A 57474-nucleotide genomic window follows, 5' to 3' on the forward strand; every position below is an offset into this window, starting at 1 on the left:
GTGCAGGGCGTTGAGGTTGAGTTTGGCGTTAGTGGGCATGATGGTGATCCGAATGCCGTCCTCGCTCCACTCCGGCGGGCTGGGCGGACGATCCTCGGTCCCGAGGCGGTCGGCGGACCGGGTGACCAGTTCCAGGGCCTTGTGCGTCGCGGCTTCGGCCTGGAATCCTGCCTGGATGGTCTGGAGCAGCAGAACATGTTCTTCCTCGGCCAGGGCGGCATGCTGGACGACCCGCAGTATCACGGTGCTGAACAGGAGCAAGGTGACCAGCACCAGAACGAGGACGGCGCCATGGGAGCGGGGTGGGCGGTCAAAGCGGCGCATCGTGCTCCAGGGGCAGGCGATGGACGATATCCCAGGCGGTTTGTACGCCGGCCGGGCGCAGTTCCAGCCGCAGGCCCGCCGGGGCCGGGCGCTGCGTGCCGTGCAGCCACGAGCGCAGCTCCACCCAGCGGCCCTCGGTCAGATCGTGGAAAGCCAGACTCCAGGCTCGCAGGTCCGAGATTACCAGCAGTTCCTGAACATAGTCCAGGTCCGGCTGCTCCTCGGTGCGGCGGACCTGGCGCTGGGAAAAGTCCCAGGTCACGGTCATGGGCAGGGGGCCGGAGACAAGGTGGTTGGCGACCGTCTCCAGCGTGAATCCGTGCTCCGTGATGGTCATTTCCGTTTCCGGGAGCATGCCTCGCAGATCCATGCTCAACAACCGCTGCAGAACGACCCGGGAGCGCTGGTTTTCCACGGTTTCCTCCAAGGCGGACGAGGCCACGACCCCGCGCCCGAGGATCGCCGCGAGCAGGGCGATGAGCATCCCGGTCACCACCAGGGCCACCAGGATTTCCACCAGGGTGAAACCGGGAAGGGAGGTGGCGTTGTTGGTGTGATGAAAAGATGAGGCGTTTCGTGGCGTCATTTTTTTCGTACCCCGTTTCCCTCACGGAGAGGTCGCGGGCCAGGACCACACCATCTCCCGTCCCTCAAGGCGCGTGGTCAGGGTCACCCATGGGGAGGGGCGTTCCGGGGTCGGCGGGTTGGTGGTAATCCGGGCGGCCAAGGGGTCGCGGCTATCGGGCAACATTCCGCCGGGCGCCGTCAAATGAGAATCCCCGCGTCCGATATCCCGGCCCATGAGTGCTTCCTGGGCCGTGTTCAGGTGCAGCCAGAGCACGTCCGCCCGGCTGGCTTGATTCAGGCCGTGACGTTGTGAGGCGAGCAGGCCGGAGGACAGGATGGCGGCGATGACCAGGGCCACCAGGACTTCGACCAGGGTAAAGCCTTGGGAGAGACTCGCGTCACCGTGTTGATGCCGGAGATTGGCGGAAGAGCGTCCAAACGTCATGGCCGGAACTCGTTGATCAGGCGGACGTCCAGGTCCGCGGTGGTCCAGCGCTCTCCGCTGGAAAAATCCAACCGGAGCCGATCCATGTGCCCCTGGGGATAGACGCGGAAGTGGGCCGCGGGATGAGGGCACGGGGAGTCGTTCAGGACGCAGCGGCCGGGTGGGGTCGGCAAGCGGTGGGTGGCCTCGTTCCAGGACAGGACCCCGGATGTAGGATCCAGGCGAATGGCCTGAAACCGTCCGGTTTCAATCGCCGTGCTTCGAACCTGGGCCAGAAAGACGTTCACTTCATGTAGCGGCGCGTTGCTTCCAGAGGGCCGGGTCGGGTCCAGCCGGGGAAGCAGAGTGAACCAGCCCAGGCCGACGATGAAGAGCACGATCAGCAGCTCGACAAGGGTCAGGCCCGCGTTGCTCTGGGGAGATGCGTCGGAGCGTTTCAATCGTCCAGTTCCCAACTGTTGATGTCCTGGGCGAAGCCGGTCCCGCCCTCCTTGCCGTCCGTGCCCAGGCTGGTGATTTCATAGTCCCGGCCTTGTTGGCCCGGAGAGCGGTAGCGGTAGGCGTTGCCCCAGGGATCCCTGGGCACGGAGGATGCTTCCAGGTATCCGCCGTCGCGATAGTTGCGGGGGAGGGGGGCGATGTCCGGTTTGCGGATCAGGGCTTCAAGACCCTGCTCGGTGGTGGGGTAGACGCCGTTGTCCAGGCGGTACAGGCGCAGGGCGGATTCCAGAGTGCGGATGTCCACCTTGGCCTTGGTCACCCGGGCCTCGTCCGGGCGATCCATGATTCGGGGCACGAGCAGGGTGGCCAGCAGGCCGAGGATGACCACGACGATCATCAGTTCGATCAGGCTGAAGCCGGATTGATGTCTCATTGCATATCTCCAACGGGTTGGCGGTGGTCGGAAAGGGAAATCCAGGTCGGCGGCGAATCCTGAAGCAGGCTGCTCCGTATGGGCAGGAGGTCGGTTTTGTCGGGCAAGATCCAACTGTTCATGGAGACGCGAGCTTCCTCAATGGGCGCCCACCACAGGAAAAAACGATGTTCCGGAACATGCCGGACCAGCAGCACGTATCCGTCCCTGGTTTGGGCCGGATCGGCAAGGGCGTAGGTCCGCCCGTTCCAGGACACCGTCCCGTCCGGGGCGACGGCAAGGGGCGTCAGGCGCGTTGGTTCATGGTCCGGAGCGTCCGTGGGCCTTCCGGTTGCCGCTTGGTACCAGCGCTGCGTCTGGTCCGGCTCGGTCACCCGCAACAGGCCGTCGTCGTCCGCGGCATGCACGCTGAGCCGGGGAGTCCCGAAGTGGAGCTTGCGCAGCCAGTGCTTCTGGGCCGTGCGAAAGGTCAGCAGGCCGGCGTCCAGGTTGAACCGCTCGAAAAAATGGAGCAGAGCCCAGGGAGCGCCTTGGTTCGTGGAGGACGCGTTTTGGGACGTCAAAATTTCTTCGGCGGCAACGGCGCGGGAATTTGGAATATCCCAGATCACCGGTTCGGGACGGGACTCATCGTGCGAGGTGAGGGAGACGTCCTGATCAATACCCGCTGGGCGCAGGATGAGATGGCCGCCGTGGAACAGTGCCGCCCCAAAGGGGCCGCCGGGAATCCGAACCTGCTCCAGCAGGGTCAGATCCGGCAGGGTCCAGAGCAGCAGCCATCCTGCTTGGTCCACGCTCTGAAGCAGGCCCTCCCGAGGGCTGAATGCCAGGGCCAGGGGGGGGAAGCGCAGGGTGCCGACGTGGCGCATGGGGTCTTTTTCCAATACCGCGGAGGCGTTGGACGGGTTGGAAAAGAGTTCGCCGAGCGGCCCCACGAACAGGCGTTGACCGGTATCCGTCACGGCGACCCAGGTCGATGAAGAAGACAGCGCCGCGTGACGCAGCGGACGCTGCCCGGGAACCGTGCCCACGCGGGCGCAGTGGCGCAGATCAAAGGCATGCAGTTCGCCGCTCTGGGCATTGCCCGCGCCGAGAAACGGCCCGACGCCGTCCCAGGTCAGCAGAGTGACCGGGGCTGCCGTGGGCAGGGTCAGGGAGGCGCACGGCCAGGAACTCCAGACGTGGATGTCTCCGTTGGCGTGGCCCACGGCCAACCCGGCTTCGGGTATGTCGTCCGTTTGTCCCCTGGCTTGCGCTTCTCCGCCGGAAGAGGCTGATGGCCCGAGCACGAAAGCGGTTACGTTGGACGCCAAATGCAGGGTGACGGACTCCCGGCTCAATTCCATGAAGTAGTCGCCGGACCGTTGCGGGAGGGCGGAAGAGGAATCGGCCATTTGCTCAGGTAGGGGGAAGTCAATGTTTGGAGGTCGATACTGGGTGCGCAGGCTTTGTTCGAGCATTTCGGCCAGCGTCATGCTCGGCCCGAAGGGGGTCTGTTCGGTGAGCAGAGGAGCGGGCTTGGGAGGTTGCGTCACGCGCGGGGCGCAGGCGGCGGACAGCATAAGAGCCAAGCCAATGAACAGGGCCATGCCGAGTAGGCGCTGAGGGGGCTGTTGGCCTTTGCCGGAAAAACTTGTACTGCGGGTATCGGTCACGACCATGGAGTCCTTGGACTCTTTGGGTGACATTTGCGTAGAAACTTTCCAATCTCCGGCATCTCCATCATGCATCACGTCGATTCTTCCATTTCCCCCGCTTCGCCGGGATCTTTCGGACCCTCCGCGATGCGCCTGCCCGCGCTGGACATGTTTCGCGGCGGGGCCGTGCTGTTGATGCTTGTCTATCATTTCTGTTTTGATCTCAACTACTTTGGAGTCGTTTCCATTCGGTTTCAAACCGATCCGTTTTGGCTGGGCCTGCGGTCGGTGATCGTGGGGGGCTTCGTGCTGGCCGTGGGCGCGAGCTTGGCCCTGTCCAACCACAATGGGTTGAAGCCGTGGCGATTCCTGCGGCGTCAGGCCATCTTGGGCGTCGCCGCGGGCCTGGTTTCGCTGGGCACGTTCCTGATTTTCCCCCTGACTTGGGTGGTCTTCGGCGTCCTGCACTTTATTTTTGTTGCCCGAATCCTGGCTCTGCCCTTTCTTCGGCTGCACCACCTGAACCCGGCTTTCGCATTGATGTGCATCCTCGTGGGCCTGTCCGTACAGCACCCGGTCTTCGATCATCCCTGGCTGCATTGGCTGGGCATGATGACCCACAAGCCCTTCACCGAGGACTACGTGCCGATCCTGCCCTGGTTCGGCGTCCTGCTCCTGGGGCTGTACATCGGCCAGTCAATCCATCGCCACCGCCCATCCATTTTCCTGACGCCCCCGTCCCTGCCAGGGTCCGGGATGCTGTCCTGGCTGGGACGCCACAGCCTGCTGATCTATCTGCTCCATCAGCCGCTGTTCATGGGAGTGCTGTATCTGTTGCCGCGGTAGGTGTGAAGGATCAGCCGACCCGGGACGTCAGATCAAAGATCGGCCCCATCACGGCCAGGACCAGAAATCCCACCAACAACCCCAGGCCCAGGATCAGGGCCGGTTCGATCAGGGCGGCGAAGCGTTTCAGGGATGCATCGGTTTCGCGTTCCAGGAGTTTGCCCAGGCGCTCCAGGAAGGGGCCCAGCTTTCCGGCGGCCCGGCCGGCGCTGATGGCGGTCAGAAAGACGTCCGGATAGATGCCTTGCTTCCAAAGTACGCCGTCCAGAGGCTGGCCGGTGGAGACTTCCCTGGCGGCCTGGAGCATTTTTTCCCGGAAAAAAAGCGACCCCACGCCTTGGGCCGAGCTTTGCAAGGCCTGGACCAGGGGGATTCCGGCCTGGATCTGAAAGGAAACCAGCCCGGAAAAGCGGGCCAGGACGCCTTTCTGGACTACCGGCAGCCGCCAGATCAGGCGATCCAGCCGGATGCGCCAGCTTGGTCGGCGCTTGTAAGTTGTCACGCCGAGGAAGACCATCCCGATCAGACCCAGCAGTAGCAGGCCGCCCCAGGACTCCATCCAGGAGCCGAGATTCAAGAGCAGGCGGGTGTCCCAGGACAGTTCCCCGGCCGAGGCGGTGACGATGTCCGCGATCCGGGGCAGGACACGGGAGAGGAGAAAAAAGACCGCGCCCAGACCGATGATCAGGATGGTCAGGGGATAGCCCAGGGATGTGAGGAGCTTTTCCCTAAAGTCCCGGCGGCCTTCCTCGTACCGGGCGATGCGCTCCAGGACTTCGCCCAACCGACCCACCTGCTCGGCTACATGGATCATGGCCGCGTACACTGGGGAGACGACGTCCGGATGGTCCCGCAAGGCCTGGGAAAAGGCCTGGCCGCCTTCCACCGCGTCGCGAATCCGGACCCAGAACCGGGCCGACGCACCGGAGGACATCCGGGCCAACAGGTCCAGACTCTGAGCCAAGGATCCGCCCCCCTGGATCATCATGCCCAGGGAATAGAAGGATTCGTCCAGGCGAATGCGCCGGTGCCAGGAGCCGGGGGAAAGCAGGCCGCGCAGGGTGCGGCCTTGCGCATGCCCTGCGTTGCCGAGCCGGATCGGCAGCATCCCCTGCTCCTGGAGTCGGGCATAGGCCGCGGCCCGGCTCTCGGCCTCGCACAACCCCTTGCGCTGCTCGCCCCGGCGATCCAGGGCCACGTAGTGAAATGTCGGCACGGTGCTCCTTGTCCAAGAGAAAACGACCGCGTAATTTTGCCCGCTTGGGCGGCGGATGTCCAATCTGAGACGTGCTTCGAGATCAAAGAAAGTTGGTCCAACAAGATCGTTTGTTTACAACTGATTATTCACTCTATACGATGATAGGCTATACATTCATGTTCTTGCCCTGTCCGGTTGTTCGAGGAGATTGGCAATGATCGCCACCGCGAAGGTCACGTCCAAAGGGCGGACAACCATTCCTCAAGCTGTTCGAAAAGCCATGCTGGTTGGACCTGGAGATGTCATCGTCTGGGAAATCAAGCAGGAAGGCGTGGTTAACGTACGGCGACTGTCGGACCTTGAGGTTGACTATCTTCATTGCCTGGAGAGCACGTTGAGCGAGTGGGGGGGAACCTTGGACAACGATGCGTATCGTGACTTTTGAATGGTTTCGAATGGAGAAGACGATGAACACAATCCTGATCGGCAAGGGCCGGGAGCAGGTGTTTCTGCATGGCCGGTACGCCAACCGGCATGGAATGATCGCCGGGGCCACGGGGACGGGGAAGAGCGTTTCCCTGATGGTCCTGGCCGAAGGCTTTTCCCGGCTCGGGGTGCCGGTGTTTCTGGCGGACGTCAAGGGCGACCTGGCCGGGCTGGCCATGCCCGGGGCCATGAACGACCGGATTCGGTCGCGGCTGGAGAGCATCGGGGTCGAAGGCTATGTCAACGAGCCGAATCCGGTCTTATTTTGGGACATTTACGGAGAGCTGGGGCATCCACTGCGCACCACGGTCTCCCAGATGGGGCCGACCTTGCTGGCCCGACTGATGGAGCTCAACGACACCCAGGCCGGGGTTTTGGAGATCGTCTTTCGTCTGGCGGACGAAGAGGGGCTGCTCCTGCTGGACCTTAAGGATCTGCGCTCCCTGCTGATTTTTACCTCGGAAAACGTGAAGAGCGTGTCGGCCCGGTTCGGACTGGTGCATCCCTCTTCCCTGGCCGCGATCCAGCGGGCTTTGCTCCGGCTGGATGGTGACGGCGGGGACTTATTTTTCGGGGAACCGGCTCTGGAACTGACGGATTTCATGCGCCAAGACATGTCCGGGCGGGGAATCGTCAACGTCCTGGCCGCCGAGAAGCTGTATCTGCGGCCCAGGATGTATTCCAGCTTCTTGCTCTGGATGCTTTCGGAACTGTTCGAAACCCTGCCCGAAGTCGGCGATCGGGACCTGCCGAAGATGGTCTTCTTTTTCGACGAGGCTCATCTGCTTTTCGCCGACGTGCCTTCGGCCTTGCGGCGGAGGGTGGAGCAGGTGGTCCGGCTGATCCGCTCCAAGGGCGTGGGCGTCTATTTTTGCAGCCAGTATCCGGACGACGTGCCCCAGGAGATTCTGGGGCAGTTGGGCAACCGCATCCAGCACGCGCTAAGGGCCTACACGCCGCGGGACCAAAAGGCCGTGCGTACCGCGGCCCAGACCTTTCCGCCCAACCCCGCCGTGGACGTGCTCCAGTCCCTGACCTCCATGGCCGTGGGCGAGGCCCTGGTGACCACCTTGCAGGACAAGGGCGTCCCGTTGCCGGTGGAGCGGGCTCTGATCGCCCCTCCTCGATGCCGGATCGGGGTGATCACGCCGGAAGAACGGCAACTTGTTCGCGGGCGCAGCCCTTTAGGTGGAAAATACGACACGCCCGTTGACCGCGAGTCCGCCTACGAGATCCTCCAGGCCCGGGCCGAGGAGTCCGTGGCCGCGAAATCGGCCGAAAGCACCGCTTCGGAAGAAAAATCATCCCGAAGCGAGGAAACCTCCAACGGTACCGCCGGTGGTGTTTCCGGGGCCATGCGGGACTTCCTGCTGGGTTCCAAGCGCCGTCAGGGCGCCCTGGAAGCCATGGGCAAGTCCGCCATGCGCACCGTGGGCAACCAGATCGGCCGCCAAATGCTCCGCGGCGTCTTGGGCGGACTGTTGGGCGGCAAGAAGTGAGAAATACTCAACCTTTCAACAAACCAATCCTTATGACACAAATGACTATCAATCCGGCGATTCGCAACATCGCCATCATCGCCCACGTCGATCACGGCAAGACCACTCTGGTGGACGGGCTGTTCAGGCAGAGTGGGTTGTTTCGGGACAACCAGGAAGTGGCCGAGCGGATCATGGACTCCATGGACCTGGAGCGGGAGCGCGGGATCACCATTGCGGCCAAAAACTGTGCCGTGTCCTGGAAGGGCGTGAAGATTAACATCATCGACACCCCGGGACACGCGGACTTCGGCGGGGAGGTTGAGCGCTCCCTGTCCATGGCCGACGGCGCGGTGCTGTTGGTGGACGCCTCGGAAGGGCCACTGCCCCAAACCCGGTTCGTGCTCAAGAAGACCTTGGAAGCCAAGCTGAAGATCGTCGTGGTGATCAACAAGATCGACCGCCAGGATGCCCGTGTGGCCGAGGTGCTGGACGAGGTCTACGACCTTTTCATCGACTTGGATGCTTCCGAGGAGCAGCTCGATTTTCCGGTTTTGTACGCCGTTGCCCGGGATGGGCTGGCCAAGCTCTCCCTGGACGAGCCCGGGGAAAATCTGCACCCGCTGTTCGACGCGATTTTGCGGACCATCCCAGGGCCAGCCCATGATCCGGACAAGCCGTTTCAAATGCTGGTGGCGGACCTGGGCTATTCGGACTATCTGGGACGGTTGGCCATCGGGCGGGTGGTCAACGGGCGGGCCCGGCAGAACGAGCAACTGGTCTGCATCGACGCCGCGGGCGAACATCTTCCCCTGCGGGTGACCAAGTTGCAGACCTATGCCGGCCTGAGCCTGCAAGAGGCCCCGGAGGTGGAGTCCGGAGACATCGCGGTGCTGGCCGGGATTGAAAACGTCCAGATCGGGGACACCATCTGTACCAAGGCCGAGCCCTCGGCCTTGAAGCGGATCGCCGTGGACGAGCCCACCGTGACCATGAAGTTCACCATCAACACCTCGCCGCTGGCCGGACGGGAGGGCAAGTTCGTCCAGTCCCGTAAAATCTGGGAGCGGCTGGTCAAGGAAACCCTGCGCAACGTGGCGATCCGGGTTGAAGAGACCGAGGATCGGGACAGCTTCGTGGTCAAGGGCCGGGGCGAATTTCAGATGGCCATCCTGATCGAAACCATGCGCCGGGAGGGGTACGAGTTGAGCGTGGGCCGGCCCGAAGTGATCTATAAGGATGTGGGCGGGAAGCGCCACGAACCCATGGAGCATCTGTTCGTGGACTGCGAGGAGATTTTTCTGGGCGTGGTCACGGAGAAGTTGTCCATCCGCAAAGGGCGGATGTCCAATCTGGTGAACAAGGGCACCGGCCGGGTACGGGTGGAGTTCTCCATTCCTTCCCGGGGGCTGATCGGCTACCGGGATGAGTTTTTGACCGACACCAAGGGCACCGGGGTGATGAACTCCTATTTTTCCGGGTATGAGGAATACCGGGGAGATTTTCCAACCCGGTTCATGGGATCCATCGTGGCGGACCGTGCAGGGACCGCGGTGCCCTACGCCCTGTTCAACCTGGAGCCGCGGGGCAGGCTGTTCGTTTCACCCGGCGAGCCGGTCTACGAAGGCATGATCGTCGGCGAGCACAATCGGGAGAGCGACCTGAACGTCAATCCCTGCAAGGAAAAAAAGCTGACCAACATGCGCGCTTCGGGCAAGGACGAGGCGGTCATTCTGACGCCGGTGCCGCCGTTGACTCTGGAGTGGGCTTTGCATTTCATCCGGGAAGACGAACTGGTGGAGGTCACGCCGCATTCCATCCGGCTGCGCAAGACGGTTCTTTCAGCTTCCAAGCGGCATGTTCTGGGGGGGAAATAGAAAAGGAACGAGTTGGTAGTTCCTGGCACGACGGAAAAGAGCCGAAATACGCTGGACGACCCTGAAATAAATCCGGGGGGCTCACGAAGCGTAAAAAAAAGCAAGAAAGGGGGACGGGCCGAGGCGGAGCTTTGGGCAACCGCCCCCTTGCCGTACGGGGCGCCTATTTTTCTCGAAAAACGATCCGGCCCTTGGTCAGGTCATAGGGAGACAGCTGAACACGAACTTTGTCTCCGGGCAGGATGCGGATGCGGAACTTGCGCATTTTCCCGCACAGATGTCCTAAAATAGTGTGCCCGGTCTCCAGCTCCACGGAAAACAGGGTGCTCGGCAAGGCTTCCTGAACAATGCCGCTCATTTCAATACATTCTTCCTTGGCCATTTGGCCTCCTTGGGTTGTCTTGTTTTTGCCGTCGCTTCAAGTGTTCCGCGAACATATTGGAGTCTTGAAGCTTTTTCGAAATATGGATTATGAAATTCAAGGCCCGCGCGGAAGCAAAAAAGCCCCGCCCTCACGAAGATAGAGGACGGGGCTTCGCAAGGGCCTATTTCGTATTCAAAAACTGTCGGGTCTGCCGTTACCAGCGCTTGGACTGACGATTCTTGTCACCGTAGCCGCCGCCACCACCACTGGGACGGGGGGCACGTTCCTGGGCTTCGTTGATGCGCAGGCTACGTCCCTGGAAATCTTTCCCGTCCAACGCCTCCTGGGCGGAACGGGCTCCGGCTTCGTTCATTTCAACGAAGGCGAAACCACGCGGACGACCTGTTTCACGATCACTGATCAAGGCCACGGAAAGAACTTCGCCATACGTGGCGAACAGATCGCGAATATCGTCTTCCTGGGCGGTAAAAGGCAGATTCCCAACATACAACTTACTTGACATGCGAATAACTCCAAAAAAGGTTGGGGCGGACATTCTGTTTTCCTAAAGCCGGGCACACCCCGGTATCCAGGCTGAACGGAATTCCGCCGTTGCAAATTGAATTCACAGTAACTACTCGGATCGCGTTGGACTGTCAACAAAAATAATTATATCGTGAAAATTGGTTTCTACTCAGCAGAATCGTCGGATAAAAAAGCCTGGATAGCGATAATGCGCCGGCCTTCGCTGGCATGGCTGACTTGGAAATGACACGGTACGATAAGTCATTCCGGCGAAAGCCGGAATCCAGTGCATGAGTATGACCATGCACCGTATGTGCTGAGTAGATGCGTGCTGAGTAGTTACGCGTGGTTTTTCAATACAAGTTGGCTTCGCCGCCAGTCTTCATTTCACTCAGAATCCCCCGCACCGTGGCGGCCAGCTCCTTTAATCGGTACGGTTTACCGATGAAGCCCGCGGCTCCGGCCGCCTGGGCGGCGTCGGCATTTCCATTGGCCGAATAACCGCTGCTGATCACCACTTTGACCGAGGGGTCCATCCGCGATAATTCCTGGAGGCACTTGTACCCACCCATGCCCGGCATATTCAGATCCAGCAGGACCAGGGCGATGTCGCCGTATAATTCCTGGTAGAATCCCAAGGCCTCCCTTTTGGGTCCGTTCCGTAGCGCTTGTCAGAAACTCGCGATCCTCTGGTCGTACAGCGCAACATGGACGATATGCTCGATGTCGCGCATTTCCCTCAGGCGCATGTTCAAGGAGGTGGTTCTTTTTTCAAAGAGTTCGTTGGCCAGGCTGTTTTGTTCCCTGGTCACGACCGTGTCCAGGAGGTGGACGACAATCCGGATGTTTTCGTTGCGCCAGTGCAATTACATCAGGATGCCGAAGATAATGAACAGGACCGTGATCACCTGGAAGGTCAGCGGAATGTCCTTGTTCATCCGCGTGGCGATGCTTTATTTCATGGCCTTGGTTTCACGGAGGTGACATCCAGTTCAATGGGCCTGCCCAGAACCCCGCCCTGGGCATTCACCGTCTGGGCCGCCAGACGCACGACGCTGAAAACCCATACGTTCCGCGTGCTCAACGGGCCCGTTGCCGAGAAAGTGGAAGCGATCCTGATAGGCTCCAAGGACTCGCCCCTGACCTGCCCGCTCATGCCGAGGCTGATGGCAATCGCCAGCAAAGTCCAGAGCAACCGTCGCCATTGTGTTGTCCGCGGTTGCTGAAAGTGTATCACCATCAGAAGTGCTCGTTTGCGTCAAAGCCTTGGTCCGGGACGTTTTCGTAGCCATGGCTCGGCTCAATCCGGCTGCCGAATGATTTTCTCCAAGGCCTTTTCCAGGTCTTCCATCAGCACCGGTTTGGCCAAATAGTCGTTCATCCCGGCTTCCAGAAACTTCTCCCGGTCTCCGGTCATGGCATAGGCGGTCAGGGCGATGATGGGAATGCGTCGGGAAGGCTGAGGGCTGAGACTTGAGACCTGAGTGGCAGGGTGAGGATCTCTGACTTCTGATTCCTGTCTTTCGGTCTCCGCGGCGCGGATGCGTCGCGTTGTCTCCAGGCCGTCCATCTCCGGCATCTGGATGTCCATAAGAATGACGTCGAAATCCTGGTCTTTGAGCAGGTTCAGGACCTGCATGCCGTTCTCGGCGAGGGTTACGCGGTGCCCGGCGATCTCCAGCCGCTTCATGGTTGGAAAAGCATTCGACGGATCGTCTTCGGCCAGTAAGATGCGCAAGCCGGGCGAGGCGGATGCAGTTAGCGACGAAGGAGTTTTCCGGGTCGCGGCGTCACTGGGGAGCTTGAAGTACAGGTCAAAGTGCACGAAGACGCCCTCGCCTTCCCGGCTTTCCACGCAGAGCCGGCCGTCCATGAGTTCAATCAGGCGCTTGACAATGGCCAGCCCGAGCCCGGCGCCTTGGTATTTTCGGGTGTAGGAGCCGTCAACCTGCGTAAACGGCTGAAAAAGGTCCTTCAGTTTGTTCTCGGGTATGCCGATGCCCGTGTCGGTCACGGTGAAAAGGATCCGAACGGCTTCGGGTTTCCAGGAGCGGATCGGGACCATTCCCACGGTGATCTTTCCGGTATCGCTGAATTTCAGGGCGTTGCCGACGAGATTGAAAAGAATTTGCCGGACCCGGGCTTCGTCTCCGACCAGACGCGGTGGAATGGAGGGATCAACGGCGCACTCCAGGGCGATTCCCTTGCTTTGCGCCGTGACGGTGAACAGGCCGGTGATGGAGTCTTGCAGTTCGTCCAGGCTGAATGTCGATTCGTGGATTTCCATCTTACCCGCTTCGACCCGGGACAGGTCGAGAATGTCGGACAGCAGCCTGGTCAGACGCTCGGAGGAACTGGTGGCCAGCTGGATGAAGCGTTGTTGCTTGTCGTCCAGCTTGGTGGTGTTTAGGAGTTGCAGCATGCCCATGACGCCGTTGATCGGGGTGCGGATTTCGTGGCTCATATTGGCCAGGAATTCGGATTTGGCTTGGTTGGAGGCTTCGGCCTGTTCTTTGGCCAGGAGAAGAGCTTGTTCATGCTTCCTTTGGTCGGTGATGTCCTCCACCGCCGACAGAATGAACTGTTCGCCTTTTATTTCCGTGATCAAGCCTTGCAGACGGACCGGCACCCGGTGGCCGTCTACGTGCATGTATTCTTTCTCAATTGGCCCATACCGTTCGGTTTCGGCGAGAAATCGCAATTGAGCCTGCTCCAGGGCCGCATACTCCTCTGGAGTAATATCCCAATACGTCAGGGAGAGCGTCTCCTCGACAGTGCGGCCGATGATCCGCGCATAGGCGGGATTGACGTCCACGAGGCTCCCATCCATACGACAAAGCGCCAATCCGATGGGGGATTCGTCGAACAGGGTCCGGCTGTATTTCTTTTCATCCCGCACTTGCTCCTCGGACTGTTCGTGGATCAAGCGTCGGATCATCAGGCTCCCGAGCAGGGCGGTGGCCAAGGGATAAATCAGCATCACCGGCACGGCGATGTTGGAAAAAACCTGGAACGCGATATCTTTGGGCAGGAAGATTGTCATGGCCAGCATGCCGATGTGGACGGCGATTCCGAAAGCGAGGAGTTCAAGCCATGAAATGGCTGCCAGTCGCTTTTTCCGCGCATACCGCCAGACGAGACCGATGATCCCCGAGGCCAGGATCGCCGAGACGCCCATCCAGACGCCCGAACCGCCTTGATACAGGCGCAAGGCGGCCGTCATGGCCATGGTCGCCGCCGCGGGAATGGCCCCGAAGAACAGGCCCGTTATGCCGATCAGGACCGATCTTGTATCGAACACCACGCCGGGAAGCAGGGTCCATGGGGTCAGCATGACCACCATGCCGATGCCTCCGAGAAGGAGCCCGACGAGGACTTTCTGGAGAAGAAAGAGCTCTTCGCTCCGCCACCTGGAGGCGAAAACGTCGAAGAGCAATGCCGTCGCCAGAAGCAGCGCGGCGTTCTGCGCCAAAGCGACTATGGCCGAAGATGATGGAATCATGTCGGTCTCCCAAGCAAAGCGATGCGATTGTTTTTCTCACGGGTTATAGACGATTGAGCGCCCTGCTCTGGTCTTTATTTTCAGGGCAGATTAGGCGAAGTAAGGCAAAAACATCAACTCCGAATCCTTCCCTGGTGAGGGAGGGAGTGAGAGTTCTTGGGCCTCGCCTTCGCGCTTCGCTTATAATTTTCGAGCATCTTTCAGATGCTTTTCGTTGATGATCGCGATGGCCGACCACTGTAGACATCTGCGGAAAATGCACGGTAATGCGATGCCGAAAGAGGATGCCAGAACGACCAGGGAAGTTTTTTTATTGCTGAAAGGCGACTTGTTTGTCAGATTCGTGCTCGTCATTGGCCGGATGCAGGCTCCGGGCCGGTGGCCGTGGTTTCGGCCGAAGCTTTCCAGGTCGCACTTTACGATTCCAAGAATCGAATGCTCGCCTCTTCTCACATGCGACTTGGCCCGCACGGCGTTTTTCCGTCGCAACCCGCGGCAGCTCAACGGCTTTTCCTTTGATCCGTCATGTATTCCGAAAGGTTGTAACAGGTCCATTCTATGAGAACACCCAAGGATCAAATTCCTGAGTCTCGGAGTCGTCCCTACGCAGTCAGGCATGGAGCCTGCGGCTGGATTTCCGGGCTTCCGGGAACATGCCTGCTGGTGCTGCTTTTTGTGCTGCTCGCCGCGCCGGCGTTATCCCAGGAGGACGAGGCCGAGACGGTGACATGGGGAGGCAGGCCTTCTCAGACCGATCAGCTGTTGGCCACCATCCTCCAACTCGCCCCCACGGGCATCGGGATGGTTGAAAACCGGGTGATTTCCAGCGTCAACGATTATGTTTTGGATCTGACTGGCTACGATCGAGAGGAACTGATCGGCCAAAGCGCGCGGATGCTCTACCCCACGCAGGAGGATTTCGATTTCGTGGGCCGGGAAAAGTATCGCCAGATTTTCGAAAAAGGCACGGGGTCGGTGGAAACTCGCTGGTTGCGTAAAGATGGGGCCATCCTGGATGTCATTCTTTCCTCGACTCCTCTGGACCCCGAAGATCTGTCCGTCGGCGTGACCTTCACCGTCCTGGACATCACACAGCGCAGGCAGTCCGAGGAGCGTTTCGCCAAAGCCTTTCACTCCAGTCCGGCGCCGTTGGTCATTTCGGATATTGAGACCGGCCTGTTTCTGGATGTCAATGAGCGCTGGAACGAAATGCTTGGGTATGCCAGGGAAGAGTTGATCGGACGGACCTCCAAGGATGTCGGCATCTGGGCCGATCCCGCGGATCGGGACCGCATCGTGGCCAAGATAGCGGAGCAGGGATATTTCAAGGACGAGCCGATCCAGTTCAGAAACAAGGCCGGGGAGGCCAGGTACGCCATGTGGTCCGCCGAAGTCGTGCTGCTGGATGGACGCCAAGTGATGCTGTCTCTGATCCTCGACGAAACCGAGCGCAAGCTGGCCGAGGCGGCCCTGAGCGTCCGGACCCGTATTTTTCTGGGCGTGCTGACGGCTTTTTCCGCCGTGCTCCTGGTGTTGGTCCTGCAGATGACCTGGAATATCCGCCAGCGGGAAAAGATGACCCAGGCCCTGCAGGCCAGCGAGGAAAATCTCGCCACCACCCTGCATTCCATCGGCGACGGCGTGATCGCCACGGACTCGCGGGGCCTGGTGACCAACATGAATCAGGTCGCGGAAAAGCTCTGCGGCTGGACCTTGGACGAGGCAAGGGGCAAGCCGTTGTACGAAGTATTCCGCATCTTCAACGCCTGGACCCAGGAGGTCGTGGATAATCCCGTACATCAAGTGATTCATTCCGGTCGGATCGTGGGCCTAGCCAACCATACCCTGCTGCTTTCCAGGAATGGCGCAAAATACCAGATCGCGGACAGCGCGGCCCCCATCCGCGACCGCCAGGGTCGCATCTCCGGCGTGGTGCTGGTGTTCCGGGACGTGACTGATGAGTATGCCGTGGAGGAACGGTTGCGGCAAAGCGAGCAACGCTTCCAGACTTTCATGGATGAAACCCCGGTGTACGCCTACATCAAGGATGAGAGCCTCGCGCATGTTTACAAAAACAGGCGAGTAGCGGAGCTCATGAGCGGCTCCTTCAGCCAGGCGGGCGGAGATTCGGCGAGGGCGCTTTTCGATTCGGCGACCTCTGATTTGCTTGAGAAGGCGGACGGGCGGATTCTCTCAGGTGAGCGGGACAGGATCGAGCTGGAGTACAGTGTCCATATCGGCGGCGAACAACGTTGGCTGAACGACGTCAAATTCGCCCTGGTTCTGGCCGACGGACGGAGAGCGGTGGGCGGGTTGGCCTACGACATCACCGAGCGCAAGCAGGCCGAGGCGGAGCGGGAAAAAATGCAGGCTCAACTGCTTCAGGCGCAAAAGATGGAGTCCGTGGGTACTCTGGCCGGGGGCGTGGCCCACGACTTCAACAATTTGCTTCAGACCCTGGGGGGCAATATCGAGCTGCTGCTCGCGGACAAGCCTGACGACCATCCGGACGTCGGCCGTCTGAGGGCCGCGCTGAAATCCATCGAGCGGGCCGCCCAGTTGGTCAGACAGCTGCTCCTGTTCAGCCGTAAGGAGGGATCACTCCGGGTGCCGGTGGACCTGAATCGGGAAGTGGAAGGCGTAGTGGACATGCTGCGGCGGACAGTCCCCAGAATGATCACCGTGGAGACGCGCCTTGATCCCGAGCTTTGGCCCCTGTTGGCAGATCCGGTGCAGATCGAGCAGGTGCTGCTGAACATAGCCAACAACTCGGTGGACGCCATGCCTGATGGCGGGACGTTCCTCATCGAAACCAATAACGTGGTCCTGGACGAGGGATTTGTTCGGATACATCCGGACTCCGTCCCCGGGGCGCATGTGCTGCTGACGGTCACGGATACGGGGTGCGGCATGGACAAGGAAACATTGGCCCACATATTCGACCCCTTTTTCACCACCAAGCCCGTGGGCAAGGGCACGGGACTGGGGCTGCCCTCGGTGTACGGCATCGTCAAGGGACACGACGGCTACATCCAGTGCTACAGTGAACCGGATCAGGGGTCCGTGTTCAGAATCTATCTGCCCGCGGCGGATGGACGTGCGCCGGAAGAGGAGATAGAACGGAAAATCCTGTTTCCCGAAGACCTTGGCGACGGGATGACCATTCTGGTGGTGGACGACGAGCCGGAAATTCGGGCATTGACACGGGAAGTCCTGGAAGTGCTGGGGTACAAGGTGAAAAGCGCGGCCAGCGGGGAGGAAGCCCTGGAAGCATACCGCCAGGAGGGTGAGGAGATCGATTTGGTGCTGTTGGACCTGAACATGCCCGGCATGGGCGGGCACAGATGCCTGCAAGAACTGCTGCGCATCGACCCGCGGGTCAAAGTGGTGATTGCCAGCGGCTATTCCGCGGAAGGACAAGGCCGACAATCCCTGTCCGCCGGCGCCAAGGGCTTCATCGGTAAGCCGTATCAGCTCCGGGATCTGGAGGCCGTGATCCGGGAAGTGCTGGGGCTGTGAGGAACGATGTATCGTTTTGAATTGCTCAACATGTTGCATTTTGGACCGATCTTTCAAGGTCATTCATCGTAGCCTGAGCCATGAGCATTCCCAAGGAACCTCTTCCAGCCCAGGTGGTATTATCCCTGTTCAGCGCCCGTTGGGACGTTTTCTGGCCGGGATTGCGATCCGATCTGGAGGCGTATCTGGGGCCGCTGGAAAACGTGGGGGAGTCGTTGCCGTTCACGGCAACAACGTATTACCAGGAGGAATTCGGTGCGCCCTTGGAGCGCCGGTTGCTCGGGTTCGCTCAGGTCGTGGGGCAGGATCGGTTGCGGGAGATCAAGTTGTGGGCCCATGAATTGGAACAACGTCATGTCCTGGACGGCAAACGTTTGTTCAATTTGGACCCGGGGCTGTTGACCCAGGAGCGCTTCGTGCTGGCCACGGGCAAGAATTTCACTCATCGCATATACCTCGGACAGGGCGTCTTTGCCGATCTGACCCTGATTTTTCAAGGCGGACGGTGGCGCTCTTTGCCCTGGACTTTCCGGGACTACGCCGACCCTGCCTTGCAAGCCCAATTGACCGCACTGCGCCATGGCTACCGGGTGAAGCTGGGCGTTTGTCCCGACTGGCCGGGACGTGCCGGACGAGTGCATTGACAGCAACTGTCTTCCAGGGTCAAAACGATTTTTTTGCATCCTTAAGACAAGGTGGAACACAGCGTATGCACGAGATTCGCAAAGCCGCTACGGAGCGGACGACCAAGGAAACATCCATCAAGCTGGAGCTGGTTCTGGACGGTTCCGGAGCGACCCACATCCAGTCCGGCGTCGGCTTCGCCGACCACATGCTGCACCTTTTGGCCTTCTGGGCGGACTTCGACCTGAACCTGACTTGCGCCGGGGATCTACACATCGACGCGCACCACAGCCTGGAAGACGTGGGCCTGGCCCTGGGCAAGGCCCTCTCGGATGCCCTGGGAGACAAGGCCGGGATCGTCCGCTTGGGCTCGGCCGTGGTGCCCATGGACGAGGCCTTGGTGGAAGTCGTGGTGGATCTCTCGGGCAGGCCGTATCTCGTGTACGACGACGACCCGCTGCCTGCTCTGATCGCCGGAGAGGAAAAGGACGTCTGGCGGGAGTTTTTCAAGTCCCTGGCCCAGGAAGCCCGCATGAACCTGCATGTTCACTATCGTTACGGCCGCAACGGCCACCATCTCGTGGAAGGGGCGTTCAAGGCCCTTGGCATGGCTCTGCGCCAAGCCGTATCCAGGACCCGTACCGGTGTGCCGAGCACCAAAGGAAGTTGTTGATATGTTGAGTCGTTTCTCATTGATTCCGTATCTGTGCTGCATGATTCTGCTTCTTGTCGGGTGCGCACCCAAGCCCGCTGGAACGCCCTTGCCTTCCCAGTCCACGTTAGGGGTGGCCGGATTTCACCAGCCTCACCAGGGGTGGCAGATGCTTTCCAGCACCCGCGCGGACAAATCCGTCACTCTTGCTTCGGATATGCTGGAAGAGCTGGACGGCATGCTGGCCGATCTCTTACGGGCCAAAGAGGATCGTCCCTTTCTCGGGACCGAGGCCACCAGGCAGTGCCAGGAGCTGGTTTTGTCCCGAATGCGCTCGGAACAGGCTGGCGTTGCCGGGCTGCGTTACTGGATGGAAGTCGGCCAATGCGTCCAGACCGATTATCTCTTAATTCCCCAGGTGCTGGAGTGGAAGGAGCGAGAAGGCGGTGAGTGGGGCGTGACCGAGCCGGGCATGGTCGTGATGGAATTGACCCTGCTGGACATCCAAAACAGGTACGTCGCGGCACGGTTCCAGTACGACGAGCGGCAACGCTCCCTGAGCGAAGACCTGTTGCAGGCCGACAAATTTTTTCGGCGCGGTGGAAAATGGCTGCCCGCCAAGGAACTGATCCGTGACGGGCTACGCGAAGGACTGCGGGAGATGGGCTTATGATTCTTTTTCCGGCCGTGGACATCAAGAACGGGCAGTGCGTCCGGTTGCGTCAGGGGCGGGCTGACGATGTTACGATCTTTTCCCCGGACCCCACGGCCATGGCCCGACACTGGGTGGACCTGGGCGCGGCCTGGCTGCACTTGGTGGACCTGGACGGCGCGTTTGACGGTCTGCCGGTGAACTTCGAACTGATCAAGCGGATTTGCGCCGTGGTCTCGATCCCGGTGCAGCTCGGGGGCGGGATTCGTGACTTGGCGACCGCGAAACGCTACCTGGAAGCCGGGGTCCGGCGATTGATCATCGGCACCATGGCCCTGGAAGAGGCCGAAGCCTTCGGGGAATTGTGCGCGGCGTTGCCCGGGAGGATCGGCGTGTCCCTGGACGCCGTGGACGGATTGTTGAAAACCAAAGGTTGGGTGGCGGACAGCGGTTTGACCGTGGAGCAGGTTCTGCCACGACTGGAAGAGCAGGGCGCGGCCTTCATTATCTATACGGACATCAGTCGGGACGGGATGCATAGCGGCGTGAACCTCCCGGCCATGGAGTATCTGGTCCGGAGTACCGACATCCCGGTCATCGCCGCGGGTGGGGTGACCAAGTTGGAAGACATCCAGGCATTGTTCCCCCTGTCGAATCAAGGACTGGAAGGAATCATCACCGGTCGGGCCATCTACGAGGGCACCCTGGATTTTCCGGAAGCCCTGGCCTGGATCGCGGGGCGGAAGGCAAATGACGAGAATGCACAAGGAGGCGCAAGATGACGACGATCAAGGTGACGGGCATGTCCTGCCAGCACTGCGTGAACGCGGTGACCAAGGCGCTGAGCGGTATCGAGGGGATTCAGGATGTCCAGGTTTTTTTGGAAAAGGGTGAGGCCCAGTTTACGGAAGCCAAGCCGGTCTCCAAGGACGTCATCCGGGAGGCGTTGCAGAAGGCCGGGCACGACCTGGGATAGCGGACTGTTGAAAAATTCCCGCTGGTTGCGTTGCCGCAAAAAGCTCAAACCCTCACGTATGACATAATACGCTTCGGGCTTGAGCTTTTTTTGGGCCTAACCATCGAGGTTTTTGAAAAGCCCGCGGAAGTTGCCATGCGTTGCTTTTTTCGCTGGTTGTCGGTAACGAAAAATGAAAACGGTCATCGGGTGACTGTCGCCCAAGGCCCTTTGTCTTTCACATCTTCAAAGGAGGAATGACGTATGCAGCGTGTTTTCAAGAGTGTTCTCGGCGTTTGGCTCGTCGCCATGGTGCTTTGCCTGGCTCTCAATGCTTCCGCGACTGAGGCTCAGTCCAAGGTGAACATCAATGAGGCTCCGGTCGAATTGTTGCAGGCATTGCCGGGAGTCGGGCCGGCTTTGGCGCAACGCATTGTTGAATATCGCGAGCAGACTCCTTTTGAAGCCCCTGAAGACATCATGAAGGTGAGCGGCATCGGGGAGGCGACATTCGAGAAAATGAAGGAACTCATCGTCGTTGAATGATTTTTTGATCTTTTTGCCTCGCGCGTTGCAAGTTGCGAGATGTTCGAAAAAGAAAGCCCGGGCAATGGTTCATTGCCCGGGCTTTTAGTAGGTTTCAGCGTGGTCGTGATCAGCCGGCAAAGGCCTTTTCAAAGTTCGGAACGACCTGTTTCTTGCGGCTCATCACGCCGTCCAGCCAGACCTTGTGGCCTTCGGGTGCCTTGCCGAAGGCTTTCTGAACCACGGAGGGATCGTCGGAGACGATGAGCATTTCCGTGCCTTCCTTCATGATGTCGGTGAGCAGCAGGAAGACGCTGTGGTTGCCCTTTTCAGCCTTGACCTTCTGGATGTCCGCGTACAGGGCGTCCTTGACGCCGTCCAGCAGGGAAAGATCCACGACTTCCAACTGACCGATGCCGACCTTGGTGCCGCTCATGTTGAAGTCCTTGTAGTCGCGGAAGACCAGTTCCCGGATCGGGGTGCCTTCAACCGCGGACTTGACCTTGAACATCTCCAGGCCGAGCGCCTTGGTGTCGGCCACGCCGGCGATCTTGGCCAGGGCGTCAGCGACTTCGACGTCCTTTGGGGTACAGGTGGCGGACTTGAAGATGACCGTGTCGCTGACGATGGCGCAGAGCATGATTCCGGCGATGTTCTTCGGAATTTCCACGCCGTGGAAGTCATACATGGCCTTGATCACGGTGCAGGTGCAACCCACCGGCCAGATCCAGGCTTCAATGGGATTGGGAGTGGTGACGTCGCCCAGCTTGTGGTGGTCAACGACGCCCAGGATTTCGGCCTTGCCCAGGTTGTCCAAGCTTTGGGCGAGATCGGAGTGGTCGACCAGGAAGATCTGTTTGCCTTCGGCATCCGTGATGATTTCCGGAGCGCCGACGCCGAACTTGTCCAGCACGAACTTGGTCTCCGGGTTGAGTTCGCCCTGAGCGGCCGGCTTGGCTTCCACGCCGAGCTTGCTCTTCAGGTCGGCCAAGGCGATAGCCGCGCAAACCGAGTCGCTATCGGGACTCTTGTGTCCTACAACATAAACAGCCATTCATGACCTCCTCTGTTACATTTTCATGGTGATTAGGAACCGTTGTCGTTATCCTCGATAAAAAGCTTGTGCATAATAGCACAAAGCTTCGGCGCTGCCAAGGGGTTGTGCCGCTTCAACGATACAAGGCGTTCATGATCCCCTGGGCAATGTCGTCAATGTCCAGGATCTCGTCCGCCAATCCGGCGTCCACGATGGCCTTGGGCATGCCGTACACCACGCAGCTGGCGTCGTCCTGGGCCAGGATATAGCCGTTTTTCTGCCTGAGTTGTTTGATGCCTTCCAGGCCGTCGCTGCCCATGCCGGTGAGGATCACCCCGACGCCGCGTTTGCCCACGCCCTGGGCCACGGAGGCGATGAGCACATTGGCCGAGGGTTTGTAGAGGGCCTCTTTGGGCTCGGGGCCGATCAGCAGGTCGATCCGGCTGACTTTTTGATCGATGGACAGGTGCTGGCCTCCAGGCGCGACAAAGGCCATGCCCGCCTGGACGCGGTCTCCGGCTTCCGCTTCCTTGACTTTGATCTGGCAGACGGCGTCCAGGCGTTTGGCGAAAGGTCCGGTGAAGGCCTGGGGCATGTGCTGGGCGATAAGGATGCAGGCAGGAAAGTTAGCGGGAAGTTTGGACAGGACTTTTTGAATTGCCGGCGGTCCGCCGGTGGACACGCCGATGGCCACGACGTCCCGGGATTGCGACCTCTTTTGGGGAATGGCCTCCAAGGAAGGTTTTTCAATCGTCGGAGCGGTGACCGGCTCGATCTTGCGCGGTGCGCGCGGGGCCCGAATTTTACGCCTGGCCACGGTTTTGACCTTGGAGCGCAGGTCGTTCTCGATTTTGACGATGTCCAGAGAGACCCGGGAGAGCTGTTTGGGAATGAAGTCCACGGCACCGAGTTCCAATGCCTTCAGGGTCGCTTCAGCGCCTTCGGTGGTCAGGGAGCTGACCATGATCACGGGCCGGGGCATTTCCATCATGATGTGCCGCAGGGCGGTCAGCCCATCCATGCGCGGCATTTCGATGTCCAGGGTGATCACGTCCGGCTGGAGTTGGCGGGCCTTGTCCAGCCCTTCGGATCCGTCTCGGGCCGTGCCCACGACCTGGATTTCCGGGTCGCCTTCCAGCATGGTGCTCAGGGCCTTACGCATGAAGGCTGAATCGTCAATGACAAGTACTTTGATCATTGGGTGTCTCTACGGAGCCAGGTGCAAGAAAAGCATTTGACTCGAAGGTCGGTGGTTGAAGGTCGATATAATAAACAATGTGTCGTGTTGGGGGGGTGAGGGAAAAAGGAAATCGGTCACGCGTCGACGACGTCCTGGAGTTCCACATGGCTGGTGACGTTGACTTGGCGCAGGTTTTTGAAGCTCGGCTTTTCGACTTCCTCCAGCCAGATCTTGACCAAGTCGCCCTGCCATTGTTGTCCAGCCCCCTCCCGCAGGATATCCCGCACCACGTTCATGGGCAGGGCCTTGCGGTAGGCCCGGTCCGAGGTCATGGCCTCGAAGGAGTCCACGACGCAGAGGATACGGGCTAAAAAGGGGATTTCCTCCTGCTGCAGGCCCATGGGATAACCTGAGCCGTCCACACGTTCATGATGGTAGAAGATAATCGGCAGGATGTCGCCGAACGAGGTCACTTGATTCAAAATCGCCCGTCCCAGTTCGGGATGGCGCTGCATTACCGAGAACTCTTCGGAGGTCAGTTTGGAGGGTTTGTTCAGTATATCGTCCGGAATGCCGATTTTTCCAATGTCGTGCAGGATGCCACCGGTGTACAGCAGGTGCAGATCCTCCTTTGGCAGTCCTAGCCGGTTGCCGAGGTGCGTCGCGTAGATGGCGACCCGTTCGGAATGGCCCCGGGTATAGACGTCCTTGGCTTCCACGGCCTGGGCAAAGGAGCGGATGACTTCCAGGTTCATGTCCCAGAGTTGTCCGTAAAGGCGGGCGTTTTCAAAGGCCGACGCGGTGTGTGCGGCGAAAACGTTCAACAGTTGGGAGTGCTCGCGGGTGAAGTCCGGCTTGTCGGTGTTGCGAAGCAGCACGATGGAGCCGATGCTTTTCATGCGCGTGGGCATGGGCGCGGCCATGATGGAAGTCAAGGAAGCGTCCGGAGGCGGGCCTTCCGTGCTTAACTGAGGAGGCCCTTTTTTATTCAAGAGAATCAGTTCCGGTAGGTGTTGGCGAAACACCCGTTCCCCTAGAAGCTTGACCCACGTCCCGAGTTGCGGGTTGCTGCGCAACAGGCTTCCTCGCATGGCTTTGGACTGGAGCCCGCCTTTGTCTTGAAGAAAAAGCACAACTCCGTCCGGATTGAAATTTTTTTGGACCTGAGACAGGAATTCGTTGGTCAACGACTTCATGTCCAGCTTGGTGTTCATAGCTTGGCTGAGGTTCAGGACCCGGACGATGTTGGTCAGTTTCTTCCGGTCTTCGCGGTTGCTTCGGATTTGCAGGATGCGGTCGACCTTGAGCAGGAGATGGCTGATGTTGAACGGTTTGGGAAGATAGTCGGCCGCTCCGAGACGGATGCTCTCCACGGCCGTTTCGATGCTCCCGAAGCCGGTCATGATTAAAAAATCGGCCTCGGAATTTCCATCTTTGAGCTTTTTCAACAGTTCCAAGCCGCTCATGCCAGGCATTCGCAGATCACTGATGACGAGATCCAGCCCAGGCAAGTGGCTCAACATTCGCAGGGCGGATGGCCCGTCATGGGCGACATGGACGGTAAAGCCAGCTTCGGTCAGTGCTTCCTTGCAGATGTCGAGCAGACTTTGTTCGTCGTCGACAATCAAAATGCTCGCCTTGGGCTCGTCATGCGCTACCATATCCAATCCTTGATTATTTTTTGGCCGGCCCCGGTCGGCGGCGTTCGGACGAATAAAAACAGGCCATCAAAAACACTTTGCCTGATGCAAGAAGGCAAGGTCAAGATAAAAACACGATCACATGTTCCACGTTAGTGGTAGAACATAATCAGTAAAAAGATAAGACTTGCATTTCCTCGCGAAACATATATGATAAATCTTTTACGGGATGTGGCTCAGCTTGGTAGAGCGCAGCGTTCGGGACGCTGAGGCCGGAGGTTCGAATCCTCTCATCCCGACCAGAAAATTCAAGGGGTTGCGAGCGAGATGCTTGTAACCCTTTTTTTTATTCCACTACGTAATTGAGCAAGTTTGATTTGCATTTCCCCTCGTGGTAGATGCTTAGGCCCTAACATCACTTCTTTTTCTGTTTTTTCGTTCCCGCAGCCTGTAGGAGTCTATCGTGAAATCCGACTTCAAGGAAAATCTCAAAGAGGTCGTCCTGGCCGTGTTGCCCATATCCGTGGTGGTCATTCTGCTTCAGGTGTTTCTTGTCCATCTGCCCTGGGATTTGTTCGTGCGGTTCATCATCGGGGCGGCCATGGTCCTGGCCGGTTTGTTGCTGTTTCTTCAGGGGGTGAAGGTTGGGTTGTTGCCCATGGGCGAGGCCGTGGGCAGTGAGTTGCCCAAGCATGGCTCGTTGATTTTTATGCTCTTTTTCGCCTTTATCCTCGGATTCGTCGTGACCGTGGCCGAGCCGGACGTGCGGGTGCTCGCCCATCAGGTGGATATTGTTTCCGACGGGATGGTCACCAGCAACCTGCTGATTTTCACCGTGGCCATCGGGGTGGCGTTCTTCGTGGCTCTGGCCATGCTGCGCATCGTGCTGCGCGTACCCATTGCCTGGCTGTACGGCGTCAGCTACCTGTTGATTATCGTTCTTTCCTTCATCACTCCCGCGTCCTTTGTGCCCATTGCCTTTGACGCCGGGGGCGTGACCACCGGGCCGGTGACCGTGCCGTTCATCCTGGCTCTGGGTTTGGGGACCGTGGCGGTCATGGGCGGCCGGTCCTCCTTTACCGACGGTTTCGGTTTGGTTGGGCTCGCTTCCATCGGGCCGGTGATCGGCGTGATGATTTTGGGGATGATTTACGGATGAATACGATTCTGGCCTTTCTGGATTTCAGCCACGTCTCGCTGGAGGTTTTGCAGGCCCTGGCTCCTCTGGTGGCTTTTTTTCTGTTTTTCCAGCTCGCCTACCTCAAGCTGCCCCGGACGTTCGTGATGAACATGATCAAGGGAGTGGTGCTGTGCGTTATGGGATTGATTCTGTTCTTGCAAGGCGTCCAGGTGGGGTTCATGCCCGTGGGCACGGCCATGGGGGAGATTCTCGGAGCCATGGAGACGACCTGGCCGCTGATTTTTATCGGTTTTTTGCTGGGCTTGGTGGCCACCATCGCCGAGCCGGCGGTGCACATCTTGAGTTACGAGGTGGAAAAGGCCTCGGCGGGCAGCATTCGCGAGAAGACCATTCTCGCGACCCTGTCCCTCGGGGTGGCCTTGTTCGTGGCCCTGGGCATGGCCAAAATCATCTACGGCGTGCCCATCCATTACATTCTCGTGCCGGGATACCTCCTGGCCCTGGTGCTGATGCGTTTTTGCGACCCGACCTTCGTCGCCATCGCCTTTGACGCCGGAGGGGTCGCCACCGGTCCCATGACCGTGACCTTCGTGCTCGCCGTGGCTCTGGGCATCGCCACGGCGATGGAAGGCCGCGATCCCGTTCTGGACGGCTTCGGCCTGATTGCCCTGGTGGCCATGGCCCCGATTCTCTCGGTCATGGTCCTTGGACTGATCGTTACTTCCGTGAAGAAAAGGAGCTGAGCGTGGACCTGAATATTCCCTTTGATCTGATCGTCACCATCGTGAACAAGGGCGGCAGCGAGACCATCATCAAGGCCACAAAGTCCGCCGGGGCCGAGGGCGGGACGATAATTCCCGGCCGCGGCACCGGAATCCGGGAGCAAAAAAAGCTGTGGGGCATCCCCATAGAGCCGGAAAAGGACATTGTATTGACCATCGTGCCTCAGGAAAAGACCCAAATCGTCCTTGACGCCATCCTGGAGCAGGGCAGCCTGAACAAACCCGGCGCGGGCATCGCCTTCGTTGTGGACCTGAAAAAGGTCGTCGGCATCTGCCACATGTGTCAGCTGGATACCTGAGCCGGCTCATCGTCCTCGTCGCCGGGGGAATCTCCCCCAAACGGAGCCGCCGCGTCGGCTACTGCGGAGAGTGGACGGTGGTCCGGAAGTCCGGAGAGTGCAGCCCCATGCGGCGCATGATCTTCTGGACGGCCACCCGGCTCAGGCCAGCCATTTTGGCGGCCTTAGAGATATTGCCGTTGGTGGTGAAGAGAAGGTTCTGGACGTAGGAGCGGGTGAACTGTTCCAGCATCCGGTTGCGGGCCTCAATGTAGGGTTCCATGGTCATGTTGGCGTACTGGAGGACCAGGGACTGTACGGGACTTGCGCCGGGGTGCTCCACGGCATGGATGTGCATGGTTTCGATTTCGGTATCCTTGCAAAAAATCAGCATCCGGCGGACGAAGTTTTGCAGTTCCCGGATGTTGCCCGGCCAGTTGCGGCGCATTAATTCTTCCGTGGCCGCTGGGGAAAAGCGTTTGGCCGGGATTTCCAGTTCCGCGCAGAATTTTTTGCTGAAGTGGTCCACAAGAAGGGGGATGTCCTCGCGGATGTCCCGCAAGGTCGGCGTACGGACCGTGACCACGTTCAGCCGATAAAACAGATCCTCCCTGAAGGTCCGCTCGTTGATCTTCTTTTCCAGATCCTGGTTGGTACTGGCCAGGATGCGTACGTTGATCCTCTTGCTCTTGACCCCGCCCAAAGGTCGCAGCTCCTGCTCCTGGAGCACGCGCAGCAACTTGGTTTGAAGGGTGACGGGAATGTCTCCGATTTCATCCAGTAGCAGGGTCGAGCCGTCAGCTTCCTCGAAAAGCCCGACATAATCCGTATCCGCTCCGGTAAACGCCCCTTTCTTGTGCCCGAACAGTTCGCTCTCCAGAAGCTGTTCCGGGATGGCCGGGCAGTTCACCGCGAGAAAGGGGCGGGATTTGCGCTTGCTCAAGTCGTGGATGGCCCGGGCGACTAACTCCTTGCCTGTTCCGCTTTGGCCGCGGATAAGCACGGTATAGTTGGTGTGGGCCAAAGCCTGGATGGTGTCGTAGAGTCGGCGCATGGGCGCGGTCTGACCGATGAAGTTCGCAAACGAGTTTTGTTCCGAAATTTTGGCCCGTAGGTTCAGGTTTTCGCGGATCAGTTGACCTCGTTCCATACCTTTGCGCAGCACCCGCAGCAGATCTAGGATTTCAAAGGGCTTGGTCACGAAGTCGTAGGCCCCTTGCCGGATGGCTTCCACGGCTGTCTCGATGCTGCCGTAGGCGGTCATCATGATCACGGTGACGTTAGGGTCCGTCTCCCGGATCCGGGTGAGCAGATCCATTCCGTTCATTTCCGGCATCTGGATATCCAGCAGAATCAGCTCGAAGGTGCGTGTGTCGATCAGTTCCAGCGCTTTCAATGGATTGGATGCGGTGACCACGGAGACGCCTTCCAATTCAAAAGAGAGAACGCGGCTCAATCCCTGAAGCATGTCCACTTCGTCGTCAATGATCAGAAGGTGCTGCTGGGCCATATGGATGTTGATACCTGAGTAAGGGGTGAAAGCTTCTCGGCCTCTTGATGAGAAAGGGACATCCGTGTCGCGAACCCGAGATGTACGAGGAAAACGGCGAAAGCGCTGCCGGACGGCTGTTGAAGAAAAGGCCTCGCGGGATTGCATCGAAATTCTACTCGGCCTTGAACGCCTTGTAAATTTCCGCCTGTGAAACGCAAAGCGAGGCTTGCAATGACAACCGAGGATAGCATCAACCCAGGATGGCATCTTTGCGTTTGTATTGCTGAAACATATTGAAAAGATTCTGCTTTATTTTCGAGAAAAGTCAGGCTTGCTTTTTGCTTCCGTGAGAAGGCCGGGGTGGTCCCGGATAGGGTGGGTCCGGAGAGAAAGCCGCGTTTTGAGGCTCCCGCGTCCAGGGCCCTGAACATTCACGAACACCTTTTCTCAGGAGGAAGCGAGATGGCCGAAGCTTCGAAGCAAGATTCTGATATTGTTATTGATCGTGGAAAATGGGAATGGTCCGAACTGTGGAAGAAAGAGGACTGGTGGGCGATTTGGCTGGGATTCGTGATTTTGATCATCGGCTTGCTCATTTTCCTGCCCAGACCTCCGGCGGATATGCATGAGAAACTGGCCAAGGCCGAGGCGACCATGGCCGCCGAGGATGTTCGCGCGCCGTTCCATACCATCGAATGGCACGGGGCCAACGACGCCATGTCCGGGCTGCGAGCGCGTAACGAGCCCCATGGAAAAACCATCGCCAAGTGGCTGGAGATGCCGGGCCGGTGGACGAGCAGCCCCATGGAGTCCTTCTATCTGAGCGAGTCCGCTGCCGCGGAGCGGCGGGCCAAGGCCGAACCGGCCTATAAGGAAGCTCAGGAAGCGACCAAGGCCGCGCTGGAACGGGCCAAGCAAGTCCAGGATTTGGCCGCTGAGGAAGCGTTCCGCAATGAAGACCTTAACGAGCAGGCCGAGGCGGCCATCCGGGAGTGGCGTCAGGCCAGGGAGAAGGAGCGGGGCAGTCTGCGGACCAGGGCCTCGGTTCAGGCCTACAACAAGATCCCCTACATGATCGGGATCATGATTATTTTCATGGTTTTCTTCAGTGTCGGCGCTCGATTTATGGACATCGGCTCGGCCGATCTGATGAAGGGCTTTTGGTTCGTTTTCCTGCTGGCTGTTGTCGCGGAGATGATCGGTCAACAGAATACCATGCGTGAATATGGTTTCGGCGGCTTGATCTGGGCCATTCTCGGGGGCATGTTGATCAGCAACACCGTGGGCGTGCCGAATTTCCTGAAGCCGGCCCTGCAGACCGAGTACTACATCAAGACCGGCCTCGTGCTGCTGGGCGCGGAAATCCTGTTCAGCAAGATCATGCTTATCGGGCAGGCCGGCGTGGTCGTGGCTTGGGTCGTCACTCCCACTGTGCTCATCTTGACCTACATTTTCGGTCAGCGGGTCTTGAAAATGGAGTCCAAGACCCTGAATATCACGGTCTCCGCTGACATGTCCGTCTGCGGCGTGTCCGCGGCCATCGCCACGGCCGCGGCCTGCCGGGCCAAGAAGGAAGAGTTGACCATCGCCGTGGGCATGTCCATGCTCTTCACCGCGATCATGATGATCGCTCTGCCCACGTTCATCGTCTCCGTGGGCATGCACCCGGTTTTGGGCGGGGCCTGGATCGGCGGGACCATCGACTCCACCGGCGCGGTTGTGGCGGCCGGGGCATTCCTGGGCGAGGTTGGCATGTTCGTGGCCGCGACCGTGAAGATGATCCAGAACATCCTCATCGGCGTTATCGCTTTCGGCGTAGCCGTGTACTGGTGCGCCCGGGTGGACTGCGTACCCGGTCAGCAAGTCAGTAAGATGGAAATCTGGTATCGTTTCCCCAAGTTCGTGCTGGGCTTCATCGCCGCGTCGATCATCTTCTCCTGGATGCTGGTCAGCATGGGCAGCGCTGGCGACGTAATGATCGACCAGGGCGTGCTGCGCGGCTTCTCCCGCCCGATCCGGGAATGGTTCTTCATCCTGGCCTTCGCCAGCATCGGCCTGTCCTCCAACTTCCGGGAAATGGCTCACCACTTCAAGGGCGGCAAGCCGGTCATCCTGTACGTCTGCGGGCAGACCCTGAACCTGATCCTGACGCTGCTCGTGGCCTACCTGATGTACTTCGTGGTATTCCCGCACGTCACCGAAAGCCTGATGAGCTAATCGTTCGTCGGGCGCAAACCTAAGGGAGAGCGGTCATGCACGCGCCAAAAGACAATCAGGGCGGCAATCGCGGCCACGGGAAGCTGAAAGGTTGGATCAAACTGGCCGCAGGCGTGGCCCTGGTCTGGGTGATGGCCTATGTAGTGCTGCCTTGGGGCCAGACCCTGCCGCACATCCGTCCGGTGATGGAGGCCATCGCGGACTCCAACGTGGATACCGGCACGTACTGGTATTCCCAGTGCGAGGACACCGCGGTGGCTCAAATGCATATCCGCAACACCCTGCGCAACCTGTAGCTCGGTCCGCGCGACAACTCCGACCGGACGGCCAAGCCGTCGGATAAACAAAAAAACGGCCCTGGAAAATCGATCTCGTTTTTCCAGGGCCGTTTCATTTTATCGTTGTAGAGGAGTCGAAATTGCTTTCCCGCTCACGACCCTGAACGATACTCCACCGGATTGATGTTCATCTTTCGGACGATTTTTTGAAGGGCCACCCGGCTCATGTCGGCCATTTTCGCGGCTTGGGAGACGTTGCCTCCGGCCTTGGAGAGGAGGTCGCCCACGTACTCGGCGGTAAAGGCGTTGACCGCCCTGGCCTTGGCCTCGGCGTAGGATTCGATCTCGCCGCTTCCCGCCGCGTTTTCCGCCGCGGGACGCGCGGGGTGGCGGCCGTCGACCATTTTCAGCACGGACAGGTTCAGCTTCTCGCCGGGGCAGAAAATAATCAGTCTGCGCACGAAGTTTTTCAATTCACGAGCATTGCCAGGCCAATCACGGTGCGACAGGTTCTCCAGGACATCCGAGGAGATTGTCTTAGGCGCGGTGTTCAGTTCGAGGGCGGACAGGCGGTTGAAGTGATGGACGAGCAGCGGGATGTCGTCGGTAATCTCCCTGAGGGGCGGGGTGCGGACGCTGACCACGTTCAAGCGGTAAAACAGGTCTTCCCGGAAGCTTTTGTCCCGGATCTTGTTCTCCAGGTCTTGATTGGTGGTGGACACGATCCGGACGTCCACTTTTTTGTTCCCGCTGCCGCCCAGCGGGCGGATTTCCTGTTCCTGTAAGGCGCGCAGGAGCTTGGTCTGAACCGAGACCGGGATGTCCGCGATTTCGTCCAGATGCAGGCTTGAGCCGTTGGCTTCGACGAAAAGGCCTTTGTGGTCCTTCAGGGCGCCGGTGAAGGCGCCTTTTTTATGACCGAACAGCTCGCTTTCCAGGAGGTGTTCCGGAATGGCCGGGCAGTTCACGGAGACCAGAACCTTTTCACCGCGCCGGCTCAAGGCGTGGATGGCCTTGGCCGCCAGTTCCTTGCCCGTGCCGGATTCGCCCCTGATTAACACGGGGTAGTCGGTCCCGGCCACGGAACGGATGGTCTCGTAGAGCTGGCGCATGGGCGGGCTTTGCCCCACGAATTCCTCCAGCACGGTCTTTTCGGAGATCTTTTGGCGCAGACTCTGGTTCTCCCGGATTAGGCCGCTGCGTTCAAGGGCTTTCTTGATCAGCCGCACCAGGTCCGGGATGTCGAAGGGTTTAGTGATGAAGTCGTAGGCCCCCATCTTAATGGACTGCACGGCGGTTTCGATGTTTCCGTAGGCCGTCATCATGATCACGGTAACCTTGGGGTCCGCGGCCTTGACTTGCTCCAGAAGCTCCAGGCCGTTCATCTCCGGCATCCTGACGTCCATCAGGATGAGGTCGAAGAGGGTCCCGGCAACCATGTCCAAAGCCTTCAAGGGGCTGGACGTGACCGTGATGTTCGTGTTTTCCAGCTCGTAGGGCAGTATCCGCCGCAGGCCGTCGAGCATGTCCCGCTCATCGTCCACGATGAGTACGTTGAATTGATGCATGGTCGTTCCTCTTATTCGTTCACGTGCACGCTCAATTGATCTCTCCATCCAGCGGAAGATCAATCCGGAACTCCGTCCATTCTCCGGGTTTGCTCAGGACACTGATCTCTCCGCCGTGTTCCCGGACAATGCCGTAGCTCACCGAGAGTCCCAGGCCGGTGCCTTCTCCGGTGTTCTTGGTGCTGAAAAAGGGATCGAAAATTTTATCCTGAATGTATTCCGGTATGCCGTGTCCGTTGTCCCGGATCACGAGGCGGACGGTTTTGCTGGCGGGAAAGTAATCGGTTTCCAAGGCGATACGGCCTTCGCGGCCATCGATGGCCTGATGGGCGTTCATCAGCAGATTCAGGACCACCTGCTTCATTTTATTCACGTCCATGCTCTGCGACGGCAGGTTCGGGTCCAACTTTCGCTCCACGACGACGCCTTGCTTCTTGAACTGCTCAGCAACCATTGCCAGGACGTCGTCCACAATCTGGTTGAAGGACGCCGATTGCTTTTTGGTCTCCGGGCTTCGGGCGAAGTGCAGCAGGTCGCTGACGATGCGCTTGCAGTTCAGGGTCTGCTTTTCGATGGTGCTCAGATCCTTGAGTCCCTGGGGGTAGTCCGCGAGCTGGCGCTTGAGCAACTCCACGTAGCACAGGATCACCCCCATGGGGTTGTTGATCTCGTGGGCCACGCCGGCTGCCAACTGGCCCATGGCCACCATTTTTTCAGTCTGCTGGATTTTCTGTTCCACATGCTTTTGGTCGGTGATCTCCTTGACGTAGCGGATGACGCTTTCCACTTCCCCCTGTTCGTCCGTGACCGGGTAGCAGTGGACCTGGAAAATGCCGCCCTGCGCCGGGCAATTGCTCTCATAGACCACCGCCGACTTGGTGCGCATCGCCGTTTTCAGGCCGCATTCCTTGCACGGGGTTTCCCCGCTACCGTGGATTTCGAAGCATTTTCGGCCAATGACCTCGTCCGTGTCCACGTTGTAGCGCTCGGTATAGGCCTTGTTGACCATCCGGATGCCGAAATCCCGGCCCATCAGCACTACCTGGTCAGTGATCCCGTCGAACACGGATTGGAGCAGCTCCTTGCTCTGAATCAGCTTTTCCATGTTTTGCAGGCTTTCCACGGCGATACCGATTTGGCGGCCGATGGACAGCAGCAGTTCCATCTGCTCCTGGGTGACAAACTTGCAGTCCACGCCGATGAAGGAGAGAACTCCGAGGATTTCGCCTCGGCAAAGCAGGGGAACGTTCAGGTTGCCGGCTGCTCCCCGGCGGTCGAAACAACTGGCCTGCCCGTTTGCGGCCTGGGCAATGGCGTCCACCAGGCGATTGGGCCGGGCCTCCAGAACCGTGGGGACGACGTGTTGCAGTGGAATGGCGGGCGGCAGGTCAGGGGCGTTCTCCTGGTATTGCAGCGACAATTGATGATGGGCCTTGTCGTAGAGGTAGATGCCGGAGCCCTGGGCCGGGAAGACCTGGAGGGTGCGTTGCTGGACCTGCGGCAGGATTTCGGACAGCGAGACCGCGGCCGTGGTCAGTTCGGCCAGGGCGTTCAGGGTCTGCAATTCCTGTTTTCTGGCCAGAACCTTTTCCTGGAGCATTTGCTCCGATTGTTGCAGGGCCGCGGTTCTGCGGGCCACCTTGTCTTCCAAGTCCTGAGCGTATTCTCTCAGTTCCTGGCGGGTCCTGCTCAGGTGTTCGGCCATGCTCACGGCGGCTACGGTCAATTCCTGGATCTCGTCCCGAGGGTCCATGGGATTGGGCTTGGGTAAAAACTCCTGAAGACTTTTCTCCTCAACTTCCCCCCGAAAAATGTTCAGTACTCCGTGCAGATTGTTGACCACGGCCCGGTTGAAGATGAAGGCCATGAGCAGAAAGAAGAGGGTTGCCCCCAAAAACAGGGAAAAGAAGACCGAGGCCGCCTGGTCCCGAATCTCGGCCAAGGCCTTGTGCACCGGAATGCCCACGGCCATCACCCCCGCCAGGTCCCCGGGCTGGTTCCAGAACCCGCGCTCCGTTCCGTACATGTCCAGCATGTCCCGTGGGGCGTGGACTGGATCGCCATGACAGCTCATGCAGGATTCCTCGAAGTAGACGGGCTTGAAGCGCATGAACTGCTTTTCGTTCTCGACGTTCAGGGTTCCCTGCCAGTTCTGAAGTTCCGGATTGATCTGGAACAGGTTGATCATCGAGAGTTCCAGGCTGTTGGCCTCGGACCTGGGATTGCGGGCGTTGCGAGCCACGCGCCGGTATTCGTAGTGGGGCAGAACCTGATTGAAATTGTCCATCACGGCCCGTCCGACGTACGAGGTGGACATGGCCTGGACCATGAAGAACTCCTCGCCGAACTCCTCGGACATCCGCGGCCGCAGCTCGTCGCGGACATACTTGCGGCTGGCCTCCACCGCGGCCATGACCATCATGGTCTTTTCATAGGCGTGTTTTTCCATCTGCGCCGTCTCACGCACATAGATCAGATAGGCCCCGGCGAAGCAGACCAGGAGCAGGCTCAAGCCCGTGGCCAGCAGGAACCTGGACCGGAATCCCAGGGATTTGTGAAAGAGGTGGCTTTTTCCTGACTGGCCGGTTTCACCGGTGGGGCTTTTGATAGGCATGGCGGATCTCTATGGGAGTCGAAAAGTGTTTGTTGGGAGGCAAGGATAGCATACGTTTCTCATGGCTGTATTGCAAACTATAGTTGTCAATGTGGTGCTAATAGGTGTTTCTAGTGGTAGGGTGATGAATAAAAGGCCCTTGTGAAGACTGTTTCTATGTGGTTGCTAATACCCTGAGATAACGTGCTAATTTTTGATTTCTTGGCAATGTGGATCGTTTGGCTCGGAGTTTGCTTTACTATGAGAAAAGATTCAATCGCCACGGTTACGCGGTTCACGTCAAGGCGGTTTGCACAGGGCTTTCCGGGATGGCGTGAGAGGGCCGCGTTGATGGTATCAACCCGCAACATTTAAGGAGGTTTTTCACATGGCGGAAAACCAAACGGACAATGTGGTTACCGAAACCAAAGTTCCTATGCTGACCCAGATGCACACCACCGAGGACTGGTGGGCTATCTGGCTGGCTGGCATCATCCTCATCCTGGCCATGATCGCGGCCATGGCCGCCCGGCCCAATGTCGAAAGCATGGCGGAATACCGGGCGACCATGGAAAATGAATCGGAAATGGCCGGGTTCCGGACCATCGCTTTCACCGAGGCCGAAGCTCGGTTGAATGCCGTCCGGGCACGCGACAGCGGATTTCTCAAGACCATCAATGACCTTATGGCTCGGCCTGGTCGATGGACCACCAATCCCCTGGATTCCCTTTACCGCAGTGATGCTGCCGCGGCGGAAATCCGGGCGGCCAACGCCCAGCGGTTGGAGCAGGCCACGGAGCGTCTGAACACGGCCCGGGCCAACGCCCAGGAGGCAGAAGACCTGGCCCGTGAGGCAAACTTTCAGAACACCCAGCTCAACCAGGAAGCCCGCGCCCTTCTTGGCGAATGGCGGGCGGCCCGGAGCAGCCATTCCAGTGCCCGTAGCGCGGCCAACACCCAGCCCTTCAACCGGATTCCCACCTTGCTGGGGCTGATGGTGGTCATGGCCTTGATTTTCTCCATTGGCGGCAAGTTCATGGGCCATAACCTGAAGCACTACTTCATCGGCTTTCCCATTGTCTTTGGTTTGGCCGTGCTCTCCTACGTCATCGCCAACCAGGAAACCGTCAGGGCCTATGGATTCTCCTACGTCTTGTGGGGCATCGTCCTGGGTATGCTCATCTCCAATACGGTCGGTACGCCGAAATTCCTGAAGAGCGCGGCCCAGACCGAATACTTCATCAAGACCGGCTTGGTCCTTTTGGGCGCGAGCATCCTGATCAACCTGATCATCATGGTCGGCCTGCCCGGCATCTTCGTCACCTGGGTGGTCACGCCCATCGTGCTCATCGGAACCTACTGGTTTGGGCAGAACGTGATCAAGATGGAATCCAAACAGTTGAACATCACGGTCTCCTCGGACATGAGTGTTTCCGGCGTGTCCGCGGCCATCGCCGCGGCCGCCGCATCCCGGGCCAAGAAGGAAGAATTGACCCTGGCCATTGGTATGTCCATGATCTTCGTGGTGGTCATGATCTTCGCCCTGCCGACCTTTGCCAACTGGGTGGGCATGCATCCGGTCTGGGCCGGGGCTTGGATCGGCGGTACGGTTGACAACACCGGTTCCGTGGTCGCCGCGGGCGAGTTGATCGGGCCGGAAGCCATGTACGTGGCCGCGACCATCAAGATGATCCAGAACGTGATGATCGGCGTAATGGCCTTTGGCGTGGCCGCCTACTGGTGCTTGAAGGTCGAGCCGGAGCGGGCCTGCGCCGCTGGGGCCGCCCCCATGAAGTTCACCGCCGCCGGCGCTTTGTCCGAAATCTGGTACCGGTTCCCCAAGTTCATCCTGGGCTTCATCGGTGCTTCGGTCTTCTTTTCCGCCTTGGGTGCGGGCATGGGCGAGGATTGGGCGCAAGCCATGATCCGCAACGGTATCCTGGCCTGGGCCAACGGATTCCGTGACTGGTTCTTCGCCATCGCCTTCGTGAGCATCGGTTTGAGCATCAGCTACCGCGAACTCAAGGAACCCCTGAAGGGCGGCAAGGCGCTGCTCCTGTACGTCTGCGGTCAGGGTTTCAACCTGATGCTGACCGCCTTCGTGGCCTACATCATGTTCATGGTCCTGTTCCGCGACGTCACCGACAGGCTGATGGGCATGGGCCTGTAGTCGTCTGATCAGCATGGAGCAGGGACCATTGCCCTCCAACAACCAACAGGCCGGGGACGGGAAACCGTCCCCGGCTTCCCCTTTACGCCGCTTGCTGCGCCTCGGGCTGGGCGTCGCCTTGATTGTCGGCTTTATCGCCATGCTGAACAACTTGGAGCGGCTCATCGGCAAAAGCGAGACGTTGGAGACGTTGCGCGAACGGGACATCTACGTCGGAGCCTGGTATTGGGACACCATCCAAGAAGTCTCCGAAGCCATGAGCTTCATTCGCGGAGCCTTGGGCAAAGGCGACAAAAAGGAAGATTGAGCCAAAACGCTTTAGGCTTAGTCATAGCGTATGCGCGGTCAAGTCTTTTCGAGTGGCCGGAATCCGGTTACAGGCGGCTTGCGGATAAAGGCAACCTTCCCAATCCCCTCCAAACGGAGCATCATCCGTGCCCGCTGATTCCGAATCCAAACTTCTCAAGGCTCAACTCAAGGCGATTCTGGCCGAGGAACGGGAGTTCGCTTCCAGGGTGGTCTATTACCGCCGCGCCGATACCCAGTCGCCGTGGTGGCAAAACTTCATCCCCTTCAAATTTCTGGTCGAGCACTTCGGTCGCAAAAAGGAAACAACGCAGTTCAGCCAAAAACATCTGCGCTTCAAGGAAACGGCCTTGCGAGCGGCGGAGGAAGCCGTCCGGTCCGGGAACGCGGAGCGCGCCCGCCGGGAAATGAAGGGTGAACTACGGGAATTCTGGATGCGCGAGCAGAAGCTGGAGTCTCGGGAAGTCTATGAAAACCTGTCCGCCATGATGGATCTGCTCATGGATCACTACCTTGGGCTGCTGCAAACCAGGGAGCGGGAATACCTGCTGATGGTCCGCGGGGCCTACCAGAACCGCGCAGCATACCAGGAGTACCTGACCCGCATGGAGCATGTGGAGCACGCCGTTGACCAAGGCGTGGTGGAGACCCTGGGGAAGATCTGGCCGGACCCGTACATCCAGAGCAAACAGAAAGCGATCCGGGACGTCCGCAAGCGGGCACTGGATGACGCTTTCTGAGAAGGCTTTCTAAAACTGCTCCAAAAATGTGGCAATGGTGCTTTTAGGCAATGCCCGGCCATATTGAGCAGTTACGGTTTTCTCCCAAAAAAACGAAAAACCGCGCTCCACATTGGAACACGGTCATCCTCGTCTTTATATTTCCGCCTTCTGCTTTCTGACTCCTGAATTCCTTTTTTTCAAACTGCCTCCCCCTGAAAGAAAAACCGCATCTCCTCCTCCCGCATCTCCGCCATCCGTTTCTCGATCCGACTCATGACCGCCCCGGACTCTTCCGAGGTGTGGAAGTTCTCTCGCAAGTGGCGGTTGGTCTCGTCTTCGGCCTCGGCCAGTTTGTTCAGGTAATACCGATACGCGCCGGAAGACCCGTATGCGCCCCGGACCAAATCCTCCAGAGCGTCTCCCGATTGTTCGAGCAGGGTTCGATAGTGCTTTTCCATGAGCTTCAGGATGGCAATCTGCTTGACGGCCAACGTTCGCTCCGTTTCGGACTCCAGTGGAACCTGCGGGAAATACTCAGCTGCGCTGTAGTCCTGGATTTCTCCGGTTTCGATGTCTTGAAGAGCCTTGTCCAAAGCCTTTGTTTTCGTGCCCAGAATATTGCTCGCGAAGGTATGGATACCCGTCTTGTATTGGGTCATTTTCATCATGTGGTGCACGAAGAGCACCGGCAACAAGATCATCCAGACCGAAACCTCGGGCTTTTTGACCACGTCCTTGGCCAAGCGGTAGGCGAATTGCCGCTCATGGGCGAGGATGATGTCGTACTTTTCCCGTAAACTTAGTGACAAGTGGGACTCCTTGAGGGAAGTTGTGGTGGATTGCCGAGCCTGTTAGACAAAAACAAAGGGATTCAATTAGTCTTTTTCGGCCCGAAAGGCAAAAATGGGATGAATGAGGGAGGAAACGTCATGGGTGAGACAGAGCGGGATTCCCTGCCCCAAAAGCTCCGCCAATGGTGGGAATACAAGGTGTTGCTGAACCCCAAGGACTGGATGCAGATCGAGGTCACGTCCAAGTGCAACGCGGCCTGTGCATACTGCCCACGAACCGTTTACCGCGAGCATTGGCACGACCGCTTCATGTCCCTGGACACGTTCCGTCGTCTGCTTCCGACCCTGCGCAAGACCAAGTTGGCCTATCTCCAAGGCTGGGGTGAACCGTTTCTGCACCCGGAATTTCCAACCATGGTCCGGCTGGCCAAGGAGGCCGGATGCACCGTGGGCGTGACCACCAACGGCATGCTTTTGAACGAGCAGCGCCTGGCTCAAGTCATGGACGCGGGCCTGGACATTCTGGCTTTTTCCCTGACCGGCACGACCCCGGAACGCAACGATCCGGCCCGGGCCGGAGCGCCGTTGGTCAAGGTGCTGGAAAAGATGACGATGGTCCAGCGGGTCAAACGGGAACGGGACAGCGTCAAGCCCGTGGTACACATCGCCTACATGCTGCTGCGCTCCGGCCTGGACGATCTGGAAGGGTTGCCCCGGCTGATGGCCGACCACGGGGTGGAGCAGGCCGTGGTCAGCGTGCTGGATTTCGAGCCGGGCGTGGAATTATCCGAGGAAGTGCTCGCGCCCAAGGACGACCAGGAACTGCATGCCCTGGAAGAGCGCTTCACCCGGCTGCGCGAGGCGGCCGTGAACCTGGGCGTGACCATCCACACGCCCAGTTTCGCCCCCAGGGGCAAGGACGATCCGGTCTGCGCCGAAAACGTCCAGCGAACTCTGTTTGTCTCCGCGGACGGCGAAATCTCCCCCTGCGTCTACGCCAACGTCCCCGTGGACCAGGCTGAATACGCCCGCCAGGGCCAACCCGCGCCGTACAGCCGGGTCACCTTCGGCAACGTCAACGACGAACTGCTGCCCGTGCTCTGGCGAAGCAAACCCTACGAGCAGTTCCGCGAAGGTCTGGAAAATAACAGACCCGCGGCGATTTGCCGGAATTGTCCGAAGCGGAAGAGGTGAGTTTTTTCAAGAATTTCAGCAGAGACTGGTTGAGTTGAAGAATTACGTCCATGGACACCTCCCCTTGCGATATGATTGCATTCCTAAAAATATAGGTATTTTTTGGAATGCAATCCATGATTCATGGAAAGGTGATGGGGATGAGCTTTTCATTAAGCCGTAATGGTCATCCAGGTTTCATGCTTCCTTCTCTGCTCGCTGATCCGCTCTTTGCCGTCCAAGCCTAAACGTCCAGCAGCATCTCCAGGTCATTGCGGGTGATATTCTTCCAGACGTCCTGGCCGGGGATGATGGATTCGGCCACGTTGCGTTTCTGATCCTGAAGTTTGAGGATCTTTTCCTCCACCGTGTTCTCGCAGATCATCTTGTAGGCGAAGACCTGCTTGGTTTGGCCGATGCGGTGGGTGCGGTCGATGGCCTGGCTTTCCACGGCCGGGTTCCACCACGGGTCGTAGTGGATGACGTAATCAGCCGCGGTCAGGTTCAGGCCCGTGCCGCCGGCCTTGAGGGATATCAGGAACAGGCGGATGGATTCGTCGTTGTTGAACTTGTCCACCTGTTCGAAACGGTCCTTGCTGGAGCCGTCCAGATAGGTAAACGGAATGTCCGTGGTTTGCAGCCAGCCTCGGATGATGTGCAGCATCTGTACGAACTGGGAGAAGACCAGCACCTTGTGGCCGTCCTCTATGATGCCCGTGGTCAGATCCTTGAAGGCCTCGAACTTGCCGGAGCTGATGTTCGTGCTCACCCCGGGCATGTCCAGGCGCAGCAGCCGCGGATGGCAGCAGATCTGGCGCAGCTTGAGCAGGGCGTCCAGGATGGACATCTGGCTCTTGGCCATGCCCTGTTCGTCGATGTTCTTGAGCACTTGATCCTTGAGCTTCCTGGCCACGGCCGAGTACAGTTCCATTTGCTCGTCTTCCAGGGCGCAGTAGTAGACGTTCTCCACCTTGGGCGGCAGATCCTTGGCCACATCGGCCTTCTTGCGGCGCAGGATGAACGGTTTGACCCGCATTCTGAGCTGTTCCAGTGACTCTTCGTCCCCGTCCTTGATCGGCCGGACGAACCCGCTGTGAAAGGCGTGCTGGGATCCGAGAAATCCGGGCATCAGGAATTCGAACAGGGACCACAGTTCCAGCAAGTTGTTTTCGATGGGCGTGCCCGAGAGGCACAGCCGGAATTTGGCGTTGATCCGGCGCACCGACCGGGCGGTGATGGTGTTCGGGTTCTTGATGTTCTGGGCTTCGTCCAGGATGACGCTATTGAATTCGTGCTTCATCAGCTCGTCCATGTCCCGGCGCAGCAGGGCGTAGGTGGTGATGACCAGGTCGGATTCCGGGATCCGTTTGAATAACGGTTCCCGGTTGATGCCGTAGATCAGCAGCCGACTGAGGTTGGGCAGGAATTTTTGGGCCTCCCGGTCCCAGTTGGGCAGCACGGAAGTGGGCACGACGATCAGGTTAGGGCCGTCGTGCTTATTGGATATCATGTGCTGGATGAAGGCCAGAGTCTGCACGGTCTTGCCCAGCCCCATTTCGTCGGCCAGGATTCCGCCGAAGCCGTACTTGCGTAGAAAGTTCAGGTAGCTCAACCCTTGGAGCTGGTAGGGCCGCAGGTCGGCCTGCAGCTCCTTGGGGGCCTCGATCTGTTCCACGGATTCGAAATCGTGGATCTTCAGACGCAAATCCTGCCAGAAATCGTCCGTGGATGCGCCCGGAAGGTCTTCCAGGATTTTGTCCAGGATCGGGGCCTCGAACTGCTTGAATTTGCGTTTGAGCGGCTTGTCCGGATCGATGCCCAGGGTTTCCAGGCGGTGGCCCAGGGTCTTCAGCCAGGACTCGGGCAGGCGGGTGTAGGAGCCGTCCTTGAGCTGGACATAGCGTTTGCCCTGGGTCCAGGCCTTCCATATCTTTTCGATGGGCACCCGTTCGCCGTCGTAATCCACGGAGATATCCAGGTTGAACCACTTGTCCTCGGCCTTGTCGTCCTGGGTTTCCAGAATGGCGACCACCTCGGGATCGGCCAGCCGGACCTTGTAGCGGCTCAGGCTCTGCTCCCCGAACATCCGGTATTCCTGGACCATTCCCGGATAGGCGTCCAGAAGAAACGTGATGGCCTCCTCCGGCTCCAGAAACCAGATATCCGGACTGCGGGCCTGGAAATTCATGGAGGTCAGCTTGCTGATCAGCGCGGCTTCCTTTTCCTGGTCCCGGCGCATGAGGTAGGCCTTGCCTCCGTGTTGGTAGCTTCCAGTCTGCAGATCCTGGTTCGGGGCATCCAGGGTGATTTCACCGTGCTCCGTCATGTAGGTGTTCTGGATTTGCAAGGTCAGGAAGCTGCCTTCTTCATCCAGGAAAAGCTTCGGATCGTGGGTGGCCGGGACAAAAATCGGCTGCATCCGTTCCAAAAAGTCTTCCTGCCCGATGAGGTCCGAGGAGGGGATCTTGGTCCAGACCCGGTCCAGGAATTCGGCGATATCCCCATGCGGGACGATGGGCTGCTCTTCCACGAGATCCTGAACCAGTCGCGGGTCCAGACCGGTCTGGACGGGCAAAAACTGTTGCCTCCAGCAGACCCAGAGGGGAAACTGGCCGTAAAAGTAGAGCTCCTGACCGGTGATGGAAAACGGGATTTTTCCTTCCCGGCCCAGTAGCAGGTCGAAGTTCAGGCCGTCCTCGGAAAGATGGGGACGGACTTGCAGGCGCAGAGTCTTGCTTTCCACGCGCACCGGCTGGTCCGTGTCCTCCCAGCGCAGGTAGTATTCGTTTTTAATCCCCCAGAGAAACCAGGTCAGCAGGCCTTGGGGAATGTCCACCCGATGGCCGAAGTATTCCAGATGCTGTCCGATGCGTTCCACGATTTGAGGCAGTTCCGGAGACAGTTCGGACCATTCCGGGTTGCGGATCAGCTGCTCCAGGGTGACCGGGACAGTGACCTGGGAGATGCCGGACTTGTTTTGTCTGGCTCGGAAAAATGCCACCTGCAAGCGCTTGGGCTCGGGATAGAAGCGCATGATGAAGTACTGCTTGCCTGGTTCCGGCTCCACCTCCATGGCGAAAAACTGGCGAAAGGTCTTGCGCCACTCGGTCCGGGGTTTGGGCATGTCCTCTTGATTGTCGCTTTGCAAAGAGGCTACAAGATGCAGGGCCGTGGCGGCCACATGCCGACAAACCCCGGAGAACGAGTCCGGGCAGTTGCAGAAAAAACTGGCGTTGGGGTCCTTGAGGTTTATGCCCAGTTCCGCGTTGTAGACCTGGAAGTCGTCCGTCTGAAACTGACCGGAGACGTCCCAGTGGTCGTCGAATTTTTTCAAGGAGACCTTATAATCTCCTTCCGCCGCGATCAGCGCTTGCGCGCCGGAGGCGATGTATTCCGGAACGTTTTCCTGGATAAACCGTTTCGCGGCCGAGAGCACTTCGGCTTCTTCACCTTTAACCATGTGTGATCCAAGCTCCTTCTTCGTGGTCGTACTTGAATAATAATCGATATCAACGTCGTTTGCACGGCGATCTGGTCAGGGTTGGTCCATTTAATCAAAATGAGGGAATGTCGCAAGGGCGGCGAAAGAATTGCCTCTCAACGTCCATGAGATACGGCGTCGCGACGCCGAAAGAGCGGGAGGCCGCTCGGTTATTTTAACGAATCATCCATCCGGGACGACCCAGTACGACATACTGCATCGTTTTCCGTAACAGGCAAGCCATAATGATCCGTATCCACGAAATTCTGGACAAGGTCTCCGGATACATGTCTCCGGAGGACATGAACCTGATTCAGAAAGCCTATGTCTTTTCCGCCGCGGCCCATGCCGGGCAGACCAGGCTCTCCGGCGAGCCATACCTTTTTCATCCCCTTGAAGTGGCCAATTCCCTGGCCGAGATGAAGCTGGACAAGGCGTCCATCGCCGCGGGCCTGCTCCACGATACCGTGGAGGACACCAAGGTCACCATCAAGGAGGTCGCCGCGGAATTCGGCAACGACGTGGCCAAGATCGTCGCCGGGACCACCAAGATCAGCAAGATGAGCTTTCACTCCAAGGAGGAGGCCCAGGCCGAGAACATCCGGAAGATGATCCTGGCCATGGCCGACGACATCCGGGTGCTGATGGTCAAGCTGGCGGACCGCCTGCACAACATGCGCACCTTGGAGTTTCAGAAAAACATCAAGCAGCGCCTGATTGCCAAGGAGACGTTGGATATTTACGCCCCGCTGGCCAACCGGCTCGGGCTGTATCGGGTCAAGGTCCAGTTGGAGGATTTGAGCCTGCGCTATCTGAAGCCGGACATATATCAACAAATAGCCAGCGGCGTCCAGCAACATCAAAGCGTCGGTCAGGAGTACATCGGCAAGGTCATCGCCATGATCGACGAGTTGCTTACGGCCAACAAGATTTCCGGGCGGGTCAGGGGGCGGATCAAGCACATCTACAGCATCTATCATAAAATGCTGCAACAAGGCCTGAACCTGGACCAAGTGTACGACCTGATCGCGTTTCGGACCATCGTCGGCTCCATCAAGGACTGCTACGCCGCGCTGGGGCTGGTCCATTCCTTGTGGAAGCCCGTGCCTGGGCGGTTCAAGGACTACATCTCCATGCCCAAGAAGAATATGTACCAGAGTCTGCACACCACGGTGTTCGGGCCGGATGGAGAGCGTATCGAGATTCAGATCCGCACCGAGGACATGAACCGGCTGGCCGAATACGGGGTTGCAGCCCATTGGCAGTACAAGGAGGGGGCGAAAGGCAAGGACAAGGACGCGGACCGCTTTTCCTGGCTGCGTCAAATCCTGGATTGGCAGCAGGACCTGGAAAACCCTCGCGAGTTCATGGCCTCCTTGCGCATCGATCTGTTCCAGGACGAGGTCTACGTGTTCACGCCCCGGGGCGACGTTAAGGAGCTTCCGGAAGGCGCGACACCGGTGGATTTCGCCTATCTGGTGCATACCGAGGTAGGAAATCATTGTACCGGGGCTCGAGTCAACGGACGGCTGGTCCCGCTGTCTTCCCCGCTGCATAACGGCGACACCGTGGAGATTATCACCGACTCCGGCCGTCATCCCAGCAAGGACTGGCTGAAATTCGTCAAGACCGCCAAGGCCAAGGCCCGGATTAAGCATTGGGTGCGCACCGAGGAGCGGGATCGCAGCATCGCCTTTGCCCGCGAGATACTGGAGAAGGAAGGCCGCAAGGTCGGCGTGAACATGGCCAAGGCCATGAAGGACGGCCGGTTCGACAAGGTCGTGGAGGAGCTGTCCTTCAAGACTCCGGAAGACCTCTTGACGGCGGTGGGCTATGCCCGGCTCACCCCCAGACAGGTGCTCAACCGGATGCTGCCCGCGGAGCAGAAAACGGCCGAAGCTGATGAGCGTCCCGCCCCGCGGGCGGAACCGGCCAAGTCGACCAAGTCCAGAGGCATCAGCATCAAGGGCGTGGACGACATCCTGGTCCAGTTCGCCAAGTGCTGTAACCCGTTGCCCGGCGACCCCATCGTGGGCTTCATCAGTCGGGGCCGGGGAGCCATCGTGCATACGGTGGACTGTCCCAACGTGGGCCACCTGGAACCGGAACGGATGCTGGACGTGTACTGGGAAGGTGACCAGAGCAAGCCGTTTCCGGCCAAGATCCGGATCATCTGCAAGAACATTCCCGGCGTGCTGGGCGAGATCAGCACGCTCATGGCCGGAGAGGGCGTAAATATCGACTCCGGCTCCTTCCATTCCAGGCCGGACGGCAAGACGGAAATGCTGTTTCAGGTCGAAGTGCGTGATTCAGCGCAACTTTACGGGGTTATCGAGACGATCAGCAAGCTGGATTCCGTGGTCGAGGTGATTCGGCTCACGGAGAAATAAAGTAACTACTCAGCACACGTTGTGTGCTCTTCCTGCGGCCATCGAAGTCGGGGTCGGGATCGGAATCGGAACAGGAAAAAAAATGAACGCATCCCAGCGTTTTCGATCCCGATCCCGATTCCGACCCCGGCAACAGATTTACTCAGTGCTGAGTAGTTACAAAAAATGAATATTCTCGAACGATCATCCTTCCAATTGATGGACGGCCACCCGCCCCTTCGGCAGGCTTTCTTGGGCGATGTCCACCAAGTGTCCGTGATGCGTGAAGAAGATCACCTGGGTGGACGCGGCGAGGTCTGAGAGGAGGTTGAGGGTGGCGGCGCAGCGCTGGTCGTCGAAGTTGACCAGGATGTCGTCGGCGATCAAGGGCAGGGGCGGATTGGTTTGCAGGTAGCGGGTCAGGGCGCCCAAACGCAGGGCCAGAAAAAGCTGGTCCCGCGTGCCTTCGCTGAGTTGGATCATTTCCAGAAGTTGCTCTTCGCCGGAACCCGAAGCGCGGGCGGCCTTGACCACCGGCTCTCCCTTTTCATCGTAGTCGGCCAGCAGACCGCTGAACGACCCCAGGGTCATGTTCCGGAAAAAACGGGCCGCGGCTTCCAGCACCGGCCCCTGGTTGGCCTCCCGGTAGCGTTCGATTTCCGTGGACAGCACCCGTGAGGCCAGACGCAGTCGGACGTACTCCTGAACATCGCCTTGAAGCCGGGCCTTTACGTAACACATCTGCTGATGCACGTCCGCGGCCTGAGAGGAGCCGTCCAGTCCGCGCAATTCCGCGCCGACCCGACCGATCTCGGCCAGACATGCATCCCGCCGGGCGCCGAGCTCCTCTTTGCGGGTTCGGATGCCTTCCAGTTCCGCGCTCAGTTCGTCGAACCCGTGCTCTCGGGCCGCTGTGATGAACTCGTCCAGCGGGTCGCCTCCGGCCAATTCCGACAACCGCTCCTCGATTTTTCGCTCCTCGTCGATCATCCGGGCCTTGGTTCGAGAGGCGCTTTCCCGGGCTTGCAGGTCTTGGGGCGAAGTAATGCCGGCCTCGGCGCAGAGCGCGTCGAGTTCTTGTTCGCTCTCCTGGATGGTCCTGGTGGTGTCGTGCAGTTCCTGCTCCAGGCGGCGTTCCTCGTCCCGCAAGGCCTTTTGACGGCGGGCCCGATCCTGCTCTTGTTCCAGCCGCGCATGCAACAGGCCGATGATTTCCAGGGCCGACGGCTGATCGTCATCGGGCGAAGCCGTGGCGAAACTCTCGTCGCCAGCGAGGAAAGACAAGGGCGAGAGGGGCGCGACATGGCGCAGGGCCTGGACCTGTTCCGCGAACAGGCGGTGGTCGTCGCGGATATTTTGGATGCGTTGACGGATGTCCGCGAGCCGGATTTGGGCCTGGGCGATTTCCTCCAAGGTCAGGGTCAGGGCCGTCGCCGCTTCCGGATCAATCTCCTCCGGCAGTCCGGCGGCGCGAATTGTTTTCGCCCATTGCGCCGTCCACGCCTCCATGGCCAGGACCGCTTTTTCCCGGCGGCGGGCCGCCGTATCCAAGGAGCCGTTCAGCTCCTGGAGGCGATCCTCCATCTCAGCGCGGTCAGTGATCTGTTTTTGCAGGTCTTTCAGCATGTGTCGCGCCTTGGACAGGACGGCGGCGTAGTCCGTTTCGTCCGGAGTCGGATGGCCGAGGTGTTGGAGAGCGTGGACCAGTCTGGCGGTCACGGAGTGCATTTCCGCCTCCATGGCGGCATGGGCGGCCCGGCGTTCTCCAAGTTCCTCAAGCTGTCGGCGCAAACCGAGGACCTTGGCCGACCAGGCCTGCATCTCCCGTGGAGAGAGCGGGGCGATGTTCAGGGGACGCCACAGGTCGACCCATTGATCCTGAAGCTGCGCCAGGTTTTTCCGGAAATCTTCCAGGCGTTCGGCATTGGCGCGCAGTTCCTCGTCCAACCGGGTGGTCTCCCGGCGTAGTTCCATGGATTGAGCCACGCCGGAGGCGTTGGCGTACAGTTTGTCCGCCAGGTCGTCGGCCATGTCCATGGTGGTTTCAAAACCTTGGGCCAGCGAGGTCGCGGAGGGGATCTTGTCCAGGAAGGCGGCTTCCCTGTCCGGATCAACGACGCCCTGAAGCCAGGCGTTTTGGATCAGCTCCCAGCCAAAATCGCGCGTCGTCCTGGCCTGGGCCAGGGCCGCGGGGTCCGGCAGTTCTCCGTGCAGTTCCAGGCGCTCCAGCGCGGATGCTTTTTCCCGGCGGGTCTTTTCCCGGCGGGAGCGGTCCTGTTGAAAAGTTTCGATCCGTTCACGCAGGGATTGGAACTGGTCCGCGAAGCGCTCCAAGGTTTCCGGCATGGGCAGGGCCAAATGTTCCAGATCGGCCAAAGAGCCTTGCCACGGTCCCAGGGACTTCGCTTCCTGGTCCACGCGGCGGGCCAGCTTTTCGACCTCGGACCTGGCTTCGCGCAGACGTTTGGTCGGGTTGCCCACTTCCGCGGCCCGATCCAGGGCCGCTTCCAGGGTGAAAAGGTCGGGTCGGGGCGGCAGGTTTTCCAACCGCTGCCGCAGGTCGACCACCGCGGCCTGGGCGTCCTGCTCAATCCGGAACGTGGAGGCCATGTTCGCCCGCAAGGCCCCGTGCTCCCGGCCCAGAGCATCCATCCGAACCTTCAGTTGTTTGGAAATCGGGGCCGTCCGTTCCCCACTCGCCGCCTCCGGTCCCAGGGAGCGAATTTTTTCCTGGGTCTGGGCGTGCAGGACGGCATGGTCGGCTTCCAGTTGGCGGGCCTCTTTCAAGGCTTTGCGCAGGGCCGTGGTTTCGCCGTACAGTCGCCGTACGTCCCCGGCCGCGTCCAGAAGTTCCCGGTTGACGTTCCGTTCTCCCAAATCTCGTCGCGCTTGCTGGAGACGAAAGTCCAGGGCGTCCCCGTCATGGCGGGCCTTGGCCAGGGTTTGCTGGACCCGGGTTCGGCGCTCGGTGAAGTCCTCGGCCAGCAGAGGCACGTCCGCGATCTCTCCCAGACGGCGGATCAGGGCTTCACGGGGATCAATATGGCGCAGGGCCTCCCGGTATCGTTCCAGACGAGCTTTGGTCGTGTCCAGGCCAAAGAGTTCGGCTTGCAGTTCCCGCTGCTCGGCCTGGAGCTTTTTGAACTCGCTCTGGAGTTTTTTCCACTGGGCCGGACGGACGGAGAGTTCGCGGAGGCGCTTGGTCAACGTGGACAGTTCTCCGACCTGTTGATGAATGGCCGAGGTCGGGGCGCGGGGCCGAAACAGCTTGTCGCGGCGAGCTTCCAGTTCGGCCAGGATTCCGCGCAGGTCGGCGATGCCCGAGGCCGCGGCGAACAGGGCCTGGCCCAGGTTGCCCTCGGCCCGCAGCAGACCTTCGGCGCCGTGACGCAGTTTGTCCTGATCCAGCCCGAACATCCGGTCGAACATGTCTTGGGAGACCCCGCCCAGGAGCCGGGTCAGCCGGGATTGATCCACCGCCTGCCCCGCGGCGTCCAGCAGGTCGTTCTTGCGGCGTTTGAAGCGTGTCAGGTCCAGAATTTCGCCGTTGTCCAGCCGCAGGGTCGCGCCCACGCACAGGTTTTTGTTCGGATGCAGATGCGCGTCCGGACTCTGATGCGGAAAACCGAACAGCAGGCAGGTGATGGCTCGCAGGATGGTGCTCTTGCCCGCCTCGTTGGGACCATGGACCAGGTGCAGTCGGTGCTCCGGCCCGCCGAAGCGCAGTTCCTTGTCAGTGAACCCGCCAAAAGCCTTCAGTTTCAAGGTTTCAATGCGCATGGGGAACATCCGGTCGGGATGGGGAGGCGGAAATCGTCGTGAGCATGGGCAGGAGCAGATCCCGGGCATCCCGGATCAGGGCCGCGCGGATCCGAGGGTCGTCCAGATCTGGCGCCTCCACGTCCGTGGTGACGAGTTTGGCCGTCAGATCGCGCAGATCGGCTTTGAAGTCGTCCAGCCCGGCGGGGTCCTCTTCCAGGTCTTTCAGGGCTTGAAGCAGGGCGGCTTGAGGGGTGTCGCCCTCGGCGATGTCCTCGATGTTCACGTCCGGAGTCGTGTCCAAAATCACCTTTTCAACCCAGACTCCGCGGCGGGAAACGTCGGTGGCGGTCAGTCGGATCTGGGCGACGAGTCGGTCCGGGTCGCGTACGGCCTGGGCGTGCAGCGGGGTTTGGCCATAAAGGCGCAACCGGACGGCGGTCATGCGGTCGTCCTGTCGGGCCGCGAGCGCGTCGCGCAGCCCGCTGGTCACGGCCAGGCGGAGGTCGTCCAGATCGCGGGCCCCGGTCAGGTCCAAGTCCAGAAGCATCCAGCGCAGCACGTCCAGGATCACTCGTTCGGTCTGGACCGTGCCGTCCGGATGGACGTCCACCCGGACGCAGCCCTTGGCTCCGGCTTCCCGAATGTGCCGACCCTGGATGCAGCCGCTGTAGACCACATGCGGATCGCGGTGGACGATCTCGTGGTCGTGGACGTGGCCCAGGGCCCAATACTGGTAGCCCTTGGCCGTCAGGTCGTTCAGTGAGCAGGGGGCGTACCTGGCGTGACCGGCTCGTCCGGTCATGGCCGTGTGCAAGAGCCCGATATTGAACAGGTCGGGCAAGGGGGCGGGGTAGGTCGCGGCGAGGTTGTCCAGGATTTCCCGTCCGGCGTAGGAGCGGCCGTGCACGGCCACGGGCAGGTCCGGAGAACGCCAGGTGTCGGCTTTGGTCGAGGACAGAACGTGGACGTTTTCGGGCAGGCGCAAGGAGGCCGTCATGGGGTTGTCCGCGTCGTGATTGCCCCGGATCATGATCACCTGAATGCCGTGCCCTCCCAGCCGGGACATCTGCTCGGCGAAATGGAGCAGGGTCTGGTAGTCCGGGCAATCGGCGTCGTACACGTCTCCGGCCAGGACGACCAAAGGAACGGCGTTGTCCACGGCGTAGTCCACCAGATTGGCAAGGGCCTGACGGGTCGCTCCCCGGATTTCGTCCACGGGCGCGCCTTCATACCTGGACAACCCATGCAATGGGCTGTCCAGATGGATGTCGGCAACGTGGAGGAAGGAAAACATGATGGATGGTTATGGGAAAGCAGCTCGGACAGCGTCTCTGGAGCGGAAAAAAGTTACCCTTTGACGCTGGGATCCGTCTTGGCTCTGGCCCACCAGGTGAGCAGGCCCAGGGTGAAGAAAGCGCCGGGAGGCATGATCATGATGGTCCAGGAGTGCCACCAGAAATCCCTGGCCGGGAGGGGGAAGCCGAGGATGGTTCCGAAGCCCAGGGGTTCACGGATCAGGGCGATGGCGATGAGCACGAAGGAGTAGCCCAGGCCGGTGGCCAGGCCGTCCAGGAGCGAAGGCCAGGGGCGGTTCTGGCTGGCAAAGGCCTCGGCCCGGCCCATGATGATGCAGTTGGTGATGATCAGACCCACGTAGGGGCCGATGAAGCGATGAATGTCCGGGGCTCCGGCCCGGATCATGATGTCCACCATCATCACGAAGCTGGCGATGATCAGCACCTGGACCATCATCCGGATGCGCTTGGGAATGTAGTTACGCAGGATGGAGACGGTCAGGTTGGACATGGCCGTGGTGAAGATCACCCCGGCGCACATCAGCAGGGTGTTGGTCAGCAGGTTGGTCACGGCCAGGGCCGAGCAGATGCCCAGGACTTGGCGATAGACCGGATTTTCCGACCAGATGCCTTTCTCGAAAATGGTTTTGGATGTCTCGGCCATGGCTTAGCCCTCGGAGTCGTCGGCGTGCAAGGCGTCCTGCGAGGCTTCCAGGTAGGCCTCTCGAAAACGGTGCAATTCGTTGTTCAGCATGTCCATCAGCGCCTGGGAAGTTCCCGTGGCCCCGGTGATGGCGTCGACACGGTTTGCGGCGTTGGGGTCCAGGGCCTGGCCGATGATCACCCGCCGGTCCCGAGGGCGGTCCCATGCGATGCTCAAGCCCTGAAACTGATCCAAAAACCAGTCCTCCTCGATCCGTCCTCCCAGTCCAGGCGTTTCCGCGTGCTGGAGAAAACGGATGTTGCGCACGGTGGTCAGATCCGGGCTGAGCACGATAATGCCGCGAATCAGATCCCAGACCCCCTGACCCTGGAAGATGAAGCCCACGTCCGCTTGGTCCTCGGCGTCCGTTATCCGCTCGAAGACCGTCCAGGTGCGCTGATCCGCGGGCAAGGTCTTTTCCCGAATATGTTCCCGGACAGCCGCTGCATAGGCTTCCGCGTCCCGTCCCTCGACGTTCAGGTCAAAGGCCTGGACGATGGTCCGGTTGCGGTGGAGCTGTTCGTTGCGGGCCAGCATGTCCTTGGTGCCGTGATGAATTAGGGACACTCCCGTGCCGAAAAAGACGCTGATGGCCAGCATGAACCCGAGAACATAGGGCAGGGAGTCTTTTTTCATGCCTTTCCCCCTCCTGGCGCGACTTTCGGCTTGGGTGCGGAAGTCGAGAAGCGCTTGATCCACAGATCCAGCGACGGCGCGATCATGTTCCCCAAAAGGATGGAAAAGGCCACGGCCCCGTAAAATATGCCGTAGGAGCGGAAAAAGACGATCATCATCCCGATGAACAGGCCGTAGATCCACTGCGACTTGGGCAGCTTCGGGGCGCTGACCGGCTCGGTGACCATGAACACGGCGGCGTAGAGCAGTGCCCCGGAGAACAGCGTGAAATGCAGGGGAGGTACGTCCTCCACGCCCAGACCGTAGCGGAGGAAAAGGCACAACGCGCTCGCGCCAAGGATCGGCGGAAGCATCAATCGCCACTGGGCCGTCCTGGTGTACAGCAGATAGGCCGCGCCGAGCAAAATGGCCGCGGCGCTGGCCTCGCCCATGGAGCCGGCCCCCAGGAGCAGGGTCTGCTCCCCGGCCTCGAAGAATCCGCCGATGGTGCCGGTGAACAGATCCAGGAAACCGACCTCGTAATCAAAGCTCTTGCTCGCGACCATGGGCGTGGCCGAGGTCATGGCGTCCACGACGTCTTGTCCGCTTTGGCGCAGATACTCCGGCAACTCACCCGCCGCGGCCATGCTCCAGTGAACGAATCCACCGGGAAAATCCCGAAATACGGGAACGAACTGGTTGGTCATCTGCAGGGGGAAGCTCAGCCAGACAAAGGCCCGGCCGACAATGGCCGGATTGAAGACGTTCTTGCCGAAACCGCCGAACAACTCCTTGCCGAACAGGATGCCCACGACAATGCCCACGGCCGTGATCCAGAACGGGATGCTCGGCGGCAGGGACAGGGCGTACAGCGCCCCGGTGACGAAACAGGCCTGGGTGACCTTGCCGCCCCGGCGCGAGGCCATGAACCACTCAGTGAGAAAGGCGAAAAGCATGGACACGGCCAACACGGCCAGCACGCGCAGACCGAACAAATAGGTCGCGGTCACGATCACGGGCAAGAGCGCGTATAGCACTTTGACCATGATTTTTTGTTTTTGGATTTCAGGGATTTTGAGGGGCATTGGAGCAGCGGTTGGGGATCAGGGAAGGGGTCCGGGGCGGAAGGAAACTTCGGAGTGGCCCGGCATCACGTGTTGCTTCCCATTGAGAGATTTGCCTATCAAATCCACCCGGAAAAGAAAACCGTGAACAGCACGGCGAAGACCAGGGAGGGCAGCATGTTGGTGACGTTGATGGTCTTCAGTTCCAGCAGGTTGATGCCGATGCCCATGATCAGCAGGCCGCCGGTGGAGGTGAGTTGGGCGATGATCGGTTCGGTGAACAGACCTTGGGCCTGCCCGGCCAGGAGGGTGATGCCGCCCTGGTAGAGCAGGATGGACAGAAAGGAGAAGAGGACGCCGATGCCGTAGGTGGAGGCCAGGGGGATGCAGATGAAGCCGTCCAGGATGGACTTGGTCAGCAGGATGGTCCGGTCGCCGCGGATGCCTTCGTCGATGGAGCCGAGGATGGCCATGGACCCGATGCAGAAGAGCAGGGATGCGGTGACGAAGCCGTCCGTGAACCGGGCGTCCTTGGAGCCGAGGCGGTGTTTCAGGGCGTTGCCCGCCGCGGTCAGGCGGTCGTCCAGACGGACGAGCTGGCCGCAGAGCGCGCCGCAGAGCATGGAAAAGACCAGGATCAGGATATTGGTGAAGCTCAGGGCCATGTGCAGGCCGATGACCAGCACGCAGAGACCGATGGAATGGTAGACCAGGGTCCGGTAGCGGTCCGAAAACCGTCCGCCGAGCATCAGGCCGAGCAGGCTGCCAAGGATGATGGCCCCGGCGTTGATCAGGGTTCCGATGGGCATGGTCGCGCCATCTACCGCGAAGGGCCGCGGAAAACAATCGGTAAAAGCGTCCTGGTCATGTGAGACCGGTCAGGAATCGAGCTACTCGTCGCCGGTTTGATCGACGTGCTGCCCGATGGAGAAGGCCGGTCCCAGATATTCGCCGAGCCCGTGGTAGGTGCGGATTACGGGGCCAAAGGCGACCGGACGGAGCTTGTCCAGGTCCGGAAGGCCGTCCGGGCCGAGCACGGCTTGGTCAGCCTTGATGTCCAGAATTTCACCGATGAACATGGTGTGCAGTCCCAGCTCCACGGTCTGAACCAGTCGGCACTCCGCGGCCAGGGCGAATTCCTGGATGTAGGGCGCGTCCACCAGGGTGCTCTTGACCGGGGTCAGGCCGGTGGTGGCGAACTTGTCCGTGGTTTTTCCCGAGGCGATACCGCAGTAGTCGGCGAGCATGATGTCCTGTTCCGTGGAGACGTTGACCGTAAAGGCCTTGCGGGCGGTGATGCAGCCGTAGGTATAGGTGGCCTTGCGCAGCGAGATGGTCAGGCAAGGCGGCTTGGAGCAGCAGATGCCTCCCCAGGCGATGGTCATGATGTTCGGTTTATCCTGCTGATCATAGGACCCGACGACCCATACCGGAGTCGGGAAAACCAAGGGCTTTGCTCCAAGGGACTGTTTCATGACGACCTCCAGGAAACGAATGTTTGCGAACGTTTCAGATAGCATGCTTCCAAGAGCATGGTTACGCGTGTGATCGACTTGATTAACGCATTCCGGCTGATCTGGAAAGTGTGCGAGGATTGACCCCTCGTGCGTATTTATGGGAACATCCCGCTTTTGCTTCACCAAGGGTCTTTTTGGAAGGGACAAGCGGACTGTTTCGCCCGCCCCAATCATGTAGGCCGGTTGAACGTTCTCAACACAAGGTTGGATCATGGAAAAACACTTGCTTCTGGCTGTCGGTGACGACCAGAGTGCCTTGCAGGCCGTTCGATTCGTGAACTTCTTCTTTGACCAAAAACATGCCATTCGATTGACCTTGCTGTATGTGGCGCCTCAGCCTCCGGCGGTGTATCTCGACGATAGCGACGTCTATCATCGCAAAAAGTGGACCGAGAATTGGAAGCGGGGACAGGAGCATCGGGCCCAGGAGTTGCTTGCTCAGGGCAAGACCGCGTTGGTGGATTCCGGCTTTTCCGCCGAAGGTGTCTCGACGAAATTTATTTTCAGCCAGTACGGCTCGGCCATGGACTTGATCCAGGAATGCGGCAAGGGCGGCTTCGACGCTCTGGTGCTGGGCCGTCGCGGACTATCCCGGTTCGAGGAATTGTTCGTGGACAGCGTGACGAAGCGGATCATGAACGAGGAGCTGTCCTTTCCAATCTGGGTCTGTCAGCGGCCGGAACGCGGTCGGAAGAACGTGCTCGTGGCCGTGGACGGCTCCGAACCCTGCGTCCAGATCGCCGACCACGTCGGCTTCATCGTGGCCGATCAACCAGAGAAGAACGTCGTCCTCGTCCACATCCATACCGGTCAAGCCTCGGAGTCCGAATTCCAGGGATTTTTTGACCACGCTCTCGCTTCGCTGGTGGAGAACGGAGTTTCAAAAGAGAGAATCCAAACCAAGGTCCTTTCTTCGACAAGCCCCGCAGCTGCCTTGCAGCAGGAGGCGGATTCCGGGCGATACGCGGTTGTCGCCGTGGGCCGCACGGGCGCTTCGGGGCCGGGTTTTTTTTCCATGGGCTCGGTCAGCAGGACGCTTCTGGCCAAGCTTGAAGGGACCGCCTTGTGGGTCAGTCCCTCGGTTTGTCGACTTAAAAGCTGAGTGTTTTGGAAGATGTCGATTTTGTTGAGAAATCACGGTAATCCGTAAATTATTGCACTAGACTTCCATGGCATCCGAACAAGATAAAGCGAAACAATCCTGGCACGCTCTGGACACGTCGGAAGTGTTCCAGCGGTTGGAAAGTGGCGAAAAAGGCCTGAAGGCCACTGAAGCAGCCCGGCGGCTGGAGCGATACGGGCCGAACGAACTGCCCATGGTCAAGGGGCGCGGCGCGCTGATGCGGTTTCTGGCCCAGTTCAACAACGTCCTGATCTATCTCCTGCTTGCCGCCGCGGTGATCACCGGTCTGCTCGGCGAGTGGCTGGATATGGGCGTGATCCTCGGCGTCGTCCTGATCAACGCCTTGATCGGATTCGTTCAGGAAGGCAAGGCGGAAAAGTCCCTGGACAGCATTCGCAACATGCTCGCCCCGTCCGCCGTGGTCCTGCGCGATGGCAATAAGCAGGACCTCCCGGCCACGAAATTGGTCCCTGGAGACGTGATCCTGCTTAAAGCCGGGGACAAGCTGCCGGCCGACGTTCGGTTCTTCAAGGTCCGGGATCTGCAAGTCGAAGAAGCGGCCTTGACCGGCGAGTCGGTTCCCGTGGACAAGGCCGCGGACCCCGTGGAAGAGGACAGCTCCCTGGGAGACCGTTCCGGGATGGGGTTTTCCGGAACCATGGTCACCTACGGCCAGGGCCACGGCGTTGTAGTGGGCACGGGCAAGGACACGGAGATCGGCCGGATCAGCGAAATGCTCTCGGACGTCCAGTCCCTGACCACTCCGCTGATCAAGCAATTGGCCCGCTTCGGCAACCTGCTCAGCGTGGCCATCATCGGCATGGCCGCAGTGACCTTCGCCTTCGGATACCTGTTTCAGGGCTTGGCCCCGGGCGAGATGTTCATGGCCGCGGTGGGGTTGGCCGTGGCGGCTATTCCCGAGGGACTCCCGGCCATCGTGACCATCACCCTGGCCATCGGGGTGCAGCGCATGGCCCGGCGCAACGCGATCATCCGCAGCCTGCCCGCGGTGGAGACCCTGGGGTCGGTGACCGTGATCTGCACGGACAAGACCGGTACCCTGACCCGCAATGAAATGACCGTTCAGACCCTGCGCACCGCGGACCGATCCGTGACGGTTTCCGGAGT

General features: G+C 59.6%; 50 protein-coding genes and 1 tRNA gene (1 of these 51 only partly in view). 25 read left to right on the forward strand and 26 right to left on the reverse strand.

Features of this window, described 5'->3' with window-relative positions; all coding sequences use genetic code 11:
* The 6 genes from C6366_RS12915 to C6366_RS12940 all read right to left on the reverse strand — a co-directional run.
* Positions 1 to 324: hypothetical protein (locus C6366_RS12915; protein ID WP_146164852.1), on the reverse strand; the 324-nt coding region annotated here is incomplete at its 3' end.
* Positions 311 to 910, reverse strand: a complete 600-nt coding sequence (locus tag C6366_RS12920) for a type II secretion system protein J (protein ID WP_107738531.1) — start codon at positions 908 to 910, stop codon at positions 311 to 313. The genes C6366_RS12915 and C6366_RS12920, both read right to left, overlap by 14 nt.
* Before the next feature lie 21 nt (positions 911 to 931).
* On the reverse strand, positions 932 to 1336 hold the full coding sequence (locus C6366_RS12925) for a prepilin-type N-terminal cleavage/methylation domain-containing protein (protein ID WP_107738533.1): 405 nt from the start codon (positions 1334 to 1336) through the stop codon (positions 932 to 934).
* On the reverse strand, positions 1333 to 1776 hold the full coding sequence (locus tag C6366_RS12930; protein ID WP_031386766.1) for a Tfp pilus assembly protein FimT/FimU: 444 nt from the start codon (positions 1774 to 1776) through the stop codon (positions 1333 to 1335). Before C6366_RS12930 ends, C6366_RS12925 begins: the two co-directional genes overlap by 4 nt.
* A complete protein-coding gene (gspG, locus tag C6366_RS12935; protein ID WP_107738537.1) occupies positions 1773 to 2210 on the reverse strand; it encodes a type II secretion system major pseudopilin GspG in 438 nt (145 codons plus the stop codon). The genes C6366_RS12930 and gspG overlap by 4 nt, the downstream gene beginning before the upstream one ends.
* Positions 2207 to 3898 (reverse strand): hypothetical protein, encoded by a 1692-nt coding sequence (locus C6366_RS12940; RefSeq protein WP_107738539.1) that lies wholly within the window; start codon positions 3896 to 3898, stop codon positions 2207 to 2209. The genes gspG and C6366_RS12940 overlap by 4 nt, the downstream gene beginning before the upstream one ends.
* A 96-nt stretch (positions 3899 to 3994) precedes the next feature.
* On the opposite strand from C6366_RS12940, the gene C6366_RS12945 reads away from it, so the two are divergent.
* Positions 3995 to 4693: a heparan-alpha-glucosaminide N-acetyltransferase gene (locus tag C6366_RS12945; protein ID WP_158269777.1), complete on the forward strand. Its 699-nt coding sequence runs from the start codon at positions 3995 to 3997 to the stop codon at positions 4691 to 4693.
* 10 nt (positions 4694 to 4703) lie between these two features.
* On the opposite strand, the gene C6366_RS12950 is transcribed toward C6366_RS12945, so the two are convergent.
* The gene (locus C6366_RS12950; protein WP_107738543.1) at positions 4704 to 5909 is read right to left on the reverse strand and encodes a type II secretion system F family protein; all 1206 of its coding nucleotides are present in this window, start codon (positions 5907 to 5909) and stop codon (positions 4704 to 4706) included.
* 196 nt (positions 5910 to 6105) lie between these two features.
* On the opposite strand from C6366_RS12950, the gene C6366_RS12955 reads away from it, so the two are divergent.
* From C6366_RS12955 to typA, 3 genes are read left to right on the forward strand one after another with little or no spacing between them, the layout of a single operon-like run.
* Positions 6106 to 6336: a type II toxin-antitoxin system PrlF family antitoxin gene (locus C6366_RS12955; RefSeq protein ID WP_107738545.1), complete on the forward strand. Its 231-nt coding sequence runs from the start codon at positions 6106 to 6108 to the stop codon at positions 6334 to 6336.
* 22 nt (positions 6337 to 6358) lie between these two features.
* The gene (locus C6366_RS12960) at positions 6359 to 7876 is read left to right on the forward strand and encodes a helicase HerA-like domain-containing protein (protein WP_107738547.1); all 1518 of its coding nucleotides are present in this window, start codon (positions 6359 to 6361) and stop codon (positions 7874 to 7876) included.
* Positions 7877 to 7908: 32 nt separating this feature from the next.
* Positions 7909 to 9732, forward strand: coding sequence for a translational GTPase TypA (gene typA, locus C6366_RS12965; RefSeq protein WP_107738549.1), 1824 nt, complete (start codon positions 7909 to 7911; stop codon positions 9730 to 9732).
* A gap of 163 nt (positions 9733 to 9895) precedes the next feature.
* On the opposite strand, the gene infA is transcribed toward typA, so the two are convergent.
* From infA to C6366_RS12980, 3 genes are all read right to left on the reverse strand, one after another.
* Positions 9896 to 10114: a translation initiation factor IF-1 gene (gene infA, locus C6366_RS12970; RefSeq protein ID WP_028572251.1), complete on the reverse strand. Its 219-nt coding sequence runs from the start codon at positions 10112 to 10114 to the stop codon at positions 9896 to 9898.
* Between the two features lie 196 nt (positions 10115 to 10310).
* The gene (locus C6366_RS12975; RefSeq protein ID WP_107738659.1) at positions 10311 to 10619 is read right to left on the reverse strand and encodes an RNA-binding protein; all 309 of its coding nucleotides are present in this window, start codon (positions 10617 to 10619) and stop codon (positions 10311 to 10313) included.
* 355 nt (positions 10620 to 10974) lie between these two features.
* On the reverse strand, positions 10975 to 11259 hold the full coding sequence (locus tag C6366_RS12980) for a response regulator (RefSeq protein WP_199221505.1): 285 nt from the start codon (positions 11257 to 11259) through the stop codon (positions 10975 to 10977).
* 69 nt (positions 11260 to 11328) lie between these two features.
* Between C6366_RS12980 and C6366_RS19335 the strand changes: the two genes are divergently transcribed.
* The gene (locus C6366_RS19335) at positions 11329 to 11847 is read left to right on the forward strand and encodes a hypothetical protein (RefSeq protein ID WP_146164854.1); all 519 of its coding nucleotides are present in this window, start codon (positions 11329 to 11331) and stop codon (positions 11845 to 11847) included.
* Positions 11848 to 11921: 74 nt separating this feature from the next.
* On the opposite strand, the gene C6366_RS12995 is transcribed toward C6366_RS19335, so the two are convergent.
* A complete protein-coding gene (locus C6366_RS12995; RefSeq protein WP_107738556.1) occupies positions 11922 to 14123 on the reverse strand; it encodes a LytS/YhcK type 5TM receptor domain-containing protein in 2202 nt (733 codons plus the stop codon).
* A gap of 558 nt (positions 14124 to 14681) precedes the next feature.
* Between C6366_RS12995 and C6366_RS13005 the strand changes: the two genes are divergently transcribed.
* From C6366_RS13005 to C6366_RS13035, 7 genes are all read left to right on the forward strand, one after another.
* On the forward strand, positions 14682 to 17642 hold the full coding sequence (locus C6366_RS13005) for a PAS domain-containing sensor histidine kinase (RefSeq protein WP_107738558.1): 2961 nt from the start codon (positions 14682 to 14684) through the stop codon (positions 17640 to 17642).
* 80 nt (positions 17643 to 17722) lie between these two features.
* Complete coding sequence (locus C6366_RS13010) at positions 17723 to 18286, forward strand: DUF4416 family protein (protein WP_107738560.1); 564 nt, start codon at positions 17723 to 17725, stop codon at positions 18284 to 18286.
* A gap of 65 nt (positions 18287 to 18351) precedes the next feature.
* Positions 18352 to 18939 (forward strand): imidazoleglycerol-phosphate dehydratase HisB, encoded by a 588-nt coding sequence (hisB, locus tag C6366_RS13015; RefSeq protein ID WP_107738562.1) that lies wholly within the window; start codon positions 18352 to 18354, stop codon positions 18937 to 18939.
* Position 18940: 1 nt separating this feature from the next.
* Positions 18941 to 19591 carry a hypothetical protein gene (locus tag C6366_RS13020; protein ID WP_107738564.1) on the forward strand — a complete coding sequence of 217 codons (651 nt, stop codon included), beginning with the start codon at positions 18941 to 18943 and terminating at the stop codon, positions 19589 to 19591.
* A complete protein-coding gene (gene hisA, locus C6366_RS13025) occupies positions 19588 to 20352 on the forward strand; it encodes a 1-(5-phosphoribosyl)-5-[(5-phosphoribosylamino)methylideneamino]imidazole-4-carboxamide isomerase (RefSeq protein WP_107738566.1) in 765 nt (254 codons plus the stop codon). Before C6366_RS13020 ends, hisA begins: the two co-directional genes overlap by 4 nt.
* Positions 20349 to 20546, forward strand: a complete 198-nt coding sequence (locus C6366_RS13030) for a heavy-metal-associated domain-containing protein (protein ID WP_107738568.1) — start codon at positions 20349 to 20351, stop codon at positions 20544 to 20546. The genes hisA and C6366_RS13030 overlap by 4 nt, the downstream gene beginning before the upstream one ends.
* A gap of 243 nt (positions 20547 to 20789) precedes the next feature.
* Positions 20790 to 21071 (forward strand): helix-hairpin-helix domain-containing protein, encoded by a 282-nt coding sequence (locus tag C6366_RS13035; RefSeq protein WP_107738570.1) that lies wholly within the window; start codon positions 20790 to 20792, stop codon positions 21069 to 21071.
* Positions 21072 to 21180: 109 nt separating this feature from the next.
* On the opposite strand, the gene C6366_RS13040 is transcribed toward C6366_RS13035, so the two are convergent.
* The 3 genes from C6366_RS13040 to C6366_RS13050 form a co-directional block, all read right to left on the reverse strand.
* Positions 21181 to 22104 (reverse strand): manganese-dependent inorganic pyrophosphatase, encoded by a 924-nt coding sequence (locus tag C6366_RS13040; protein WP_107738572.1) that lies wholly within the window; start codon positions 22102 to 22104, stop codon positions 21181 to 21183.
* Between the two features lie 115 nt (positions 22105 to 22219).
* Positions 22220 to 23284 carry a chemotaxis response regulator protein-glutamate methylesterase gene (locus tag C6366_RS13045; RefSeq protein WP_107738574.1) on the reverse strand — a complete coding sequence of 355 codons (1065 nt, stop codon included), beginning with the start codon at positions 23282 to 23284 and terminating at the stop codon, positions 22220 to 22222.
* Between the two features lie 116 nt (positions 23285 to 23400).
* Positions 23401 to 24927, reverse strand: a complete 1527-nt coding sequence (locus tag C6366_RS13050) for an HD domain-containing phosphohydrolase (RefSeq protein WP_107738576.1) — start codon at positions 24925 to 24927, stop codon at positions 23401 to 23403.
* A gap of 204 nt (positions 24928 to 25131) precedes the next feature.
* On the opposite strand from C6366_RS13050, the gene C6366_RS13055 reads away from it, so the two are divergent.
* The 4 genes from C6366_RS13055 to C6366_RS13070 all read left to right on the forward strand — a co-directional run bounded on the left by C6366_RS13055 (position 25132) and on the right by C6366_RS13070 (position 27128).
* Positions 25132 to 25208: transfer RNA gene (locus C6366_RS13055), tRNA-Pro, on the forward strand.
* 161 nt (positions 25209 to 25369) lie between these two features.
* A complete protein-coding gene (locus C6366_RS13060) occupies positions 25370 to 26065 on the forward strand; it encodes a DUF1538 domain-containing protein (RefSeq protein ID WP_107738579.1) in 696 nt (231 codons plus the stop codon).
* Complete coding sequence (locus C6366_RS13065; RefSeq protein WP_107738581.1) at positions 26062 to 26790, forward strand: DUF1538 domain-containing protein; 729 nt, start codon at positions 26062 to 26064, stop codon at positions 26788 to 26790. Before C6366_RS13060 ends, C6366_RS13065 begins: the two co-directional genes overlap by 4 nt.
* A 2-nt stretch (positions 26791 to 26792) precedes the next feature.
* Positions 26793 to 27128 carry a P-II family nitrogen regulator gene (locus C6366_RS13070; RefSeq protein ID WP_199221506.1) on the forward strand — a complete coding sequence of 112 codons (336 nt, stop codon included), beginning with the start codon at positions 26793 to 26795 and terminating at the stop codon, positions 27126 to 27128.
* Positions 27129 to 27186: 58 nt separating this feature from the next.
* Here C6366_RS13070 and C6366_RS13075 read toward each other — a convergent pair whose 3' ends face one another.
* Positions 27187 to 28617 carry a sigma-54 dependent transcriptional regulator gene (locus C6366_RS13075; protein WP_107738585.1) on the reverse strand — a complete coding sequence of 477 codons (1431 nt, stop codon included), beginning with the start codon at positions 28615 to 28617 and terminating at the stop codon, positions 27187 to 27189.
* A 444-nt stretch (positions 28618 to 29061) separates the two neighbouring features.
* Between C6366_RS13075 and C6366_RS13080 the strand changes: the two genes are divergently transcribed.
* Positions 29062 to 30816: a YeiH family protein gene (locus C6366_RS13080; protein WP_107738587.1), complete on the forward strand. Its 1755-nt coding sequence runs from the start codon at positions 29062 to 29064 to the stop codon at positions 30814 to 30816.
* Between the two features lie 35 nt (positions 30817 to 30851).
* Positions 30852 to 31112 (forward strand): hypothetical protein, encoded by a 261-nt coding sequence (locus C6366_RS13085; protein WP_107738589.1) that lies wholly within the window; start codon positions 30852 to 30854, stop codon positions 31110 to 31112.
* A 134-nt stretch (positions 31113 to 31246) separates the two neighbouring features.
* Here the strand turns inward: C6366_RS13085 and C6366_RS13090 are convergent, their stop codons facing one another.
* Positions 31247 to 32662, reverse strand: a complete 1416-nt coding sequence (locus tag C6366_RS13090) for a sigma-54 dependent transcriptional regulator (RefSeq protein WP_107738591.1) — start codon at positions 32660 to 32662, stop codon at positions 31247 to 31249.
* A 31-nt stretch (positions 32663 to 32693) separates the two neighbouring features.
* Positions 32694 to 35276 (reverse strand): DUF3365 domain-containing protein, encoded by a 2583-nt coding sequence (locus C6366_RS13095; RefSeq protein ID WP_107738593.1) that lies wholly within the window; start codon positions 35274 to 35276, stop codon positions 32694 to 32696.
* Positions 35277 to 35643: 367 nt separating this feature from the next.
* Here C6366_RS13095 and C6366_RS13100 point away from each other — a divergent pair, with 367 nt between their 5' ends.
* The 3 genes from C6366_RS13100 to C6366_RS13110 all read left to right on the forward strand — a co-directional run bounded on the left by C6366_RS13100 (position 35644) and on the right by C6366_RS13110 (position 38471).
* On the forward strand, positions 35644 to 37425 hold the full coding sequence (locus C6366_RS13100; protein ID WP_107738595.1) for a YeiH family protein: 1782 nt from the start codon (positions 35644 to 35646) through the stop codon (positions 37423 to 37425).
* 28 nt (positions 37426 to 37453) lie between these two features.
* Complete coding sequence (locus C6366_RS13105; protein ID WP_107738596.1) at positions 37454 to 37732, forward strand: hypothetical protein; 279 nt, start codon at positions 37454 to 37456, stop codon at positions 37730 to 37732.
* Between the two features lie 127 nt (positions 37733 to 37859).
* The gene (locus C6366_RS13110) at positions 37860 to 38471 is read left to right on the forward strand and encodes an NF038143 family protein (protein WP_107738598.1); all 612 of its coding nucleotides are present in this window, start codon (positions 37860 to 37862) and stop codon (positions 38469 to 38471) included.
* 179 nt (positions 38472 to 38650) lie between these two features.
* Here C6366_RS13110 and C6366_RS13115 read toward each other — a convergent pair whose 3' ends face one another.
* Positions 38651 to 39262, reverse strand: coding sequence for an NF038143 family protein (locus C6366_RS13115; protein WP_107738600.1), 612 nt, complete (start codon positions 39260 to 39262; stop codon positions 38651 to 38653).
* Between the two features lie 120 nt (positions 39263 to 39382).
* On the opposite strand from C6366_RS13115, the gene C6366_RS13120 reads away from it, so the two are divergent.
* A complete protein-coding gene (locus C6366_RS13120) occupies positions 39383 to 40438 on the forward strand; it encodes a radical SAM protein (RefSeq protein ID WP_158269778.1) in 1056 nt (351 codons plus the stop codon).
* A gap of 223 nt (positions 40439 to 40661) precedes the next feature.
* On the opposite strand, the gene C6366_RS13125 is transcribed toward C6366_RS13120, so the two are convergent.
* Positions 40662 to 43877 carry a DEAD/DEAH box helicase gene (locus tag C6366_RS13125; protein WP_107738604.1) on the reverse strand — a complete coding sequence of 1072 codons (3216 nt, stop codon included), beginning with the start codon at positions 43875 to 43877 and terminating at the stop codon, positions 40662 to 40664.
* A 266-nt stretch (positions 43878 to 44143) separates the two neighbouring features.
* On the opposite strand from C6366_RS13125, the gene C6366_RS13130 reads away from it, so the two are divergent.
* A complete protein-coding gene (locus C6366_RS13130; RefSeq protein WP_107738607.1) occupies positions 44144 to 46288 on the forward strand; it encodes a bifunctional (p)ppGpp synthetase/guanosine-3',5'-bis(diphosphate) 3'-pyrophosphohydrolase in 2145 nt (714 codons plus the stop codon).
* Positions 46289 to 46471: 183 nt separating this feature from the next.
* On the opposite strand, the gene C6366_RS13135 is transcribed toward C6366_RS13130, so the two are convergent.
* The 7 genes from C6366_RS13135 to C6366_RS13165 form a co-directional block, all read right to left on the reverse strand.
* Positions 46472 to 50047 carry a YhaN family protein gene (locus C6366_RS13135; protein ID WP_158269779.1) on the reverse strand — a complete coding sequence of 1192 codons (3576 nt, stop codon included), beginning with the start codon at positions 50045 to 50047 and terminating at the stop codon, positions 46472 to 46474.
* Positions 50037 to 51323 carry a DNA repair exonuclease gene (locus tag C6366_RS13140; RefSeq protein ID WP_107738611.1) on the reverse strand — a complete coding sequence of 429 codons (1287 nt, stop codon included), beginning with the start codon at positions 51321 to 51323 and terminating at the stop codon, positions 50037 to 50039. Before C6366_RS13140 ends, C6366_RS13135 begins: the two co-directional genes overlap by 11 nt.
* Positions 51324 to 51376: 53 nt before the next feature.
* Positions 51377 to 51988, reverse strand: a complete 612-nt coding sequence (gene rsxE / locus C6366_RS13145) for an electron transport complex subunit RsxE (RefSeq protein ID WP_107738613.1) — start codon at positions 51986 to 51988, stop codon at positions 51377 to 51379.
* 3 nt (positions 51989 to 51991) lie between these two features.
* A complete protein-coding gene (locus C6366_RS13150) occupies positions 51992 to 52663 on the reverse strand; it encodes an FMN-binding protein (RefSeq protein WP_107738615.1) in 672 nt (223 codons plus the stop codon).
* Positions 52660 to 53727 (reverse strand): RnfABCDGE type electron transport complex subunit D, encoded by a 1068-nt coding sequence (locus C6366_RS13155; protein WP_107738617.1) that lies wholly within the window; start codon positions 53725 to 53727, stop codon positions 52660 to 52662. Before C6366_RS13155 ends, C6366_RS13150 begins: the two co-directional genes overlap by 4 nt.
* Positions 53728 to 53825: 98 nt before the next feature.
* Positions 53826 to 54515, reverse strand: coding sequence for a DUF554 domain-containing protein (locus C6366_RS13160; RefSeq protein ID WP_107738619.1), 690 nt, complete (start codon positions 54513 to 54515; stop codon positions 53826 to 53828).
* An 81-nt stretch (positions 54516 to 54596) separates the two neighbouring features.
* Positions 54597 to 55181 carry a flavin reductase family protein gene (locus C6366_RS13165; protein ID WP_107738621.1) on the reverse strand — a complete coding sequence of 195 codons (585 nt, stop codon included), beginning with the start codon at positions 55179 to 55181 and terminating at the stop codon, positions 54597 to 54599.
* A gap of 253 nt (positions 55182 to 55434) precedes the next feature.
* Here C6366_RS13165 and C6366_RS13170 point away from each other — a divergent pair, with 253 nt between their 5' ends.
* The gene (locus tag C6366_RS13170; RefSeq protein WP_107738624.1) at positions 55435 to 56325 is read left to right on the forward strand and encodes a universal stress protein; all 891 of its coding nucleotides are present in this window, start codon (positions 55435 to 55437) and stop codon (positions 56323 to 56325) included.
* 67 nt (positions 56326 to 56392) lie between these two features.
* On the forward strand, positions 56393 to 57474 hold the 5' portion of the coding sequence (locus C6366_RS13175; protein WP_107738626.1) for a cation-transporting P-type ATPase. Its footprint extends 1684 nt past the window's final position; only the first 1082 of its 2766 coding nucleotides appear in the window; it begins with the start codon at positions 56393 to 56395; its stop codon lies off the right edge, out of view.

It is taken from the genome of Desulfonatronum sp. SC1, from assembly GCF_003046795.1.
In the GTDB taxonomy this organism is placed as follows: Bacteria; Desulfobacterota; Desulfovibrionia; order Desulfovibrionales; family Desulfonatronaceae; genus Desulfonatronum.

Coding starts and splice junctions, on each gene's coding strand:
- C6366_RS12920 (WP_107738531.1), bottom strand. CDS start 910: ATGACGCCACGAAACGCCTCATCTTTTCATCACACCAACAACGCCACC.
- C6366_RS12925 (WP_107738533.1), bottom strand. CDS start 1,336: ATGACGTTTGGACGCTCTTCCGCCAATCTCCGGCATCAACACGGTGAC.
- gspG (WP_107738537.1), bottom strand. CDS start 2,210: ATGAGACATCAATCCGGCTTCAGCCTGATCGAACTGATGATCGTCGTG.
- C6366_RS12940 (WP_107738539.1), bottom strand. CDS start 3,898: ATGTCACCCAAAGAGTCCAAGGACTCCATGGTCGTGACCGATACCCGC.
- C6366_RS12945 (WP_158269777.1), top strand. CDS start 3,995: ATGCGCCTGCCCGCGCTGGACATGTTTCGCGGCGGGGCCGTGCTGTTG.
- C6366_RS12955 (WP_107738545.1), top strand. CDS start 6,106: ATGATCGCCACCGCGAAGGTCACGTCCAAAGGGCGGACAACCATTCCT.
- C6366_RS12960 (WP_107738547.1), top strand. CDS start 6,359: ATGAACACAATCCTGATCGGCAAGGGCCGGGAGCAGGTGTTTCTGCAT.
- typA (WP_107738549.1), top strand. CDS start 7,909: ATGACACAAATGACTATCAATCCGGCGATTCGCAACATCGCCATCATC.
- infA (WP_028572251.1), bottom strand. CDS start 10,114: ATGGCCAAGGAAGAATGTATTGAAATGAGCGGCATTGTTCAGGAAGCC.
- C6366_RS12975 (WP_107738659.1), bottom strand. CDS start 10,619: ATGTCAAGTAAGTTGTATGTTGGGAATCTGCCTTTTACCGCCCAGGAA.
- C6366_RS19335 (WP_146164854.1), top strand. CDS start 11,329: ATGGACGATATGCTCGATGTCGCGCATTTCCCTCAGGCGCATGTTCAA.
- C6366_RS12995 (WP_107738556.1), bottom strand. CDS start 14,123: ATGATTCCATCATCTTCGGCCATAGTCGCTTTGGCGCAGAACGCCGCG.
- C6366_RS13005 (WP_107738558.1), top strand. CDS start 14,682: ATGAGAACACCCAAGGATCAAATTCCTGAGTCTCGGAGTCGTCCCTAC.
- C6366_RS13010 (WP_107738560.1), top strand. CDS start 17,723: ATGAGCATTCCCAAGGAACCTCTTCCAGCCCAGGTGGTATTATCCCTG.
- hisB (WP_107738562.1), top strand. CDS start 18,352: ATGCACGAGATTCGCAAAGCCGCTACGGAGCGGACGACCAAGGAAACA.
- C6366_RS13020 (WP_107738564.1), top strand. CDS start 18,941: ATGTTGAGTCGTTTCTCATTGATTCCGTATCTGTGCTGCATGATTCTG.
- hisA (WP_107738566.1), top strand. CDS start 19,588: ATGATTCTTTTTCCGGCCGTGGACATCAAGAACGGGCAGTGCGTCCGG.
- C6366_RS13030 (WP_107738568.1), top strand. CDS start 20,349: ATGACGACGATCAAGGTGACGGGCATGTCCTGCCAGCACTGCGTGAAC.
- C6366_RS13035 (WP_107738570.1), top strand. CDS start 20,790: ATGCAGCGTGTTTTCAAGAGTGTTCTCGGCGTTTGGCTCGTCGCCATG.
- C6366_RS13040 (WP_107738572.1), bottom strand. CDS start 22,104: ATGGCTGTTTATGTTGTAGGACACAAGAGTCCCGATAGCGACTCGGTT.
- C6366_RS13045 (WP_107738574.1), bottom strand. CDS start 23,284: ATGATCAAAGTACTTGTCATTGACGATTCAGCCTTCATGCGTAAGGCC.
- C6366_RS13050 (WP_107738576.1), bottom strand. CDS start 24,927: ATGGTAGCGCATGACGAGCCCAAGGCGAGCATTTTGATTGTCGACGAC.
- C6366_RS13065 (WP_107738581.1), top strand. CDS start 26,062: ATGAATACGATTCTGGCCTTTCTGGATTTCAGCCACGTCTCGCTGGAG.
- C6366_RS13075 (WP_107738585.1), bottom strand. CDS start 28,617: ATGGCCCAGCAGCACCTTCTGATCATTGACGACGAAGTGGACATGCTT.
- C6366_RS13080 (WP_107738587.1), top strand. CDS start 29,062: ATGGCCGAAGCTTCGAAGCAAGATTCTGATATTGTTATTGATCGTGGA.
- C6366_RS13085 (WP_107738589.1), top strand. CDS start 30,852: ATGCACGCGCCAAAAGACAATCAGGGCGGCAATCGCGGCCACGGGAAG.
- C6366_RS13090 (WP_107738591.1), bottom strand. CDS start 32,662: ATGCATCAATTCAACGTACTCATCGTGGACGATGAGCGGGACATGCTC.
- C6366_RS13095 (WP_107738593.1), bottom strand. CDS start 35,276: ATGCCTATCAAAAGCCCCACCGGTGAAACCGGCCAGTCAGGAAAAAGC.
- C6366_RS13100 (WP_107738595.1), top strand. CDS start 35,644: ATGGCGGAAAACCAAACGGACAATGTGGTTACCGAAACCAAAGTTCCT.
- C6366_RS13120 (WP_158269778.1), top strand. CDS start 39,383: ATGGGTGAGACAGAGCGGGATTCCCTGCCCCAAAAGCTCCGCCAATGG.
- C6366_RS13125 (WP_107738604.1), bottom strand. CDS start 43,877: ATGGTTAAAGGTGAAGAAGCCGAAGTGCTCTCGGCCGCGAAACGGTTT.
- C6366_RS13130 (WP_107738607.1), top strand. CDS start 44,144: ATGATCCGTATCCACGAAATTCTGGACAAGGTCTCCGGATACATGTCT.
- C6366_RS13135 (WP_158269779.1), bottom strand. CDS start 50,047: ATGCGCATTGAAACCTTGAAACTGAAGGCTTTTGGCGGGTTCACTGAC.
- C6366_RS13140 (WP_107738611.1), bottom strand. CDS start 51,323: ATGTTTTCCTTCCTCCACGTTGCCGACATCCATCTGGACAGCCCATTG.
- rsxE (WP_107738613.1), bottom strand. CDS start 51,988: ATGGCCGAGACATCCAAAACCATTTTCGAGAAAGGCATCTGGTCGGAA.
- C6366_RS13150 (WP_107738615.1), bottom strand. CDS start 52,663: ATGAAAAAAGACTCCCTGCCCTATGTTCTCGGGTTCATGCTGGCCATC.
- C6366_RS13155 (WP_107738617.1), bottom strand. CDS start 53,727: ATGCCCCTCAAAATCCCTGAAATCCAAAAACAAAAAATCATGGTCAAA.
- C6366_RS13160 (WP_107738619.1), bottom strand. CDS start 54,515: ATGCCCATCGGAACCCTGATCAACGCCGGGGCCATCATCCTTGGCAGC.
- C6366_RS13165 (WP_107738621.1), bottom strand. CDS start 55,181: ATGAAACAGTCCCTTGGAGCAAAGCCCTTGGTTTTCCCGACTCCGGTA.
- C6366_RS13170 (WP_107738624.1), top strand. CDS start 55,435: ATGGAAAAACACTTGCTTCTGGCTGTCGGTGACGACCAGAGTGCCTTG.